This window comes from Rathayibacter sp. AY1B5 (assembly GCF_002932795.1).
Lineage (GTDB): Bacteria > Actinomycetota > Actinomycetes > Actinomycetales > Microbacteriaceae > Rathayibacter.
This window is the reverse complement of record NZ_PSWM01000002.1, coordinates 167,699-225,369: the sequence shown is the minus strand read 5'-3', so window position 1 is coordinate 225,369 and position 57,671 is coordinate 167,699. Positions and strand designations below refer to the sequence as shown.

Here is a 57,671-nt window from a genome sequence, read left to right as displayed (position 1 = left end):
ACCTCAGCCGCCGCACGGGGCGGGAGACCGCCCGGGTCACCGGCGTCGAGCGCCCGGTGCCGCTGCACTACTTCTACGAGATCGCGCCGATCCACGACTCCATCGAGGAGCTGCTCTCGACGAACCAGTCGCCGGTCTACGTCGTGCACTTCTCCCAGGCGGCCGCTCTCGAGCGCGCACAGGCGCTCACCAGCGCGAACATCGCCACCCGGGAGCACCGCGACCGCATCGCCGAGGTGATCGGCGGCTTCCGGTTCACCACCGCGTTCGGCAAGACCCTCTCCCGCCTGCTCCGCCTGGGGATCGGCGTGCACCACGCCGGCATGCTGCCGAAGTACCGCCGGCTGGTCGAGCAGCTCGCCCAGCAGGGCATGCTGCGCGTGATCTGCGGCACGGACACCCTCGGCGTCGGCATCAACGTCCCCATCCGCACCGTTCTGCTCACGGCGCTGACCAAGTACGACGGCACCCGGACGCGCCAGCTCTCGGCCCGCGAGTTCCACCAGATCGCCGGCCGCGCCGGTCGCGCCGGCTACGACACCGCCGGGACCGTGGTCGTGCAGGCTCCCGAGCACGAGTCCGAGAACCGGAAGGCTCTCGACAAGATGGGCGACGACCCGAAGAAGCGGAGGAAGTGGGTCGCCAAGCGCGCGCCGCAGGGCTTCGTCAGCTGGGGGGAGCCGAGCTTCCGCAAGCTCGTCGACGCGGAGCCCGAGACGCTGACCTCGCACATGACGATCACCTCGGCGATGCTGCTGAACGTGATCGCCCGCGGCGGCGACGCCTACGCGAACGTGCACGCCCTGATCTTCGACAACCACGAGCCGTGGAAGCGGCAGCTGCAGATCGCCCGGCGGGCGCTGGGCATCTACCGGACGCTGCGGGAGGCGGGCGTGGTCGAGCAGAGCGTCGGCGCCGACGGCGTGACCCGCATCCGCCTGACCGTCGACCTGCAGCCGAACTTCGCGCTCAACCAGCCGCTCTCGCCGTTCGCGCTGGCCGTGTTCGACGTCCTCGACCCGGAGTCGCCGAGCTTCGCGCTCGACGTGATCTCGGTGCTCGAGGCGACCCTCGACGACCCGCGCCCGATCCTCGGGGCCCAGCAGTTCCAGGCCCGCGGCGAGGCCGTCGCCGCGATGAAGGCCGAGGGGATCGAGTACGAGGAGCGGATGGAGCTGCTCGAGTCCGTCACGCACCCCAAGCCGCTCGAGGAGCTCCTCGAGGCGACGTTCGAGACCTACACCGCCGCGCAGCCGTGGGTGAAGGACTTCGAGCTCTCGCCGAAGTCGGTCGTGCGCGACATGTACGAGCGGGCGATGTCCTTCGGCGAGTACACCGCCTTCTACAAGCTCTCCCGCTCGGAGGGACTGGTGCTGCGCTACCTGTCGGACGCGTTCCGCGCGGCTCGCCAGACCATCCCGGACGAACTCAAGAACGAGGAGCTGCACGATCTGATCGAGTGGCTGGGCGAGCTCGTGCGCCAGGTCGACTCCTCGCTGGTCGACGAGTGGGAGGAGCTGGTCAATCCGGCGCTCCACGCGGCGGACCAGGCGATCGTGCCGCCCGCTCCGCGCCGCCTCACCGCCAACCACCGAGCCTTCCGCGTGCTGGTGCGCAACGAGATGTTCCGCCGGGTGACCCTCGCCGCCCTCGACGACCACGAGGCGCTCGGCGAGCTCGACGCCGCCGCCGGCTTCGACGCCGACGCGTGGGGCGCCGCTCTGGACGACTACTACGACGAGCACGACAGCATCGGCATCGGGCCCGACGCCCGGGGGCCGAAGATGCTGCTCGTCACGGAGGAGCCGACGCAGTGGCTCGTGCGGCAGATCCTCGACGATCCGGCCGGCGACCACGACTGGGGGATCTCGGCGACCGTCGACCTCGCCGAGTCGGACGAGCAGGGCGCTGCCGTGGTCCGCGTCACCTCGGTCGGCCGCCTGGACTGATCAGCGGCCGCGCTTCTCCCGGCGCTGCATCTCGGCGGCGATGTCCGCCTCGGTGATCTCCTTGCGGGCGGGACCCCAGATCGACACGGCCTGGCCGACGACGCCGATCCCGATCCCGATCATCGGCCAGATCGGCCAGAAGTAGCCGTCGGCACCCGTGCCGACCCAGACGGCGGTCGTGATCGCCGAGACGCTCGCCCAACCGCCGACCGAGCCCAGGAAGTCGCGGCGCCGCTTGACCTCCCGCACGGCGAGAGCGCGCTCGGCGTCCTCGACGCGGGCGGGCTCCACCACCTCGCCGGAGGCGGCGGCCGGGACGGCCTCCGCGGACCGGTCTCGCCGGGCGGACGGATCCGGAGTTCCCCACTCGTTCGTCATGCGGCCAGCCTACGCAGGGGCCGTTCGCCGCGATACGCGGTCCATCCGGCGGACCGCTCAGGCGTGGACGAGGAACGAGCCGATCAGCGCGGACGCGGACTCGGCTTGGGCACCTGCGAGACGGAAGTGACGCGGAACGGTTTCGGGTTGGAGACGACCTGCTGGCCCTCCTTGACCTGGATCGGGCGAGACCGGGGCGGTGTCGGAACACGACTCGGCATGCTGTCCTCCTCACGTCGATGGAACACTGATGAGCAGATTCTCGCTCACGACGGTCCGAGGAGGAAGCGGCGGACGTGATACCCACCACAGTGACAGGCATTCTGATCCTGCTCGTGCTCCTTCTCCCGGGCTTCGTCTTCGTCACTTTCCGTGAACAGCATCGACCGACTCGACGTCTGTCGACGTTCCGCGAGACGAGCGTGGTCCTCGCGGCGACGACGGTCTCGTACGCCGTTCCGCTCCTTCTCGTGGTCTGCCTCGCCCTCCTCGTACCGCCGGCGCGCGCGGAGCTGGGCAGCGCACTGGTCGAGCCGCTCGACTACTGGCGCCTGCATCCCTTCCGGACCCTGGCGATGGGTGGGCTCGTCCTGGTCGTCGGGGCGACCGTCGCCGCGTTCCTGGGGTCGAGCAGGTCGGCGCTCCTCAGCGGAACCCGGGGTGGTTCGGCGTGGTGGGAGGTCTTCGGAACGGGGTCGACGCTCGCCGCCGGGACGGCGACGACACAGGTCACTGCGACACTCGAGGACGGCAGCGAGATCACCGGCGTCCTCCACTCCTGGAGCAGAGACGGCGAGGACGGCCCGGATCGGGACTTCGTGCTGGTCGATCCGCTCTGGATCCAGCCGCCGGGCCGATCGGAGGTGAGGCGGCTGGAAGCCGAGTCGATCGTCATCAGCGCTCGCCGCCTCCGCTACCTCTCCGCGCGGTACTTCGACGTCAAGGATGACGCGTCGGCGGGAGGAGACGAGCGTCGCGGCAGCGGTCCGAGCGGCCGCTGGACCGTCGTGGTCCTTGTCGCCGCGGTGCTCGGGGCGCTGGTGGCGCGCCGTTCCCGCAGTCGGTGACAGTCACGCGACGGACGGCTCGGGCTGGCAGTGCGGGCACCACCAGGTGCGGCGCTGCTCGGGGTCGTCGCGGACCTCCTCGCGGACGAGCACCGTCGTGCCGCAGCGCAGGCACGGGCGCCCGGCCCGCCCGGCGACCCAGTGCCGCTCGCCGCGGCGGGTGCCGCCGGTGGTGGTCTGGAACATCCCCGGGATCGTGACGGAGGCGCGGAGGCCTCTCGCCGCGGTCGCTACGAGGGCGCGGACGTCGAGGGAGCCGATCGGCCGCCAGGGCCAGGCGCCGCGGAGGAAGCAGACCTCGTTGGCCCAGAGGTTGCCGAGGCCCGCGAGGCAGCGCTGGTCGAGGAGTGCGGCGACGACCGGCCGGTCCGGGAGGCGGGAGAGGCGAGCGACGGCCTCGTCGGCGTCCCAGTCCGCGCGGAGCGGGTCGGGACCGAGGTGCCCGACGGCGCGCGGCTCGTCGCGGGTGGCGAGGAGTTCGACGACCGGGAGGTCGATGCCCCAGACGGTCGAGCCGTCGTCGAGGCGGAGGCGGACGCGGACGTCCTTCTGCACCGAGCGGGGGACCGCTCGGTGCGGAGCGGTCACGGTCCAGGAGCCCTGCATCCGCAGGTGGGTGTGCAGGGTCGATCCGCCGGAGAAGCGGGTGAGGAGGTGCTTGCCGTGGGTGTCGTGCTCGAGGATCCGCAGCCCGGCGAGGGAGGTGCCTGCCGCGTCCCCGGAGCGCAGCTCGCCCTCGAGGACGGTGCGACCGTCCGCCGCCCGCCTGAGGCGGGCGGCGAGACGGTGCACACTGTCTCCCTCGGGCATCCCCGAACTCTAGGAGCCGGAGCTCGTCGGGATCAGGGGTCGCGCGGGATCAGGCGCCGCGGTAGGCCTGCTTGTAGACGCGCTCGGTGCCGTCGGGCGCGGTGACCTCGATGGTCGCCGTTCCGGCCTTGATCGGCGTGAAGACGGTCACGGTCTTCACCGTGAACGACTGGCCGGGCTTGACCGTCTTCTTCGTCTTGCTGCCGTAGGCGGTCGTGATCTCGATCGAGACCGTCTCCGGTCCGTTGTTCACCGCCGACACGGTCAGCGTCCGCACGACGGCGAGGCGCTTGGTGGAGGCGGTGGTCGCGACGTCGATGACCGTGACGGGCTCGGGCTCCGGGTCCGTCTGGGTCTCGGGCAGGTCGAGACCGACGACGACCGGGTCGTGGTCGCTGGAGCGGAACGCCGAGGTGTCGTAGAAGATCGTCGCGTTGTAGTCGTAGCGGCTGTACTCCAGTGCCACGGACTCGCCGCTGTTGATGTTCCAGGTGTCGACCCCGGTGACCGTCCTGTCGGCCGCGGGCGAGGCGAACACGTGGTCGAGCGAGCCGACCGCGCCGTCGAACGAGTACGAGTACTTGCCGTCCTTCGCGCCCTGGTCGATGTAGCCGGCGTCGGTGATCACCTTCACCGGGTCCTCCTTCGAGTAGGCGTTGAAGTCGCCCAGCAGGTAGACGAGCTCGGTGGCCTTCTCGGTGCGGAGGCGGTCGGCGAAGGCGACGAGGGCGGTCGCCTGCTTCACCCGCGAGGCGTTCGAGGCGCCCTGGCCGTCGCCCTGGTCGGCGTCCGCGCCGGATCCGGAGCCCTTCGACTTGAAGTGGTTCACGATCGCGACGAACTCGCTGGCGCTGTCGCCGAGGAGGCGGAACTCCTGGGCGAGGGGCTTGCGGGCGTTCGAGAAGTTCACCGTGTCGTTGAGCACGACGGACTCGCCGACCGGCTCGATGACGGCCTTCTTGTAGATGAAGGCGGTGCGGATGACGTCCTCGTCCGCGAGCGCGGGGAGCGCTGCGGGGGAGGGGACGTAGGCCCAGACCTCGGAGCCGGCCGCCGTGTTGAGCGCGGCGGTCAGGGTGGCGAGGGCCTCGTCGCGCGGCTTGCCGAACTTGGCCGAGTTCTCGATCTCCTCGAGCGAGACGACGCCCGCGCCGAGGGTGTTGATCGCGGTCACGATCTTGGCCTGCTGGCGCTCGAGGTCGTCGGCGTTCGCCGCTCCGCGGGCGTCGCAGCCGCTGTTGACGGTGACGGGGTCGCCGTCGCGGTCGGTGTAGAAGGTGCAGCCGGTGATCGAGTCGCCGGTGGTGGAGAAGTAGTTGAGCACGTTGAAGGACGCGATCGACAGGTCGCCGCCGACGGCCTCGGGCTTCGCGGTCCGGGTGTTCGCGAAGGTCGCGGGCTGCACGTCGCCGGCGTTCTCGACGGTCAGCTGCGTGGTGGGCTGGAAGGCCCAGCCGCCGTTGCGGTAGTCGAGGACGACGGGGCGGGCGAAGGTCGCCGGAGCACCGACGCGGATCGGCGCGGTCGGGGTGAGGTAGGGCAGCGGGATCGCCTTGTTCGCGGCAGCGCCGAGGAAGTTGATCGAGGCGCCGTCGTCGAGGGTGATCGCGCGGGCGGCGTTGTCCGCGACGACGGCGGCGAGCTCCGGCGAGCCGGGGCGGGCGACCTCGGTCGGCGTGAGCAGCGGGGACGTGCCGGCGGCGAGGCCGATCGAGCCGAAGCTGTTCAGATCGAAGGTGTCGGTGACGGTGTAGGCGCCCTGCGGGGCGATCAGCATGCTCTCGAGCACCTCGCGCTCGGCGGGGGTGCGGGGGAGCGCGACAGCGGCCGGGACCGGCGCTGCGGCGGCGCCGTCGAGCTTCACGACGGTCGCGGCCGAGGTCGGGGTGAGCTCGGTCAGGCCGTTGTACTCGCTCACCTCGCCGGTGATGCGCAGGTGGTCGCCGATCGCGACCGACCCGACGGAGGCGGAGGAGAAGACGAAGACGGCGTCGGAGGCCGTGCGCGAGCTCTCGCCGCCGGTGCCGGGGGTCTGGATGACGTAGCCGTTGTAGCCGCCGGACGGGTAGCGGGCGGTGACGACGCCGGAGGTGGTGACGGTGCTGCCGACGAGCGGCGACGAGTCGCCGGTGCCCTGGATCTCCGCGATGGAGACGGCCGGGATCTCGGCCGGCGGGGTCGTCGGCGGAGTGGTCGGCGGAGTCGTGGTGGGCTCGGGCTCGGATCCTCCGCCCGCGGCCTGCGGGGTCGGTGCGCCGAGCGCGAAGTCGGCCGAGTTGACGTCGGTGTCGCCGGTGGCGGTGTCCGCGCGGGCGATGGTCTGGGTGAGCGAGGGGACCGTCGCGACGGACGACTCGAAGGTGTTCGAGGTGCCGTAGCCGACGAGGTCGATCACCGCGTCCGGCTGTGCGGAGGCGCCGGTGGGCGGCGCCACGAGCGCCGAGGTCCCCTCGACGAGGAAGAGGGTGCCGCCCGCGGCGGCCATGTTGAGGCCGTTCGCGCTCTGGTCGGGCGTCGGCAGGGCCGCGCCGTTGGTGCCGTTGCTGGCGCCGGCGAGCAGGAAGTGGCCGCCCGCGGGGACCGAGCCGGTGAGCGGCACGGTCGTGGTGGGGTTCGCCGTGCCTGTCGCGGAGCGGTACTGGATCGAGAGGCCGCCGAGGGCGATCTCGGCGGCGGTGGGGTTGTAGAGCTCCACGTAGCGGTTGCTGAACGCGGCGCCGGCGGAGCCTCCGCGGGCGAAGACCTCGCTGATGACGAGCTCGTCGCCCGAGGGTGCGGCTGTGGCGGAGGTCGCGACCAGCGGAGCGGCCGCGAGGGCCAGGCCGGTCAGGGCCGCCAGGCCGAGCCCGCGCCTCCGGCGGCGGTCGGGCGGGGTGGGAGAGTCGGGCATGGTGGTCCTCTCGATCGCCGCTCGGAAGAGCGGTCGCAGCGTCGTCGCCGCGCGGCGCGGCCGGTGCACCCCCGGAAGGGGCACGCATGGTCACGCTATGCAGTGCGGGTGCCCGGCCTGTGAACCGGACGTTTCATGAACGTAAACTCATCCACCGACATCGGGGCACGCGGGTGCCGCTCGCGGCGCGTTCGCGGCTTCGCGGGCCACACTCGTCGGATGATCTCCTTCGAGCTGGCCCGTGCCCTGCGCACGGCGGGCGTGCGCTGGACGCCCCGCACCGGTGACCGCTTCCGGATCGAGCGGGAGGGCTTCGACGGCGACGTCTTCACCGTCAGCGACATGACCATCGAGGCGCACGAGTATCCGAGCGGGACCGTCCTCGGCTTCAACGGCACCACGGAGTGGGCGCTCGACTCCGTCTCTCTGGAGGACTCGCTCTGGCTGCCGCGGGAGGACCAGCTGCGCGAGCTCCTCCGCGGGACCTTCCGCTCCCTCCGGCGCCTCGCGGAGCCGGAGGCGCGGTTCGCTGTCGAGGTCGAGCTCGGCGGGCGGGCGCGGACCTTCGAGGACGCGGCGGCCGAGAACGCCTACGCGGAGGCGCTGCTCGCGCTGGTCAGCTCGGTCGCGGTCGACCTCGACGACGTGGACGAGCTGGACGCGGCCGACGGGCCCGACCGGGCGGCCGAGCGGGCCTGAGGCTCCGTCCGTCCCGGAGCGGCCGCGTCAGGCGGGCCTAGGACGCCGCCTTCTCCGCCGCCGCGGTCTTCTTCGGGGTCCGCTTCCTCGCAGGCGCGTCGGCGCTCTTCTCCGTCTCGGACGTCGTCACCGCGGGCTTCTTCTTCGCGGCGGTCTTCGCAGGAGCCTTCGCCGCCGCCTTCTTCGGAGCCGTCTTCGTCGCGGCCTTCTTCTCGGCGGGCGCCTCCTCCGCCGGCGCGCCCTTCGCCCCGCGACTGCGCTCCACCGAGCGCTTGAGCGCCTCCATCAAGTCGAGCACCTCGCCGCCGCCGCCCTCCTCCTCCGGCGCCTCTCCGAAGGTCGCGGCGGTGTCGAGGGCGTCGCCCTGCTCGATCTTGGCGTCGATCAGCGTGCGCAGCTCCTCCTGGTACGCGTCGTGGAACTTCGCGGCGTCGAAGTCCTCGGAGTAGGAGTCGACCAGGTGCGCCGACATCTCGAGCTCGCGCGCCGCGATCCGGGTGCTGCCCTCCAGCGACGGGAACTCGACCTCCCGCACCTCGTCCGCCCAGAGGAGGGTCTGCAGCATCAGGAGCTTGCCGCGCACGCGCAGCGCTGCGAGGCGGGTCTTCTGCCGCAGCGCGAACTCGACGATCGCGGTGCGGTCCGTCTGCTCGAGGGTCCGGCGCAGCAGGACGTAGGCCTTGGGGGAGGAGGAGTCCGGCTCCAGGATGTAGGCGCGGTCGAACATGATCGGGTCGACCTGCTCGCTAGGCACGAACTGCACGACGTCGATCTCGCGGTCGCGCTCCTCCGGCAGCGCCTTCAGCTCGTCCTTGGACAGGACCACGGTGCGCTCGCCGTCGTCGTAGGCCTTGTCGATGTGGTCGAAGGTGACGACCTCGCCGCAGATCTCGCACTTGCGCTGATACCGGATCCGCCCGCCGTCCTTGTCGTGGACCTGGTGCAGCGGGATGTCGTGGTCCTCGGTCGCGCTGTAGATCTTCACCGGCACGTTGACCAGGCCGAAGGTGATCGCGCCCTTCCAGATGGCTCGCATGCGCCCAGTGAACACCGTGTCCCCCGGCCGCCGGAAGCCCTGGCGGCCGCGAGGGAACCCCGGACCGCTCAGGGAGCCCGCTATACCGGGCGGTCTCGACGGTTCGGGGTTCCCTCAATGGGCGGGAGGAGGGGAGGAGGAGGGGAGGAATGACGGAGCCGCCCGGGCGTCGCACGGGGCGACGGCCGGACGGCTCCGGGGTGGTGGCGGCTAGGCGCGCCGGCGGCGCAGCGCGGCGAGCAGGAGCCCGCCGACGCCGCCGGCGATCAGCAGTCCGCCGAGGCCCAGCGGCAGGCCGATGTCGGCTCCCGTCGAGGCCAGGGGCGGACGGCCGCCGGGGTGCGGCGCCACGGCGGTCGGCGTGCTGCTCGGGGTCGGAGCGGCCGTCGGAGCAGTGGTCGGCGCGGTGGTGGGAGCGGTCGTCGGGGCGACGGTCGGCTGCGCGGTCGGGGCGACGGTCGGCTCGGCGGTCGGTGCCACGGTGGGCTCCGGCGTCGGAGTCGGGGTGGTCGGGTCCTTCTCGGCGTCGATCGCGGAGGTGTCCGCGGCGAACGAGGCGGTGACGAAGGCGATGGCCTTCGACGTGATGCCGAGCGCCTCCTGATTGATGTTGTCGATGTCGTCGGCGGCGGAGTGGTAGTTCGGGTCGTGCGTGATGCCGGCGGTGCCGCCGAACAGCGCGACCTCCTCCTCCGTCTTGACGTCGTCGGCGCCGGTGAAGACACCCGAGGACGGGATGCCGACCGAGATGAAGCCGTCGTAGTCGCTGCGGCCGTCGAACGCGGTGTCGATCCAGGGCTGGTCGATCGAGTCGAAGTAGTCGGTGAACGCCTTCTCGGTCGCGATCGAGCCGGCGGGCACCTCCACGGGGGCCTCGTAGGTGGACTGGTCCGCGTCGTAGACCGAGATCACGTAGTTCGGCGAGGCGACCATGTCGAAGTTCATGTAGGTCGCGATCTTCGAGGCGTCCTCCTCCGTCAGGGAGTCGACGTAGGTGTAGGAGCCGACCAGGCCGACCTCCTCGGCCCCCCACCAGGCGAAGCGGACCGCGTTGGTCGTGTCGCCCGCGGCGGCCAGCTGCACCGCCGTCTCGAGCAGCGTCGCGGATCCGGAGCCGTTGTCGTTGATGCCGGGGCCGGCGGGCACGCTGTCGAGGTGCGCGCCGAGCATGACCACGTTGTCGTGGTCGCCGCCGGGGGTCTCCGTGACGATGTTGAAGGTCTCCACCTCGGTGGTCGTCTGGTCGATCAGGAGCGACGCGCTCGCGGGGAGCGACGCCAGCAGCGCCTGCCCCTCGGCCTGCGTGACGCCGACGCCGGGGACGGCGTCCTCGTCCTGTCCGCCGTAGGTGCCGTTGAGGGCGTCGCTCGGCGCGTTGTCGTAGATGACGATCGCGGCGGCGCCGGCGGCACCGGCGGCGACCGACTTCTCGAGGAAGCTGCAGGAGCCGCGGCTGACGAGCGCGACCTTCCCGGTGGCGTCGAGGCCGGCCCAGGCGTCCGTGGTGCAGCCGAGCGGATCGACGGGGGCGATGAGCTCGCCGGTCACGCCGCCCTCGGGCGTCGACGGAGTGAACTCCATCGGGGTGCCGACGGCCCCGGTGCCGGTGGTCAGCGTGAACGCGTCGATCGTCTGCGTCGCGGTGGTGAACTCCTGGCGCTCCGTCGTGTAGCCGGCGTCCGCGAGGACCTTCTCGACGTACTCGCCGCTCAGCTCGTAGCCCGGGGTGCCGATCGCGCGGGTGCCGCCGTTGGCGTCCGCGATCGCCTGCAGCGCCTCCAGGTGGGTCATGATGCCGTCGACCGTGACGGTGTCGGCGAAGTCGACCGGCTCGACGGCGCTCGCCGTCGGCGCGAAGGCGAAGCCGGCGACGAGGGCGCCCGCTCCGATCATGGCGCTCGAGCCGATCAGTGAGCGGCGTCGGCGGCCGCTCGGGGTGTTCGTGGTGGTTCGCGCCACTGGGGCTCCCTCTCCTCGAGAACGGGCCGCCGCGTCGGCGGCCCCGACGCGGGCCTCCCGAAGACTGGGAGGGGATCGCGTCCTCTGCGAGGGTATTCACAGGAAACGGTGCGGCCCAGTCCCCCCTGGCAGATTTCATCCGCACGAAACACGGACGGGGCCGGCGGGCGGATCAGGCCGTCGCCCGGCTCTCGGCCCACTCGCGGAGCATCGCGAGGGTCTCCTCCGGGCGGTCGCGGTGGGGACTGTGGCCCGCGCCCGCCACGACCGCGTAGCGGATGCGCGGATTCGCGCGGAGCACCAGGGCGGCGAGGGAGGGAGGGAGCAGCGTCTCGACCTGCGGATCGCCGGCCAGCACGAGGACCGGCGGGCGGAGGCCCGGCAGATCCGCCAGCAGGTCCCACGGGTCGTTGTCGTCGATCGTCGCGGCGACCGCGGACGGATCGGCGGCCCGCACCGCGGCGAGCTTCTCGGCTCGGTCCCGCTCGTCCCAGAGCGGCTGCGCGACAGCCAGCTCCTCGGCCGAGACCGCGAGACCGGCGAGCTCGCCCGCGCGGACGGCGGCCCGCTGCTCCGGAGCGAGCCGGAGCACCGGGTCCAGCAGCGCCAGGCGTCCCGCCCAGCCGGCGTCGCGGGCGGCGGCGCGCACCGCGACCGCTCCGCCGAGCGAGTGCCCGACGACGAGGTCGAACGACCCCTGTGCCAGGGCGTCGTCGGCGTAGTCGTCGTGGCGGGAGGAGCCGCCGCGCGGCCCGTCGCCGTGTCCGCGCAGGTCGGGCGCGGAGACGCTCCAGCCCGCCGCGGTCAGCTCGCGTGCCAGGCGCCACCAGGTCCGGCCCGAGCCGCCCAGGCCGTGCAGGAGCAGTGCCGTCCCCGCCGTCATCGCCGGAGCCTCAGTCGAAGCGCGGATCGCGGCCGGTGCGCTCGCCGGTCGCGAGCGCGGCGATCGCGGCGAGGTCCTCGTCGTCGAGGGCGAAGCCGAAGACGTCCAGGTTCTCGCGGATCCGCTCCGGCGTCACCGACTTCGGGATCACGACGACACCGAGCTGCACGTGCCAGCGCAGCACCGCCTGCGCCGGCGAGACGCCGTGCTTCGCGGCGACGCGGGCCAGGGCCGGCTCGTCGAGGAGGCGCCCGCGGGCCAGCGGCGACCAGGCCTCGGTGACGATCCCGTGAGCGGCGTCGAACGCGCGCAGCTCCTCCTGGGGCAGCCGCGGGTGCAGCTCGACCTGGTTGATCGCCGGCACCACTCCCGTCTCGTCGAGCAGGCGCTGCACGTGCTCCTCGGCGAAGTTCGAGACGCCGATCGAGCGCGCCCGCCCCTCGCTCTGCAGGCGCTCGAGGGCGCGGTAGGTGTCGACGTAGCGGTCGCGCGAGGGGATCGGCCAGTGCACGAGGTACAGGTCGACGTAGTCGGTGCCGAGCAGCTCGAGGCTCCGGTCGAAGGCGGCGAGCGTCTCGTCGACGCCGTGGTCGTCGTTCCAGACCTTGGTCGTCACGAAGACCTGCTCGCGGGGGAGGCCGCTCGCGCGGATCCCCTCGCCGACTCCGCGCTCGTTGCCGTAGAGGGTGGCGGTGTCGACGTGCCGGTAGCCGGCCTCCAGGGCGACGGCGACCGTGCGGGCCGCCTCCTCGTCGCCGATCTTGTAGACGCCGAGCCCGAGCTGGGGGATCGCGCGGCCGTCGTTGAGGGGGATCAGGGGGACGCTCATGCCTCCCATGCTGGCACGTGCGCTCAGACGCTCCAGTCGAGCTCGCCGTGCGGTCCCACGTGCACGTCGTCCTCGATCAGCGCCGCGAGACCGGCCACGCCGAAGAGGAGGCGCCGCTCGGCGCGCTCCGCGTCGCTGCGCTCGTCGATGCCGCGCACGGCGAAGTGCACGTCGTGGCCCGCCTGCAGGCCCTCGACGCCGAGCCGGCCTCGGAGCGCGCGCGCGGGGCGCCGGCCGATGCCGAGACCGCGCCAGAGGGAGCCCGTCTCGAGGACGACCGCCGTCTCGGAGGAGACGACCCCGTGCTGCTCGCGATGCGCGGTGAGCTGCCACCCGTAGCCGAGGTGGTGCAGGCGGGTCGAGTGCGGGCCGCGCCAGGCGTGGGAGGACTCCTCGCGGCGGAAGTAGACGGGGCTCGGGCGGAAGGACCCCTGCCAGAGCGCGGTGGCGAGCTCGCTGCACCACTCCGGGGTCTCCGGATCGGACCAGGGGTCGAGGAGATCGGTCCGGGCGGCGGCGCGCCGGTGCTCGCGCACCAGCTCCTCCGCATCCTCCCGCAGCCCCATGCCGCCCCCCTGCCCGCCGTGGGCCTTCACCCTAGAGTGCCCGACAGGCGCCGGACAACCGGGTGGCGGCCTAGGAGGGCAGGGTGACCGGCTCGGTGTCGGGGAGCGGGCTGGCGTCGCGCCCGCGGAGATCCGGGTGGTATCGGCGGCCGAGCAGGGGCACCAGGAACCCGACCAGGGCGAAGGCGGCGGCGACGACGATCGCGGCGGTCGGCCCGGCCTGGTCGATCTGCACGCCGGCGATCGCGGAGCCCAGCGCCGCGCCGATCAGCTGACCGGTGCCGACCCAGCCGTAGGCCTCCGCCGTGTCCGAGAAGCGCACGCTCGAGGCGGTGATCGCGAACAGCGCCGCGAGAGCGGGAGCGATGCCGATGCCGGCGAGGAACAGCGTGACGCACAGCCACCAGAAGTCGGTCGAGACCGCCGCCAGGCCCATGCCGAGCGTGACGATCAGCATCCGCCGCGCGGTCGCCCACCGGCTGATCGGGATGTGGCCGAGGGCGAGGCCGCCGACCAGGGAGCCCGCCGCGAAGACGGCGAGCACGACGCCCGACTCGACTCCGCCCTCGCCGAAGACCGCGACGACGCCCGCCTCGACCGCCGAGCAGGCGCCGATCAGGAGGAAGCCGACGACCGTGGCCAGCAGCACCGGGGGCTTCGTGAGCACCACGCCGAGGCGGCGCGTGGAGCGCGGGATGCGGACGCGGCCCACCTCGGGCGAGGCGATGAACCAGATCCCGCCGCCGATCAGGAACACCGCGGCGGTGAGGATGCCTGCGACCGTCGACACCTGGATCGACACGAGCGTCGCCAGCACCGGGCCGAGCACCCAGATGATCTCCTGGGCGGAGGCGTCGAGCGAGAAGAGCGGGGTCAGCTGCGAGCTGGTGACCATCTTGGGGTAGATGGTGCGCACGGCCGGCTGCACCGGCGGCATGCTCAGGCCGGCGACGAACCCGATCACGACGAACTGCCACACCTCGAGCGGGAGCACGGCCATCGCGATGATCGCCCCCGCGCAGACCACGAGGGTGATCGTCAGCACGCGGCGCATCCCGAGCCGCCCCATCAGGCGGCTGGTCAGCGGACCGGCGATGGCCTGCCCGATCGACATCGAGCCGAGCACCAGGCCGGCGGCGGCGTAGGAGTGGTGCACCCGCTCCACGTGCAGGAGGAACGCCAGCGAGAGCATCCCGAAAGGGAAGCGCGCGGTCAGCTGCGCGAGGATGATGCGCCCCACCCCGGGGGTCTTCAGGAGATCGGTGTAGCTGCCCACCGGACGACACTAGCGCTCCCGAGGGAACCCCGGGCCGTCGAGGGAGCCCGCTGCACGAGGCTCCCTCGACGGGTCGGGGTTCCCTCGGCGGAGGGACGCGTCAGCCGGCCAGCACCTTGCGGATCCGCTGCAGGGACACGCTCTCGGCGGTGCCGAGCGACTGCGCGAAGAAGCTCACCCGCAGCTCCTCGATCATCCAGCGGGCGCGCGCGATCCGCTCCGGGGCGTGCGCGGGCAGCGGCACCGCGCCGCCGGCCGAGCGGTAGAGCTCCTGGGCCGCCTGCACCTCGTTCAGCCAGACGCGGTCGCGCCCGACGTTCTCGGCGATCTTGCCGAAGCGCTCGGTGATCGCGCCGAGGTAGCGCGGGAGGTGCCGGAGCCGCTCCACTCCGGTCGCCGAGACGAAGCCCGGGTAGACCAGGCCCGAGAGCTGCTCCCGCGCATCCGTGAGGGCGGGCAGCAGCGCCATGCTCGTCGAGGCCTTGAGCGCCTTCTCGACGCCCCGGGCGGTGGTGAGGATCGTCGTGACCGTCTTCACGGTCTCGAACATCGCATCCATGACGCTCGCCGAGACCCGGTCGCGCACGGCGTCGAACTCGGCGCGGAGGAAGAGCATCCCGTCGGGCTTCATCCGCCAGAGGACCGCGTCGACGCAGGCGAGCAGGCAGTCGGTGAAGAGCGCGGTCGTGTTCTGGTACGGGCTCTGCGCGAGCACGAGCTTCTCGTGGGAGGTGAGGTGCTGCTGCACGTAGGCGACGGGGCTCGGCGTCGCGAGCAGGAGGAGGCGGCGCACGCCGCGCGGGTGCTCGCGCGCCTGGTCCTCGGCCGTGGCGAGCAGGCGGATCGAGACCGAGTCGCCGTCGTCGATCAGGGCCGGGTAGGCGCGGATGGTGTTCCCGCCCTGCCGGGTGTCGGTGACGCGCGGCAGCTCCGGCATGTCCCAGGTCTTCAGGCCCCGGCGCTCGAGCGCGTCGGGGACCCGGGCCTCGACCACGCGGGCGACCTCGTCGCGGACCCGGCCGCGCAGGCGCTCGGCCAGCGGGGCGAGCTCCTTGCCGGCGGCGACCGTGCGGCCCCGCTCGTCGGCGACGGCGAAGGTGACCCGCAGGTGCGAGGGGATCCGCTCGAGGTCGAAGTCCTCGGGCTGCACGACCACGCCGGCCTCGCGGCGGATCGCCCCGGCCAGGGTCGCGGCGAACGACTCCGTCGGCGGATTCGGCACGTCGTGCGGCAGGGAGGCGGTCAGCTTGCGCGCCCAGTCGTTCGCGGGCACCACGTTGCGGCGCAGGTGCTTGGGCAGCGCCTTGATCATCGCGGTGACCAGCTCGGCGCGCAGTCCCGGCACCAGCCAGTCGAAGCCGAGGGGCGTCACGCGCGGCAGGAGCGCGAGCGGCACGTGCACCGTCACGCCGTCCTCCTCCGTCCCCGGTTCGAACCGGTACGAGAGGCGGAAGCGCTGGTCGGCCTGGCGCCACTGCGTGGGGAACGCGGTCTCGTCGATCTGCTCCGCGTCCTCGGGGAGGAGGGTCTCCTGCGTCATCGTCAGCAGGTCGGGCTCGTCGTGCTGGGTCGTCCGCCACCAGGAGTCGAACGAGCGCACCGAGGTGATGTCGCGGGGGAGTCGGCGGTCGTAGAAGTCGAAGACGGCCTCGTCGTCGACGAGCAGGTCGCGGCGGCGCGTGCGCTCCTCCAGTCGCTCGAGCTCGGCCCGCAGGGCCCGGTTCTTGCGGTCGAAGGCGTGGCGCGACTCCCACTCGCCCTCGACGAGGGCATGGCGGATGAACAGCTCGCGGGCGTACGAGGCGTCGATCCGCGAGAACTGGACGCGGCGGCGGGCGATGATCGGCACGCCGTAGAGCGTGACCTTCTCGTAGGCGACGGCCGCGCCCTGCGACTTCTCCCAGTGCGGCTCGCTGAACTGCCGCTTCACGAGGTCGCCCGCGATCGCCTCGGCCCAGGCCGGATCGATCGCCGCGTTCGAGCGGGCGAAGAGGCGGCTGGTCTCGACCAGCTCGGCGCTCATCACCGCGTCGGGGAGCTTCTTCGCCAGGGCGCTGCCGGGGAAGATCGAGAACTTCGCGTTGCGGGCGCCGACGTACTGCACGTTCTGGCGCTCGCGGCTCTTCGCCGCGCGCTGCGCCTGCTGCGAGGTGGTGTCCTTGATGCCCAGGTGCGAGAGCAGGCCGGCCAGGAGACTCCGGTGGATCCCGTCGGGGTCGACCTTCGGCTCGCCCAGCTCGAGCTTGAGGGGGCGGGCGAGCTGGCGCAGCTGGCGGAACACGTCCTGCCACTCGCGCACGCGGAGGTAGTTGAGGTACTCGGCCTTGCAGAGGCGCCGGAAGGCGCTGGAGGAGAGCTCCTCCTGCTTCTCCTCCACGTAGTTCCAGAGGTTCAGCAGGGTGAGGAAATCGCTGGTGGGGTCGACGAAGCGCGCGTGCTGCTGGTCGGCCTGCGCGCGGCGCTCGAGCGGGCGCTCGCGGACGTCCTGGATCGTGAGGCCCGCGACGATCGCCATCACCTCGCGGCTGACGCCGTGGCGGCGCGACTCGATCACCATGCGCCCGAAGCGCGGATCGATGGGCAGCCGCGCCAGGTCGCGCCCGATGCGCGTGAGCTGCGGCGCGGCCTCGGCGGCCCTCCGCGAGACGCCGCTCGAGTGCGCGTCCGGCGGCGTGTCGCGTACCGGAGCGGCATCTCGCGGAGCGGCCGAAGCGGCCGGAGCGGCAGAAGCGGAGGGAGCGGCGGAGGAGGAGCCGGGGACGCGGAGGGCGCCGAGCTCCGTGAGCAGGTCGAGGCCGTCCTTGATGCCGCGGGAGTCGGGCGGAGTGAGGAACGGGAACGAGGCGATGTCGCCCAGGCCGAGAGAGATCATCTGCAGGATGACCGCGGCCAGGCCCGTGCGCAGGATCTCGGGGTCGGTGTACTCCGGTCGGCGGAGGTAGTCCTCCTCGGAGTAGAGGCGGATCGCGATGCCCGCGCTGGTGCGGCCCGAGCGGCCGGAGCGCTGGTTCGCCGAGGCCTGCGAGACGGCCTCGATCGGCAGGCGCTGCACCTTCGAGCGCGCGCTGTAGCGCGAGATGCGGGCCGTGCCGCCGTCGATCACGTAGCGGATCCCGGGGACGGTGAGGCTCGTCTCCGCCACGTTGGTCGCGAGCACGACGCGACGGCGGACGCCGGGGGTGCGCCCCTTCTCGAAGACGCGGTGCTGATCGGCCGCCGACAGGCGCCCGTAGAGGGGGAGCACCTCGGTGCCCGGCAGGTTCCGGCCCCGGATGGCGTCCTCGGCGTCGCGGATCTCGTTCTCGCCCGAGAGGAACACCAGGACGTCGCCCGGATCCTCCCGCGCCAGCTCGGCCAGAGCGTCGGCGATGCCGGTCATCAGATCGCGGCTGCCGCTCGTCGCGTCGGGGACGTCGGTGTCGTCGTCCTCCTCCGGCTCCTCGGCGACCAGCGGGCGGTAGCGGATCTCGACCGGGTAGGTGCGGCCGGAGACCTCGATGATCGGCGCGGGCTCGCCGGCGGCGTCGGCGAAGTGGGCCGCGAAGCTCTGCGGGTCGATCGTCGCCGAGGTGATGATCACCTTCAGGTCGGGGCGCTGCGGCAGCAGGCGGTGCAGGTAGCCCAGGAGGAAGTCGATGTTGAGGCTGCGCTCGTGCGCCTCGTCGATGATGATCGTGTCGTACCGGCTGAGCATCCGGTCGTGGTTCATCTCGTTGAGCAGGATGCCGTCGGTCATCAGCTTGATCCGCGTCGAGGCGGACGCCTTGTCGGTGAACCGGACCTGGTAGCCGACCAGCCCGCCGACCTCGTCGTCGAGCTCCTCCGCGATGCGCTCGGCGATGGTGCGCGCGGCGATGCGCCGGGGCTGCGTGTGCGCGATGCTCTCGCGGCCGAGCTCCAGGCAGATCTTCGGCAGCTGGGTCGTCTTGCCCGATCCGGTCGCGCCCGCGACGATGACCACCTGGTGGTCGCGGATCGCGGCGGCGATGTCCTCGCGCCGCGCCGACACGGGGAGTTCGGGCGGGTAGCGGATGCTGAGCACGTCTGACATGAGCCCTCCATCCTACGCCGCGTGCGACAATGCCCTGTCTCGTGAAACGTCGCGGGCCACCCTGCCCGGTCGGGCGCTCCGGCGCCGGTCGACCGCGGCGCACGATCCCGTGGAGCACCCCGATGAATCCGCAGTCCCTGCTGGTCGTGCTGAACATCGTGCTGCTGCTCTTCGCGATCCGGGGCGTGCTGTCGAACCCGCGGCTGTCGAAGGTCGCGAAGGTCTCGTGGGTGGCGTTCATCGTGATCGCGCCGTTCCTCGGCAGCCTCGCCTACCTGGCGGTGGGCCGTCGCGGCGGGAGCGGCGGAGGCGGCACGGTCGTGCGCGGCACGGAGCGGCCGTCGGGCTGGTTCTTCGAGCGCTGAGCGCACGGGGAGGTCCGGCGGCAGGGGAGACCTCCGGGTGCGCGGGCCCTCCGCTCCGCGGCAACCCCTGACCGGCGGCTCCGCCCGCGTCTAGCGTGGAGCGCATGGCCGATCGTCTGCGCTCCAGTGTCAGCCCCTACCTCCGCTCGCACGCGGACAATCCGGTCGACTGGTTCCCCTGGGGCGAGGAGGCGTTCGCCGAGGCGGTGCGCCGCGACGTCCCGGTGATGGTGTCCATCGGCTACTCCACCTGCCACTGGTGCCACGTGATGGCGCGGGAGTCGTTCTCGGACCCGGTGCTCGCCGCGCGGCTGAACGCGGGCTTCGTCGCGGTCAAGGTCGACCGCGAGGAGCACCCGGACGTCGACACGGCCTACCTGACGGCCGCGAGCGCGTTCACGCGGCAGCTCGGCTGGCCGCTGACGGCCTTCGCCACCCCCGCCGGCGAGACCTTCTTCGCCGGAACCTACTTCCCGCTGCGCGCCGTCGGCGGTGTGCCCGCCTTCTCCGACGTCCTCGACGCGGTCTCGGAGGCGTGGCGGCTGCGGCGCGACGAGGTGCAGGCGACGGCGGGCGGGCTGGCCGCGGCTCTGCGCGAGGCGACCGCGGCGCTGCCCGCCGACACCGCGCTGCCCGGCGACGCCGAGCTCGACGGCGCCGTCCGCGCACTCGCGGGCGAGGAGGACCGAGTGCACGGCGGCTTCGGTGGCGCCCCGAAGTTCCCGGTCGCCCCCGTGCTCGGGTTCCTGGCCTCGCGGCCCTCGGGAGCGGCGCTCGCCGAGCGCACGCTGCTCGCGCTGGCCGCGTCCCCGCTCCGCGACCGCGACGGAGGCTTCTTCCGCTACGCGACTCAGGCCGACTGGAGCGATCCGCACTACGAGCGGATGCTCTACGACAACGCGCAGCTGCTCGACGTCGCGGCCGTCCTGCTCGGGCACGACGGCGCCCGGGTGGAGGAGCTGACCGGGATCGCGGAGGGCGTCGCCGCGTTCCTCCTGACCACTCTCGAGCGGCCGGGCGGCGGGTTCGCGTCGGCGCAGGACTCGGAGAGCATCGTCGACGGTCAGCGCTCGGAGGGCGGCTACTACCTCGCCGAGGACCGCTCCCGCCTCGCGCCCCCCGCTCTCGACGGGAAGGTCGTCACCGGCTGGAACGGCCTGGCGATCCGCGCTCTCGCCCGCGCCGGACGCGTGCTCGGACGCGAGGAGTGGATCGACGCCGCCCGGCGTGCGGCGGACGCGGTGCTGCAGCGGCACCTCGTCGACGGCCGCGTCGCGGTGCGCGCCTCCCTCGGCGGTGCCGTCTCCGCGGCCCGCCCGGCCCTGGAGGACCTCGGGATGCTGGCCGGCGGGCTCCTCGAGCTCGCCCTGGCGGAGGGGCGTCCGCGCTGCGCGGTGGCGGCGCGCACCCTCATCGACGGCGCGCTCGACGCGGCCGACGGCCCGCTGCCGTTCGCGCTGCCCGGCGGAGGGGATCCGGCGCTGACCGCGCGCGGCCTGCTGCTCGCGGCCGATCCCTCCGAGGGCGCCTACCCCTCCGGCCTCTCGGCGACGGCGGACGCGGCGCACGAGCTGTACCTGCTCACCGGATCGCAGCGCTACCGGGAGGCGGCCGAGGCGGTCGTCGCGTCGATCGCGCCGGGCGCGGTCCGGCAGCCGATGGGCTTCGGCGCCGTGCTGGGGCTGGCCTCGCGGCTGGCGCGCCCGGTGCGGCAGCTGGTCGTCGTCGGCCCCGGAGCGGCGGAGGCGGTGCAGGACGCTCGGTCCGCCGGGATCGGTGTGCTGGTCGGCGTGTCCGACGAGGGCGCCCGGGAGTGGGCGGACGCGGGTTTCGAGCTGTTCGAGGGGCGGACCTCGCGGGAGGGGCTGCCGACCGCCTACTCCTGCGAGGCCTTCGTCTGCGCCCTGCCGACGACCCGACTGCCGGAGGAGCTGCTCACGCGGCCGTGACCACCAGCGGCGCCTCGGGGTCGGCGGCCCACTCGTTGAGCGAGCCGTCGTAGACGACCGCCGTGTCGACTCCGAGCACCGCGAGCGCGAGCGCGTCGGCCGTCGCGGCGATCCCTCCGCCGCAGTAGAGGACGATCCGCTCGGCCTGGAGAGCGTCGCCGAACAGCGACCGCAGCCGCTCCGGCGGCAGGAGCGTGTTGTCGGTCCGGTCGACGAGCCGCCCGGCGGGGACGCTCCGCGAGCCCGGCAGGTGTCCGAGGCGGGGGCGGCGCCCCTCCTCCCCGGTGAACTCCTGCGGCGGGACCGCGCACACCAGCGCTCCGGGAGCCTCGCCGCGCACGACGCTCTCGACGCCGGCCTTGTCGATCCAGAGCGGCCGCTCCTCGCGCACGGTGATGCCTCCGCTCGCCGCGGACTCGACGTGCCCCGTCTCGATCGGGCGGTCCTCCCGCCGCCAGGCCTGGAGCCCGCCGTCGAGCACCGCGACCGCGTCGTGCCCGGCCGCGCGCAGCAGCCACCACAGGCGCGAGGCCCACTGGCCGACCGCGGAGTCGTACACGACGACCACCGAGTCGTCGTCGATGCCGAGCGCGGCGGTCGCGGCGGCGAAGCGCTCCGGGTCGAGCCGGGTGAAGGGCAGGGGAGCCTCCGAATCGGACAGCTGCTCGAGCAGGTCGCCGAACACGGCGCCGGGAACGTGCCCCTCGAGGAGGTACTGCTCGTCCCCGCTGAGGTAGCCGGGCCGCCCGTCGGAGCCGGGCACGAGCAGCACGCTGGCGTCGACGACGACGAGGTGCTCGCGGCCGAGCTGGTCGGCGAGCCACTGGGTCGAGACGATCGGCCGGGCGAGGTACGGGGCGGAGGAGATGCTCACCTTCCCCACGCTAGGCGCGACCGCCGACACGCGCGCACCCGCGCGTCACGCACGGTCACGGTCGGGCCGCCGTGCGCTCAGCACTCGATGACGTTGACCGCGAGCCCGCCCTCGCTCGTCTCCTTGTACTTCGAGGACATGTCGATGCCCGTCTGGCGCATCGTCTCGATGACCGCGTCGAGAGAGACGCGGTGGTCGCCGTCGCCGTGCAGCGCGAGGCGGGCCGCGCTCACGGCGGTCGAGGAGGCGATCGCGTTCCGCTCGATGCAGGGGATCTGCACGAGGCCGCCGACCGGGTCGCAGGTCAGCCCGAGATGGTGCTCCATCGCGATCTCCGCCGCGTTCTCGACCTGGCGCGGAGTGCCGCCGAGCACCGCGCAGAGCGCCCCGGCGGCCATCGCGCAGGCCGAGCCGACCTCGCCCTGGCAGCCCGCCTCCGCGCCGGAGATCGACGCGTTCGTCTTGCAGAGCGAGCCGATCGCAGTGGCGGTGAGGAGGAAGCGGCGCAGCCCCGCGCGATCGGCGCCCGGGACGAAGCGGAGGTAGTAGTGCGCGACGGCGGGGATGATGCCCGCCGCTCCGTTCGTCGGAGCCGTCACGACCCGCCCGCCCGCGGCGTTCTCCTCGTTCACCGCGAGGGCGAAGGCGTGCAGCCACTCGACCGACGTGGCGCGGGCGCGGTCGAGCGGATCCTCCTCGAAGGCCTCGAGCCGCTCGCGCAGCACCGACGCGCGGCGGCGGACGCCCAGGCCCCCCGGCAGCACGCCGTCGGTCGCCAGGCCGTGCTCGACGCAGGCGGCCATGGCGTCCCAGATCGCGTCGAGGCGAGCGTCGATGTCGACCCCGGGGTGCAGAGCGCGCTCGTTCGCGGCGGCGATCTCGGCGATGCCGGAGCGGGTCCGATCGCAGGTCGCCAGCAGGTCGAGGCCCGAGACGAAGGGATAGGGGTGCGGGGCCAGCGCAGCCAGCTCGGCGCGCTCGCCCGCTCGACGGATGAAGCCGCCGCCGATCGAGTAGTACGTCTCCTCCCACACCGGCAGCGCGTCGTCGCCGACCCAGACGCTGAAGGTGAGGGCGTTCGGGTGCTCCGGCAGCCTCGTGCGCGGCTCGAAGGCGACGTCGTCGCGCGTCATCGCGAGTCGCTGCTCGCCGGCCAGCAGGATCGTCCCCTCGGCGTCGAGGCGCTGCCAGGCCCCGCGCACCAGCGCCGGGTCGCACGTCTCGGGGTCCAGGCCGGCGAGACCGGCGACCACCGCGTCGGGGGTGCCGTGGCCGATCCCGGTGGAGCCGAGCGAGCCGTAGAGGGTGCAGCCCACCCGGCTCACGCGGCCGAGGAGACCGGCGTCGCGGATCCGCTCGGCGAGGGCGAGGGCGGCGCGCATGGGTCCGACGGTGTGCGAGCTGGACGGGCCGATCCCCACGCTGAACAGGTCGAGGACGGAGACGTAGGCGCTCATCCGACGAGCGTACGCCCGTCCGCGGACGGTGGCAGGGCGGGCGCCCTCCCGGATACCCGCCCTTCTCCGGGTGCCGTGCGGGTCACTGTCCGCCGTCCACGACATCGCCGTGGCCGGGCCCACCCGGGCCGAGCGTGAGCGTCGCGCCGACCCCCACCGCGAGATGCCACTTCGGTACGCGACACGCCGCGGGAGGCGCGCACAAGTGGCATCTCGCGGAGAGGAGAGGAGAGGAGCGGAGCGAGTCAGCGCAGTGTCTTGCGCGCCGAGATCTGGCCGGTGTCGAAGCCGAGCAGGTGCAGGCCGCCGTGGAAGCGGGCGTGCTCGACCTTGATGCAGCGGTCCATCACGACGGTCAGGCCCTTCGACTCGCCGTACTCGGCCGCCTCCTGGTTCCAGATCCCCAGCTGCACCCAGACCGTGGGCGCGCCGACGGCGAGGACGTCGTCGATCACGGCGGGGATGTCGCTCGCCTTGCGGAACACGTCGACGATGTCGGGCACGACCGGGAGCTCGGCGAGGCTGCGGTACACCGGCTGCCCGAGGATCTCGGTGGCGTTCGGGTTCACGAAGTAGAGCTCGTAGTCGCTCGACTGCTGCAGGTAGGTGGCGACGAAGTAGGAGGAGCGGGCCGGATTCGGCGAGGCGCCGACGATCGCCACGGTCTTCGCGCGGCGGAGGATGTCGAGTCGCCTGCGGGCGTCGGGCCCGACCCAGGTGCGCTGCGAGCGCAGCATCTTCGCCAGCGGCGAGTTCGCCGGGACGGAGCAGCTGAGCCCGTTGGACAGCTGGACGACCGTGTCGGTGTCGGTGGTGCTCATGCTCAGACCTCCACGGCCGGGGTGTGCAGGGTGGTCGTCGTGTCCTCGGGCAGCTGGGTCGGGGCATCGGGGGTGCCGTGCGCCTCGACCGCGCGGGCGAGCGCCTGGTCGAGATCGTAGATGATGTCGTCCGCGTCCTCGATGCCGACGGAGAGCCGGACGAGGCCGGGGAGGACGCCCGCGTGCAGGAGCTGCTCCTCGGTGAGCTGGGCGTGGGTGGTCGACGCGGGGTGGATCACCAGTGTCTTCGCGTCGCCGATGTTGGCGAGGTGGCTGGCGAGGTCGACCGACTCGATGAAGGTCTGGCCGACGGCGCGGCCGCCCTTCACCACGAAGCTGAAGACCGAGCCCGGTCCCTTCGGCAGGTACTTCTGCGCGCGGTCGTGGTGCGGGTGCGCAGGGAGCCCGGCCCAGTAGACCGCCTCGATCCGGGGGTCGGCGTCGAGCCACTCGGCCACGCGGCGCGCGTTGTCGACGTGCGCCTGGATCCGGTACGGCAGCGTCTCGACGCCCTGGGCGAGCAGGAACGCGGAGTGCGGAGCGAGGACCGGCCCGATGTCGCGCAGCTGCTCCGCGCGCAGGCGCGTGAGGAAGCCGTACTCCCCGAAGTTGCCGTCCCACGACAGGTCTCCGTAGGAGGCGACCGGGTCGTGCAGCAGCGGGTACTTCTCGGGGGAGTAGTGGAAGCGCCCCGACTCGACGACGACGCCGCCGAGCGTGGTGCCGTGCCCGCCGAGGAACTTGGTGGCCGAGTGGATGACGATGTCGGCGCCCCACTCGATTGGGCGCACGAGGTAGGGAGTGGCCACCGTGGAGTCGATGACGAGCGGGATGCCGGCGGCGTGGGCGACCGCGGCGAGGCCCTCGATGTCCGCGATCTCGCCGGAGGGGTTCGCGATCGTCTCGGCGTAGAGCACCCTGGTCTTCTCGGTGATCGCCGCGGCGTAGTCGGCCGGGTCGCTCGAGCGGACGAAGGTGGTGTCCACTCCGAAGCGGCGGAGCGTGACGTCGAGCTGGGTGATCGATCCGCCGTAGAGGTTGGCGGAGGACACCACGTGGTCGCCCGCGCCGACGAGCGCCGCGAAGGTGATGAACTGCGCCGAGAGCCCGGAGGCCGTGGCGACGGCGCCGAGGCCGCCCTCGAGGCTCGCGACGCGCTCCTCGAAGGAGGCGACCGTGGGGTTCGACAGGCGCGAGTAGACGTTGCCGTACTTCTGCAGCGCGAAGCGGGCGGCGGCGTCGGAGGTGTCGTCGAAGACGAAGGCGCTGGTCTGGTAGATCGGCAGAGCGCGGGCGCCCGTCACCGCGTCGGGGATGTTGCCCGCGTGGATCGCACGCGTCTTGAAGCCGTACTCACGATCTGCCATGCGATCGACGCTAGCGGGAGCCGCCGACACCGCCGCACCGGAGCGACGCATCGCGTAACAGTGGGGCCGCTCAGAGCGCCAGGTGGACGGCGGCCAGCCCCATCGCCGCGATCGCCGCCCAGGACACCAGGGCGACGAGCAGCGCGCGCCACCCCGTCGTCACGAGCGCGCGCACCCGGACGGCGCTCCCGAGAGCGAAGAGCGCCGCGGCGAGGACCCAGGTCTGCGCGGTGTCCGCGGCGGCGAGCAGACCCTCCGGAAGGGGGAGGAGGGTGCGCAGCAGCACCGCGGCGAGGAACCCGATCACGAACAGCGGCACGATCTCGGGCCGCGTCCCGCCCTGCTCGCCGCTGCGCCTGGTGACCGCGGCCGCCACCGCCACCATCGGCGCCAGCATCACCACGCGGGTCAGCTTCACCACGACAGCGACGGCCAGCGCCGACGCTCCCGCCACCTGGGCCGTCGCCACGACCTGGCCCACGTCGTGGACCGAGGCGCCGACCCAGTGCCCGAACTGCAGGTCGGTGAGCCCGAGCGGCTGCTGCAGGGCGGGGAGCACCGCGATCGCGAGCGTGCCGCAGAGCGTCACCAGTGCGACCGGCGTCGCCTGCTCCTGCTCCTTCGCCCGGGTCGCTCCCGCCATCGCCCCGATCGCCGAGGCGCCGCAGATCGAGAATCCCGCCGCGAGCAGCAGCGGCTCCTGTCCGGGCAGCCGGAGCGCCCGGCCCAGCGCCCAGGTCAGGCCGAAGGTGGCCAGGACGATCCCGACGACGACCAGGATCGAGCCCCAGCCCAGCGCCGCGATGTCGATCAGCGAGAGCTTCAGCCCGAGCAGGACGATCCCGGTCCGCATCAGCGAGCGGGACGAGAACTTCAGGCCCGGCGCCAGCGCCCCGCTCAGCAGGGGGCGCGCCGTCGGCAGCTGCGCCACGAGGATCCCGAGCGCGACCGCCGCGGTCAGCATCGGCACCGCCGGAACCGCCGCGTGAAGGAGGGCCGCGAGCACCGCCGCGACCGCGCAGGCCGCGACTCCCGGGCCCAGCCGCTGGATCAGACCCATGAGGGCAGCCACATGTGAGCCTGCCAGAAGCTGAAGGAGGTCGGCGCGCCGATCCAGAGCGGCAGGAAGTAGGCCGTCAGCGCCGCCGCGGCCACCGCGAAGACGAGCACCACGAGGACGCCGCGGGTGCGCCGCCTCCGCTCGTCGCCCGGACTCCCGATCACGATCCCCGCCGTCAGCGCCAGCGCCAGCATCATGTAGGGCTCGAAGACGACGCAGTAGAACTGGAACACCGTGCGGTCCAGGTAGAGCAGCCACGGCAGGTAGCCCGCGACGATCCCCATCAGCACGAAGCCGGCGCGCCACTCCCGGTACCGAGCGAGCCGGTAGAGGAGGTAGACCAGCGCCAGGACCCCGGCGTACCAGATGAGCGGATTGGCGACGGAGGTGATCGCCTCGTCGCAGCGCGCGGCGGTGCAGCCGTCGACGCCCGTGGCCTGGTCGACGAAGTACATGCTCGTCGGCCGGAGCATCAGCAGCCACGTCAGCGGGTTCGCCTCGTAGGGGTGCGAGGCCCGCAGGTTGATCGAGTAGTCGTACATCTGCACGTGGTAGTGCCAGAGGCTCTGAGCCCAGTCCGGCACCCAGGCCAGAGCACCGGTCCAGGCGTTGCCGGGAGCCTCGGTGGCCCACTGCCGGGCCCATCCGCCGGAGGTGCGCAGCCAGCCCGTCCAGGTGACGAGGTAGGCGACCAGCGCGATCGGCACGACCAGGAGGAAGGTGACCGGTCCCTGCTTGAGGATCGCGCCGCTGCCCCAGAACGGCACGCCGGCGCGGCGCCGCATCAGAGCGTCGACGACGACCGCGTACACGCCGTAGGCCGCGAGGAAGTAGACGCCCGTCCACTTCACGCCCGCGGCGAGTCCGAAGAGCACGCCGGCCGCCAGCAGCCACGGCCGCCACCACAGGACCGGACCCCAGCTCGGCAGCGCACCCGCCGCCACCTTCCGCGCCAGCTGCAGCTCGGCCCAGCGCCGGTCGAGCAGCACCGCCGCGACGCCGCACAGTGCGACGAACATCAGGATCCCGTCCAGGAGCGAGACCCGCGACATCACGATCGCGTGGCCGTCGAGCGCGAGCATCAGGCCCGCGAAGGACGAGAGGAGGGTCGAGCGGAACAGGAGGCGGCCGATCACGATCACCAGCGCGACGGCGAGGATCCCCACGACGGCGGTCGAGACGCGCCAGCCGACGCTGTCGTCGGCGCCGAACACGCCCATGCCCAGCCCGATGATCCACTTGCCCAGCGGCGGATGGACTACGAAGGACGGCGCCCCCGTGAACGTGTCCACGTCGCCCGCCGCGAAGCCCGGGTCCGGGTTCTCCGGCCAGGCGCCCTCGAAGCCGAGGTTCCAGAGGGTCCAGGCGTCCTTGACGTAGAAGGTCTCGTCGAACACCAGCGAGCGCGGGTGGCCGAGGTTCCACAGCCGCAGGACCGCGGCCAGGGCGACCACCAGCAGCGGCAGTCCGAGCTCGTACAGCCGGCGGCGCGCGGGGGAGGCGACGAGCCGGGTGTGCAGGTCGTCGAACCAGGAGCCGCGCGGCACGTCCGGGAGGGGGGTGCGCTCGCGCGGGGCGGACGCCTCGGCGGGCTCCACCGGGACCGAGCGCGCCGATCCGGCCGCGTCCAGGAGCAGGTCGTCGAAGTCGCGCTGCGGTCGGTCCGTCACCCGGCCATGCTAACGGGGCGCCTCCTCCCGGGACGGCGGCGATCCGCGGCGGGAGGCCCCGGACCCGGCCTGGGAGACTGGCCGCATGATCATCCTCGCCGGCACTCCCATCGGAAACCTCGGCGACGCCTCCCGCCGGCTCGTGGAGGCGCTGTCCTCGGTCCGACACGTCGCCGCGGAGGACACGCGCGTGACCATCCAGCTGATGCGCGCCCTGGGCGTGGAGAACCGGCCCGCCCTCTACGCCCTGCACGACCACAACGAGCGCGAGCGCGCCGCCGAGCTGGTGGAGCTGGCCCGCGAGGAGGACCTGCTCGTGCTGAGCGACGCGGGCATGCCCACGGTCTCGGACCCGGGCTACCACCTGGTCGAGGCTGCGGTGGCGGCGGGAGTCGCGGTCACCGCGCTGCCCGGTCCCTCGGCGGTGCTGATGGCGCTCGCCGTGTCCGGGCTCCCGACGGACCGCTTCAGCTTCGAGGGGTTCCTGCCCCGCCGGCACGGAGAGCGGGTCTCGACCTTCCGGGCGCTCGCCGACGAGCGGCGCACCATGGTCTTCTTCGAGTCCCCGCACCGGATCGGCGACGCGCTCGCCGACCTGGTCGAGGCGATGGGCCCGGAGCGGCGCGCGGTCGTCTGCCGCGAGCTCACCAAGATGTTCGAGGAGGTCCGGCGCGGCACGGCGGCCGAGCTGGCCGAGTGGGCGGCCGACGGCCTGCGCGGCGAGATCTGCCTGGTCGTCGAGGGTGCCCCCGCGCGGGAGGCGTCCCTCGAGGACGCGCTGGCCGACGTGCTGGCCCGCGTCGAGGCCGGATCGCGGCTGAAGGAGGCGTCGGCCGAGGTCGCCGAGATCACCGGGCTCTCGCGTCGGGCGCTCTACGAGGCGGCGCTCGCCTCCCGCCGCGGCTGAGAGCTCCCTCCCCAGCGGCGGCGGCTTGCCCGTCGTCCACAGCCCCCGTCACGCGCCGGGAGCGGTGCCGCGCGGTGAATAGGATGGTCGCCATGTCCGACGGCGCCTCCTTCTACCTCACGACCCCCATCTTCTACGTGAACGACGTCCCGCACATCGGGCACGCGTACACCGAGGTCGCCGCCGACGTGCTCACCCGCTGGCACCGCCAGGCGGGCGACGACACCTGGCTGCTGACCGGCACCGACGAGCACGGCCAGAAGATCCTCCGCACCGCCACCGCCAACGGCACCACCCCCCAGGAGTGGGCCGACCGCCTCGTGAGGACCGCCTGGCAGCCGCTGCTCGAGACCATCGACATCGCCAACGACGACTTCATCCGCACCACGGACGCGCGGCACGAGGTCAACGTGCAGAAGTTCCTGCAGAAGCTGTACGACGAGGACGCGATCTACACCGGCGAGTACGAGGGCTACTACTGCGTGGGCTGCGAGGAGTACAAGCAGCTGTCCGACCTCGAGGAGGGCACCGGCGACTACGCCGGCCAGTACGTCTGCAAGATCCACTCGAAGCCGGTCGAGCTGCTGAAGGAGAAGAACTACTTCTTCAAGATGAGCGAGTACACCGAGCGGCTGCTCGCGCTCTACGAGGAGCGTCCCGACTTCGTCCAGCCCGAGTCGGCGCGCAACGAGGTCGTGAGCTTCGTCCGCCAGGGCCTGGCCGACCTGTCGATCTCCCGCTCCAGCTTCGACTGGGGAGTGAAGGTCCCGTGGGACGACTCGCACGTCGTCTACGTCTGGTTCGACGCGCTGCTCAACTACATCACCGCGGTCGGCTACGGCCAGGACGAGGCGGAGTTCGAGCGCCGCTGGCCCGCGACCCACATCGTCGGCAAGGACATCCTGCGGTTCCACGCGGTGATCTGGCCCGCCATGCTCATGGCCGCGGGCCTCGAGGTGCCCAAGCAGGTGTTCGGCCACGGCTGGCTGCTGGTCGGCGGCGAGAAGATGTCGAAGTCGAAGCTCACCGGCATCGCGCCCGAGCAGATCACGGACACCTTCGGCTCCGACGCCTTCCGCTACTACTTCCTCCGGGCCATCACCTTCGGCCAGGACGGCTCGTTCTCGTGGGAGGACCTGTCGGCGCGCTACCAGTCCGAGCTGGCGAACGGCTTCGGCAACCTCGCCTCGCGGGTCGTCGCGATGCTGCACCGCTACTACGACGGCGTCGTGCCCGCGCCCGGAGAGCTCACCGAGGCGGAGGAGCGCGTGCAGCGCACCGTCGCCGAGGCGGCAGCGTCGGCCGACCGGTCGATCGACGCGCTCGCGATCCACGACGCGATCACCGCCGTGTGGAGCATCGTCGAGGAGCTCAACGGCTACATCACCGAGCAGGAGCCGTGGGCACTGGCCAAGCGCGAGGAGCGGGAGCGCCTCGGCACGGTGCTCTACACGGCGACGGAGGGGCTCCGGGCCCTGGCCGTGCTGCTCTCGCCGGTCGTCCCGCGCGCGACGGCGTCCCTCTGGGAGGCGCTCGGCGTGACGGAGTCGCTGGGCGACCTGACCGCGCAGCCGATCCGCGAGGCGGGCCGGTGGGGAGTCCTCCCCGTCGGCACGACCGTCGGCACCCTCGTGGCGCTCTTCCCGCGCATCGAGGCTCCCGCGTCCTGACGGCCGCGCGTCGACCGGTGGACGGAGCAGCCGAGCGGCGCGGAGTCGCCGGCGGAGGACCCGCAGGAGAGTGCACGATGACCGCGATCCGAACGCGAGGCGCCGGGTGCGAGCGGCCCTCCGCTCCGTGGACGGCGGGGCGCTGATGACGCGCGAGGTCCTCGACGCTCTCGAGCAGGCGGCCGAGCTCACCCGGCGCCACGTCGGGCACCCCGAGCGCGCCGCCGCGCTCGCCCTGCGCCTGCACCGGGTGACCGCTCCGACCGAGCTCGTCTACACCCGGTTCCCGCCGACCCTCAGCCTGGTGCTGGCCGGCCGCAAGCGCTCGGTGGTCGGCGACTCCGACGAGCGGTGGGGCGCCGGCCGCTTCCTGATCACCCCCGTCGACCTGCCGGTGGTCGCGGCCGTCGTGGAGACCGGCGACCGCGGCGACTTCCTGTCGGCCAACTGGCATCTCGACCCGCTCGTGGTGGCCGAGATCGCGGCGCTCGCCCCCCGGACGGCCCCGCGGGCTCCCGCCCCGCGGATCGGCACGGTCACGGAGGAGATGGCCGACTCGCTGCGCCGACTCTTCCGCCTGCTCGACGCCCCCGCCGACATCCCGGTGCTGGCCCCCGCGATCACGCGCGAGCTCGTGCTGCGGCTGCTGCAGACGGACCAGGCGCCCCGGCTGCTGGCCGCGTCCAGCACCGTCCGCTCGGAGGCCGTCTCCCGCGCGGTCGAAGCGATGAGCGTGTCGCTCTCGCGCGGATGGACCCTCGGCGCGCTCGCCGCGGAGGCGGGCACCAGCGTGCCCACACTCACCCGCCGCTTCCGCGAGCTGACCGGGATGTCGCCGCTGGGCTACCTGCGGCGGCTCCGCCTCGGGGAGGCCAGGAGGCTGCTCCTGGTCCGGGGCGACACCGCCGCGCAGGCCGCGGCCGCGGTCGGCTACGCGAGCGCGTCGCACTTCGGGCGCGACTACCGCCGCGCCTACGAGACGACCCCGGCGGCCGACGCTGCGCTCCACCCCGGGCCGCTCGTCCAGATCCACTGAGCGGCGGGCGCTGTCGCGGGGACTCCGAGCGGCGCGTGCCGCGGCGTCAGACGCGGGCGCCGACGATGCCTCCGTCGACGTCGAGCGTCGTGCCGTGGACGTACGAGGCCTCGTCCGAGACGAGCCAGCGCACGGCCAGGGCGATCTCGTCCGGACGTCCGGGCCGGCCTGCGGGGGCGGTCGCGGTCATCTGCTCCAGGATCGCCGCGGCGTGCTCGTTTCCGGGCGTGAGGGTCGCGCCGGGTGCGACGGCGACCACGCGCACGCCGCTCGGGCCGTACTCGGCCGCCCACGCCCGCGTGAGGTGCTCCAGCGCCGCCTTGGTCGCGGGGTAGAGCGCGGTCCCGGGCGTGCCCACCCGTCCCATCCACGAGGTGATGTTGACGACGACTCCGCTCCCGCGCTCGGCCATGGCCGGGGCGATCGCCGCGACGAGCTGGTGCGGCACGCGGATGTTCGTGGTGAGGAGGGACTCGACGTCGGCGTCGCTGAGGTCGGCGGTCGGCCCCACCGGGAACACTCCGGCGTTGTTGACGAGGACGTCGATCCGCCCGTCGAGGAGGGTCAGCGCCCGGGCGGCGACGGCGCGGGTCTCCTCCGGCGTGCCCGCGAGGTCGGCGACGAGCGCGGAGGCGGTGCCCCCGTCGGCGCGGATGCCGCGGACGACGGACCCGGTCCGGTCGGGGTCGCGTCCGTGCACGAGGACGTGAGCGCCGGCTCCGGCGAGCCGGCGGGCGATGGCCGCGCCGATCCCGCTCGAGGATCCGGTGACGAGGGCGTGGCGCCCGGCGAGGGAGCCGGGTGCGGAGTGGGCGAGGAGCTCGGTGTCTGTCATGCCTCCAGCTTTCCGGCGGCGCGGGAGGCGGGCTGTCCCGATCCGATCGGGTGCTGACCCGATCCGCTCAGGGCGCCTCAGCGGCCGCCTCTCGGTCCTCGTCCGCCCGGGACTCCGGCCCCCGCGAGCCCTCCCGGTAGCCTGGAGCCCATGACCGACAGCCAGCACGTCCGCTCCCGCGAGGCCTCGTCCGGCCGCGACCTGACGTACCCGCCGCTGCCCGAGGCGCTCGTCGTCCCCGTCTACGACAACCACACGCACCTCGAGATCGCCGACGGCCTCGAACCGCTCGACCACCGCGAGCAGCTCGACCGGGCCTCTACGGTCGGCGTCCGCGGCGTCGTCCAGGTCGGCACCGACGTCGAGACGAGCCGCTGGTCGGCCGAGCAGGCGGCGAGCGAGCCGCGCATGCTGGCCGCCGTCGCGATCCACCCCAACGAGGCCCCCGAGCTGGAGCAGCGCGGCGAGCTCGACGCCGCCCTCGCCGTCATCGCCGAGCTGGCCGAGCAGCCGCGGGTGCGCGCCATCGGCGAGACCGGGCTCGACTTCTTCCGCACCGGCGAGAGCGGCCGCGCCGCGCAGTTCCGCTCCTTCGAGGAGCACATCCGGATCGCGAAGGAGCACGACCTCGCGCTGCAGATCCACGACCGCGACGCGCACCGCGAGGTCATCGACACCCTGCGCCGCGTCGGCGCCCCCGAGCGCACCGTCTTCCACTGCTTCTCCGGCGACGCCGAGATGGCGCGGATGTGCACGGACGAGGGCTGGTACCTCTCCTTCGCCGGCACCGTGACGTTCAAGAACGCCGAGCCGCTGCGGGAGGCGCTCGTCGCGACCCCGCGGCACCTCATCCTGGTCGAGACCGACGCGCCGTACCTCACTCCGTCGCCCTTCCGCGGCCGCCCGAACGCGCCCTACCTCCTCCCGCACACCCTGCGCTCGATGGCCGCGACCCTCGAGACCGACGTCGGCCACCTGGCCGCGACGATCGCCTCCAACACGGAGGCTGTGTACGGCGAGTGGGGTGGCGAGGTCGGCTCCGAGCCGACGGAGCCGGTCGGACCCCTCGCATGAGCGGCCGCCACGCCGCGGAGCCGACGGCCGCCGCGATCCCGCGCCTGCTGGGCCCGGCCGAGATCCGCGACCTCGCCGGCCTGCTCGACGTCACGCCGACCAAGAAGCTCGGCCAGAACTTCGTGCACGACGCCAACACGGTCCGCCGCATCGTCAAGCTCGCTCGGGTGCGCCCGGGGGAGACCGTCGTCGAGATCGGCCCCGGCCTCGGATCGCTGACCCTCGGTCTGCTCGAGGCGGGCGCGCAGGTCGTGGCGGTCGAGATCGACGGGCGCCTCGCCGAGCAGCTGCCGCGCACCGTCGAGCTGATGGCGCCGGGCTCCGATCTCGCGGTCGTGCACGCCGACGCGATGAAGGTGCTCGACCTGCCGGGGGAGCCGGTCCGGCTCGTCGCGAACCTCCCGTACAACATCTCGGTGCCCGTTCTCCTGCACTTCCTCGAGCACTTCGCCAGCATCCGGTCCGGAGTGGTCATGGTGCAGTCCGAGGTCGGGCACCGGCTCGCCGCCGGCCCCGGATCCAAGGTCTACGGCGGCCCGAGCGTCAAGGCGGCGTGGTTCGGCTCCTGGACGACCGGCGGCGCGGTCTCGCGTCAGATCTTCTGGCCGGTGCCGAACGTCGACAGCGTGCTCGTCGCGTTCGACCGCGGCGAGGAGCCCGGCGACGAGACCCTGCGCCGCGCCGTCTTCGCGGTCGTCGACGCGGCGTTCGCCCAGCGGAGGAAGATGCTCCGCCAGTCGCTCGCGACCCTCTTCGGCGACAGCGCCGCGGCGATCGTCGCGCTCGAGCGGGCCGGCGTCCCGCAGACCGCGCGCGGCGAGGAGCTGGACGTCGCCGCCTTCGTCCGCCTGGGCCGCGAGCTCGATCCGGCGCGGGTGCCCGTGCGCGGCGCGGCGGTACCCGACGGGTCGCCGGCGGAGACCGACGGGGACGACGCGGACGGCGACGGGGAGCCCGCCCCGGGTGCGGACGAGGGCGCCTCCGCCACCCTGTAGCGTGGAAGCATGGCCCACCGCGCGATGTCGAACCGGGTCCACGCGCGGGCGCCCGGCAAGATCAACGTGTTCCTCAAGGTCGGCGCCGTGCGCGACGACGGGTACCACGAGCTGGCCACCGCGTTCCAGTCGCTCTCGCTCTACGAGGACGTCTTCGCGGAGGAGGCGGCCGACTTCTCGGTCTCCTTCTCGGGCTCGATCGACACCTCCCGCCTGGCCGTCGACGGCTCGAACCTCGCGATCAAGGCGGCGCGGGCGCTCGCCCGGGCGACCGGCTACCGCGGCGGCGTGCACCTCGAGATCGAGAAGAACGTCCCCATCGCCGGCGGCATGGGCGGCGGCTCGGCCGACGCGGCCGCGACCCTCCTCGCCTGCGATGCACTCTGGGGCACGGCCTGCACGAGGGAGCAGCTGCTCGGCATCGCCGCGAGCCTGGGCGCCGACGTCCCCTTCTCCTTCACCGGCGGCACCGCGATCGGAGTCGGCCGCGGCGACGAGTTGAGCCCGGCGCTCGCCAAGGGCCGCTTCGAGTGGGTGCTGGTCCTCTCGGAGGAGGGCCTGTCGACCCCCGAGGTCTACAGCGAGCTCGACCGGCACCGCGAGCGCCACCTGCACGACTTCCGCCCGATCTCGGCGACCCCCGCCATCGATCCGAACGTTCTGCAGGCCCTCCGCGCCGGCGACGCCGCGATGCTCGCCGACGCGATGCACAACGACCTCCAGGCGCCGGCGCTGCACCTCCAGCCCGGACTCGCCCGCATCCTCGAGCTCGGCGAGGGCCGCGGAGCGCTCGGCGGCCTCGTCTCGGGGTCCGGTCCGACCGTGGCGTTCCTCGCTCCGGACGCCGATGCGGCGGCCGATCTGCAGCGCGAGCTGAGCTCCGCGCGGCTGAGCGCCGTGCGGGTGTCCGGCCCGGTCCACGGGGCGCGCCTGCTCTCGACCTAGTCGCGGAGGCGGTGCCTCCCGACCGGGTCGAGCGAGCCTCGCGCCCGGCCGCTCGGCGCGCTCCACAGACGGTCCGCAGAGAAGTTCCGACCTCGTGGCTTAGAGTGCCGCTCATGTCCCGCCGTGCCACCCTCTTCGCGATCCTCTCCGGGATCGTGGCCGCCGTCGTCGCCCTCGCGGCCGCCGAGGTCGTCGCGGTCTTCACCGGAGCCGGCGGAAGTCCGCTGGTCGCGGTCGGCGGCTTCGTCATCGACATCGTGCCCCCGGGCGTCAAGGACACGGTGATCGCGCTCTTCGGCACCGGCGACAAGCTGGTGCTCCTGGTCTCGATCGGCCTCGCGATCGCCCTGCTGGCCGTCGGCGCGGGAGTCCTCGAGTACCGCCGTCCGCCGTTCGGCGTGCTGCTGCTGGCCGTCGTCGCGGGCGCCGGTGCGCTCGCCGCCGTCAGCCGCGAGGGCGCCTCCGGGATCGACGCCGCGCCGAGCGTCGTGGGCATGGTGGCCGGCGCCGCCGTGCTCCGCTCGGCCTCCGTCCGCCTCCGCGGCTGGCAGGAGGAGCGCGAGAGCGACTCCCCGGACCGCCGGTCGTTCCTCCGCCTGGTCGGGATCGCCGGTGTCGCCGCGGTCGCCGTCGGCATCGGCGCCCGCTTCCTCACCTCCGCCTCCGCCGCCGTCACCGCCGTGCGCGAGGCCGTGTCCCTGCCGGCTCCCGCCTCGGCCGCCGCGCCGGTCCCGGCCGGCGCCGTGCTCGACGACATCGAGGGCATCAGCTCCTACGTCACCCCCAACGCCTCCTTCTACCGGATCGACACCGCGCTCTCGGTGCCCTCGGTCGAGCCCGCCGACTGGTCGCTGAAGATCACCGGCATGGTGGAGGAGGAGATCGAGATCACCTGGGACGAGCTGCTCGCGCTGCCGCTCGAGGAGCACCGGGTCACTCTCTCCTGCGTGTCGAACGAGGTCGGCGGCGACCTCATCGGCACCGCGCTCTGGCTGGGCTACCCGATCCGCGAGCTGCTGGCCCGGGCCCGCCCGACCGCCGGCGCCGACATGGTGCTCTCGCGGAGCATCGACGGCTTCACCGCCTCCAGCCCGCTCGACGTGCTGCAGGACGAGGACCGCGCGAGCCTGCTCGCCGTCGGGATGAACGGCGAGCCTCTCCCGGTCGAGCACGGCTTCCCGGTCCGGATGGTCGTCCCCGGCCTCTACGGCTACGTCTCGGCGACGAAGTGGGTCGTCGAGCTGAAGGTCACGACCTTCGCGGAGGACCTGGCGTACTGGTCGACGCGCGGCTGGACCGAGCGCGGGCCGATCAAGATCGAGTCGCGGATCGACGTGCCGCGCCAGGGCCAGCCCGTCGAGGCGGGGACGGTCGCCGTGGCAGGAGTCGCCTGGGCGCCGCACACCGGCGTCGCGAAGGTGGAGGTGCAGATCGACGGCGGCGCCTGGCAGGAGGCGCGCCTCGCCGAGCAGGTCACCGCGGACACCTGGATCCAGTGGGTCCTCGAGTGGGACGCGACGGTCGGCGACCACGTCGTGACCGTGCGCGCGACCGACGCGGACGGCACGGTGCAGACCACGGTCGAGCGACCGCCCGCCCCCGACGGCGCGACGGGTCTGCACCGCCGCTCGGTGTCCGTCTCGGAGCCGGCACCCGCGGGCTGAGGTCCGGGGGCCGCCACCCGGCAGCGCTGTGACAGCCCCGCGGCGGACCGCTCAGGCGGCACCGCCTAGGCTGGATCCCTATGGCACATCTGCTGGGCGCCGAGGCGCTGCGACTCGAGTACCCCACACGCGTGATCTTCGACGACGTCTCCCTGGGGATCGAGGAGGGCGACCGCATCGGGATCGTCGGACGCAACGGCGACGGCAAGTCGACCCTCCTGCGCCTGCTCGCGCAGCGCATCGAGCCCGACAGCGGCCGCGTCACGCACCGCCGCGGCGTCACGCTCGGGATGCTCGACCAGGCCGACACGGTCGACGAGGACCTCACCGTCGCCCAGGCCGTCGTCGGCGGGCTCCAGGAGCACGAGTGGGCCGGAGACGCGCGCACCCGCGACGTGATCGCCGGCCTGCTGCGCGACGTCCCCTGGGACGGCGTGGTCGGCTCCCTCTCGGGCGGCCAGCGCCGCCGGGTCGCCCTCGCGAAGCTGCTCGTCGGAGACTGGGACGTCGTCTTCCTCGACGAGCCCACCAACCACCTCGACGTCGAGGGCATCGCCTGGCTCGCCGAGCACCTCAAGCGCCGCTGGGCGGCGTCGTCGGGCGGGCTCGCGGTCGTCACCCACGACCGGTGGTTCCTCGACGAGATCTGCACCGCCACCTGGGAGGTGCACGACCGCCTCGTCGAGCCCTTCGAGGGCGGGTACGCGGCGTACATCCTGCAGCGCGTGGAGCGCGACCGGATGGCCTCGACGATGGAGGCGAAGCGCCAGAACCTGATGAAGAAGGAGCTGGCGTGGCTCCGGCGCGGCGCCCCCGCCCGCACGGCCAAGCCCAAGTTCCGGATCGACGCCGCGAACCAGCTGATCGAGGACGAGCCCCCGGTGCGCGACTCGGTCTCGCTCTCGCAGCTCGCCGTCTCGCGCCTGGGCAAGGACGTCGTCGACCTGCTCGACGTCACCGTCCGCTACGGCGAGCGGACCGTCCTCAACCGCATCGAGTGGCGGATCGCGCCGGGCGAGCGCACCGGCATCCTCGGCGTGAACGGGGCCGGCAAGTCGACCCTCCTCGGCCTGGTCGCGGGCAGCGTGGAGCCGACGAGCGGCCGGGTGAAGCGCGGCACCACCGTGCGCGTCGCGATCCTCGACCAGCAGCTGCGCGAGCTGACCGGTGTCCAGCACCAGCCCGTCCGCGAGATCATCGCGGAGCAGCGCACCAGCTACTCCATCGGCGGCAAGGAGATGACTCCGGGTCAGCTGCTCGAGCGCCTCGGCTTCTCGAGCGCGCAGCTGTCGACGCCGGTGAAGGACCTCTCGGGCGGTCAGCGCCGGAGGCTCCAGCTCCTGCTCATCCTGCTCAGCGAGCCCAACGTGCTGATCCTCGACGAGCCGACCAACGACCTCGACACCGACATGCTCGCCGCGATCGAGGACCTGCTCGACTCCTGGCCGGGAACCCTCCTCGTCGTCTCGCACGACCGGTACCTGCTCGAGCGCGTCACCGACCAGCAGTACGCCGTGATGGACGGCGCGTTCCGCCACCTGCCCGGCGGCGTCGAGCAGTACCTCGACCTGCGCCGCGCGCTCGAGAAGGGCGCGCCCGCGACCGCGTCCTCGGGCTCCTCCTCCGCCGCGCCTGCGTCGAGCGGACTCGCGGGGGCCGAGCGCCGCACCGCCGAGAAGGAGGTGTCGGCGATCGACCGTCGCCTGCACAAGCTCACCCAGCTGATGAAGACCGTCCACGAGAAGATGGCGACGCACGACCAGGACGACTACGACGGCATCCTGGCGCTGAACGCCTCGCTCCGCGCCTACGAGGACGAGACCGCCGAGCTCGAGCTGCGCTGGCTGGAGCTCTCGGAGCAGCTCGAGGGCTGACGCGGCTCTCCTCCGCCGCTCCCGCCACTGCCCCGGGCGCCCGGTCGTCGCCGGGCGGGCGGGCTCGCGGCGCCCGGCTCAGCCGAAGTCGAGGGAGAGCTTGCGGAGGAGCTGCGCCAGCCGCTCCTGCTGCGCGTGGGTGAGCGCGCCGAGCAGCTCCTGCTCCGCGTCGACCAGGCGGGTGATCGCCGCGTCGACCCGGGCGAGCCCCGACGGGGTCATCTGGACCAGCACGCCGCGCCCGTCGTTCGGGTCGTCGAGGCGCTCGACCAGGTCGCGCTCGACCAGCCGGTCGATGCGGTTGGTCATGGTGCCGCTGGTGACCATGGTCGCCTGGAGGAGCTGCTTGGGGCTCATCCGGTAGGGCGCGCCCGCGCGCCGCAGGGCCGAGAGCACGTCGAACTCCCACGTCTCGAGCTCCGACCGGCCGAAGGCGCTCCCGCGCGCGCGCTCGAGCTGCTTGGCCAGCCGGCGCATCCGCGAGAAGACCTGGAGCGGCGTGAAGTCGAGATCGGGCCGCTCCCGGACCCAGGCGTCGACGATCCCGTCGACCTCGTCATTCGCACTCACCCGTCCATTGTGGCGGCTGGGCGGCTCGGGGGACGCCGGGAGGCGGCCGGGGACCTCCCGGGCGGCCGTCGCCCGCCCGTGGGCGGCCGCCCGCGCCCGAGGCGGGGCCGGGGGCGCGGGGGTGGCAGGATGGACGGCGCGCGAGAGCGCGGTCCGCCATGGTGTAACGGCAGCACGGCAGCCTTTGGAGCTGTCCGGTCCAGGTTCGAATCCTGGTGGCGGAGCGGCACCAGGACGGTGCGCTCACGGAGGAGAACGCGAAGAACATGGCAGACAGCACGCTCGCCGTCGTGATCCTGGCGGCAGGCCAGGGCACCCGCATGAAGTCCCGCACCCCGAAGGTCCTGCACCGCCTCGCCGGGAGGCCGCTGCTCGGGCACGTGCTCGACACCGCCGCCTCGCTCGACGCGGCGCACGTCGTCACCGTGGTGCGCCACGAGCGCGAGCGGGTCGCCGAGGCCGTCCTCGAGCACACGCCCTCCGCACTGGTGGTCGACCAGGACGAGACGCCCGGCACCGGCCGCGCTGTCGAGCAGGGCCTCGCGGCGCTCCCGGAGTCCTTCGCCGGAACGGTCGTCGTTCTGAGCGCCGACGTCCCGCTGCTGGACGCACCGACCCTCCGCCGCCTGGTCGACGAGCACCTCGCCGCGGCGAACGCGCTCACCATGCTCTCCTGCGTGCTCGAGGACCCGACCGGCTTCGGCCGGATCGTCCGCGGCGGCGACGGAGCCTTCGCCTCCATCGTGGAGCAGAAGGACGCGAGCCCCGACGAGCTCGACCTCACCGAGATCAACGCCGGCGTCTACGCCTTCGACGCCGCCGCGCTCCGCTCGGTCATCGGCGCGATCGGCACCGAGAACGCCCAGCGGGAGAAGTACCTCACCGACGCCGCCGCCGCGCTCAAGGCCGCCGGCCGCGCGATCGAGGCCGTCCCCGTGCAGGACCGGTGGCTCGTGGCCGGGATCAACGACCGCGCCCAGCTCGCGGACGCGGCGCTCGAGCTCAACGCGCGCATCGTGCGCCGCTGGCAGCTCGAGGGCGTCACGATCCAGGACCCGGCGACGACCTGGATCGATGTGGACGCGGTCCTCGCCCCGGACGTCGAGATCCTCCCGGGCACGCAGATCAAGGGCCCGACCGTGATCGCCACCGGCGCGGTCATCGGCCCGGACACCACGCTCGACTCCTGCGAGGTCGGCGAGGACGCGGTCGTGAAGCGCTCCGACGCGACGCTCGCCGTGATCGGCGCGAAGGCCCAGGTCGGCCCGTTCTCGTTCCTCCGCCCCGGCACCGTGCTCGGCGCCCGCGGCAAGATCGGCACCTACGTCGAGACCAAGAACGCCGTCATCGGCGAGGGATCGAAGGTCCCGCACCTCTCCTACGTCGGCGACGCCGTCATCGGCGAGGAGTCGAACATCGGCGCCGGCTCGATCTTCGCCAACTACGACGGGGTGAGCAAGGCGTCCTCCGTCGTCGGCTCCCACGTGCGTGCGGGGTCGCACAACGTCTTCGTCGCCCCCGTTAGAATCGGTGACGGAGCGTACACGGGCGCCGGCACGGTCATCCGCAAGGACATCCCCGCCGGAGCCCTCGGGATCACCGTCGCTCCGCAGCGCAACATGGCCGGGTGGGTGCAGACCCACCGTCCGGGCACCGCGGCGGCCGACGCCGCCGAGGCGGCCCTGGCGTCGGATCCCACCGGATCCGACCAGGCGCCCACCGGAGGAAGCGGAGCACAGTGACCGGCATCACCGCCAGCAACAAGAAGAGCCTGGTCCTCGTCTCGGGGAGGGCGCATCCGGCACTGGCGGAAGCGGTCGCCGCCGAGCTCGGGACCGAGCTCGTCACGACCGAGGGGCGCACCTTCGCCAACGGCGAGCTCTACGTCCGCTACGGCGAGTCGGTCCGCGGAGGCGACGTGTTCGTCCTCCAGTCGCACACGTCCCCGATCAACGAGTGGCTGATGGAGCAGCTGATCATGGTCGACGCGCTCAAGCGCGCTTCCGCCAAGCGGATCACCGTGGTCGCGCCGTTCTACCCCTACGCGCGCCAGGACAAGAAGGGCCGCGGCCGCGAGCCGATCTCGGCCCGGCTCGTCGCCGACCTCTTCAAGGCGGCGGGAGCCGACCGGATCATGTCGGTCGACCTGCACGCGGCGCAGATCCAGGGCTTCTTCGACGGCCCCGTCGACCACCTCTTCGCGATGCCCGTGCTGCTCGAGCACTTCCGCGAGAAGCTCGACCCCTCGACCCTCACCATCGTCTCGCCCGACATGGGCCGCGTCCGCGTCGCCGACATCTGGAGCGACAAGCTCGGCGTCCCGCTGGCGATCATCCACAAGCGCCGCGACCCGAAGGTCGCCAACCAGGTGTCCGTGCACGAGATCGTCGGTGAGGTGAAGGGCCGCGTCTGCCTCCTCGTCGACGACCTCATCGACACCGGCCGTACCATCGCGAAGGCGGCCGAGGCGCTGAAGAAGGCGGGCGCGATCGGCGTGGTCGTCGCCGCCACCCACGCCGTCTTCTCGGACCCGGCGGTCGAGCTCCTGAGCTCCGAGTTCATCGACTCGGTCGTCGTCACCGACACTCTGCCGCTGCCGGAGGAGAAGACGTGGGACCGCCTGACGATCCTGCCCATCGCTCCGCTGCTGGCCCGCGCCATCCACGAGGTCTTCGACGACGGCTCCGTGACGTCGATGTTCGACGGCGACGCGTAGGACCCCGCGCCTCGAGGTGCGCCGTGCACGGCGCACCCGGGTCCCGCTCCGGCTCCACCGCCTAGGGTGAGGCCGTGCCCCAGCGTTCGGATGCGACCCTCGCCCTGGCGGCGGTCTTCCTGGTCTGGTCGCCGGCCGCCGCCGCGGCGGGCTGGTGGCTGCTCCTCGGGCTCGCCGTCGCCGCGGCCTCCGCGGCTCTGGGCGCCGTCGCCGACGCCGGGCGCACCGTCCACGACGGCCCCTCCTCGGAGTGGCTCGGGATCGTCGGCCGCGCGTTCGCCTCGGCCGCGCTGGCCCTGACCGCGGCCCAGTCGGTCCTCGGGGGAGCGGCCCGGCCCCTGGCCGTCCTGCTGCTCGTGGCCGTCGCGCTCTTCGGTCTGCGCGGCGGGCGCCTCCCCGCTCGCCCGGTCCTGCTCCTCGTCGGCGCTGTCGTGGTCCTGCTGGCCGCCGCCGCCGTGATCGTGCTGGTGTCCCCTCCGGACCCCGCGCCGTTCGACCCGCTGCGCGACGGAGGGCCGCTGGGAGCCGGCACCGCCGCGGCGCTGCTCCTGATCCTCCTGCCGACCTCCCGCTCCGGCGCGGTGACGGGTCTGCGACCCGCCCTGCTGCGCATCGGGATCGCCACGGCGGCCGCCGCCGCGCTCGGCACCGGTCTGCTCCTGGCGGCCGGTCCCGAGGTCCTCGCGGCCTCGGAGACCCCTCTCAGCGCCGTCACCCGCGGCACGCCCGCGTCAGGGCTCGTCGGGGCCGCCGCCGTGATCGCGGTCCTGCTCGCGCTCCTCGACCTCGGGAGGAGGGACGCGCGCGCCCTCGTCCGTCTCGCCGACGCAGGGGAGATCCCGGCGGTGCTCGCCACGAGGAACCGCAGGACCGGCGTGCCCGCGGCGGCTCAGCTCGTCCTCTGCCTGGTCGCCGTGCTCGCGGTCGTGATCCTCGACGCGGACGCGCTGCTCGCCTTCGCCGTGGCCGCCCTGCTGGTGGCGACCATCGTGCGGCGCCTCGACCACGGAGCGGCCGGGGCGAGCGGCCCGGCCCTCGCCTCGGCCGCGGTCTCGCTGCTGCTCCTGCTCGCCCTCCCGGCGGCCACGGCGGCCGCAGCGGCGGTGCTCCTGGCGGCACTCCTGATCGCGCGGGCGTTCCGGAGCTGAGGGGTCAGCCGGCCCGGGCGTCGAGCGCGCGCTCGGGGAGCCGGAGGGCCAGCGGATCGGCGCGCACCCGGTCGAGCCCGGCGCGGACCGCGCCGAGGGCGACGGCCCGGTCGCCCAGGGTCGAGGGCAGCAGTCGCGGCACCGGGGCGTGCACGTGGGACGCGAGGCGGTCGGACACCTCCGCGAGCAGGGGGCCGGCGGAGGAGGCGAGCGCTCCGCCGACGACGAGGAGCGAGACGTCGAGCAGGTTGACGAGGGCCGCCGCGATGCGGGTGAGGCGGTCGGCGAGGCGGTCGACCACCGCGACGGCGAGCGCGTCGCCGGCGAGCGCGGCGTCCAGGACCTGCTCGGCGCCCGGATGCTCGAACCGGTCGAGGAGGGAGGCCGGGCGATCGCGACGGGCGAGCTCCTCTCCGGCCCAGGTGCGGGCGAGCAGGGCCAGACCCTCGGCCGAGCCGACGCCCTCGACGAGGTCGAGGACGCGCATCTCGCCGGTGAGCCCGCGGGCACCGCGGAGGAGTGTCCCGCCGAGGACGACGCCGCCGCCGAGGCGCTCTCCGGACAGCAGGGCGAGGTAGTCGTCACAGCCGACGGCCGCGCCCCGCCAGCCCTCGGCGAGGGCGGCGAGGTTCGCGTCGTTGTCGACCACGGGCGACCAGCCGCGGGCGGAGAAGTGCTCGATCAGATCGGGGTTCATCGCCGCCCAGAAGCCGTTGGCGTCGGCGGGGGAGGCGCCGAGGGCGTCGACCGGGGCCGGGACGCCGAGCGTGACGGCCAGTACGGCGGAGTCGTCCACTCCGGCCTCACGGAGGGCGCGGTCGAGGACCCGCTCGATGTCGGCGCGGCGGCGCTCGTGCGGGAGGTCCTCGATCCGCTCGTGGTCGACAGGCTCGACCCGGCGCGCGACGGTGCCGCCGAGGAGGTCGGAGACGACGACGTCGATGCTGTGCTGCCCGGCGTCCACGCCGACGACGACCCCGGCCAGGCGGCGCAGGGCGTAGCGCCGGGCGGGCCTGCCCTTGACGTAGTCGCCGGCGGCGCGCTGGTTCTCCAGCTCCTCGAGCCAGCCGAGCTCGATCAGGTCGTCGCAGACGGCGATCACCGTCGACCGGGTGAGCCCCGTGGCGGCGATCAGGTCGGAGGCGGTGAACGGATCCCCGCTGAACGCGCCGTCCAGGACCTCGAGGGCGCTGCGTCGTCGCTGCGACGAGAAGGTGCTCTCGGCCATCGGCACACTCCCTCTTGACCCGGGCGGGATCGGCTGCAACAGTACATCCCGTATTAGATTCTGCCACTAGATTTAGTGGGAGAAGCAACTATTCCCTCGACACCCGGGAGACGACGACGTGCCCCCTCACACCCCTCCCGGCCTGAGCCGGCGATCGCTGCTCGCCGCAGCAGGCGCCGGCGCCGCCGCCCTCGGCCTCTCGGGCTGCGCATCGCCGTCCGGCTCCTCCGGCGTGACCGAGATCACCTTCTTCCAGTCCAAGCCCGAGGTCATCGGCTACTTCGACGAGGTCATCGAGCGCTTCCACGCCGCCCAGTCGCGCGTCCGGGTCGTCCACGACTTCTCCTCGAACCTGTCGGCCGGCTTCGTCCGCAGCAGCCCGCCCGACCTCGGCTGCCTCAACTACAACTTCGAGGTCGCCCGCTTCGTCGAGCGGGGTGCCCTGAGCGACCTGTCCGACATGCCGGAGGCCGCGCGGATCAACCCCGACCTCCAGCCCCTCATCGAGCAGACGGCCGCCTACCCCGGCCGCACCAGCGTCCTGCCGTACTCGCTGATGATGGCGGCGGTGCTCTACAACCGGGAGATCTTCGCCCAGCAGGGTCTGGCGGTGCCGACCACGTGGTCCGAGTTCGTCGCCGTCTGCGAGGCGCTCACCGCCGCGGGCATCACGCCGATCTACAGCACCTACAAGGATCCGTGGACGGTCTCGCAGGGCCTGTTCGACTACTCCGTCGGAGGCACGGTCGACCTCGAGGCGTTCTTCGGACGACTGAAGGAGCAGGGGGCCGACGTCGGCCCGGGCTCGCCCGTCTCGTTCGAGAAGGACTTCGCCGACCCGATGCAGCAGATGCTGCAGGTGGCGTCCTACTCCAACCCCAACGCGGCGAGCCGCGGCTACGGCGACGGCAACCTCGCCTTCTCCCGCGGCGAGGCGGCCATGTACTTCCAGGGGCCGTGGGCGCTCAGCGAGATCGCCAAGACCGCGCCCGAGCTCTCCGTCGGAGCGTTCCCCCTGCCGATGACGGAGGACCCGGACGAGCGCCGGGTCCGCGTGAACGTCGACCTCGCGCTGTGGATCCCCGAGGCCTCCCGCAAGAAGGAGGCCGCGCGCGAGTTCCTCTCCTTCCTGATGCAGCCGGAGATCATCGACGCCTACAACGCCGACAACAACGCCTTCGGAGTCACCACCGACGCCCCCGCCGTCGAGCAGCCCACCCTCGTCGAGCTCCAGGACTTCTACGACCGCGCCGCGTTCAGCCTCGGCGCCTCCCAGCTCGTGCCGCAGAACATCCCGCTGCAGAACTACGTGCAGGGCATGGTCCTCGGCTCCGACCCGGCCGCGACCCTCCGGACGATCGACGCCGACTGGGCGCGCATCGCCTTCCGCTCCTGATCCGACCCCTCTCAGAGACGAGACACCCATGGCCACCTCCACCCCTGTCCGGGCCCCGGAGCGCACCGCCGCGCCCCGCCGCCCGGTGGCGCGAGCACCGAAGCGGCACCGCTCGGACCGCACGTTCCTGCTCTACCTGCTGCCCGCGCTCGTGCTCTTCACGCTCGCGATCACGCTCCCCGCACTGATGGGGATCTTCTTCAGCTTCACCGACTCGATCGGCTTCGGCGACTGGCGGTTCATCGGGCTGACCAACTACGCCGCCCTCTTCTCCGACCCCGCGATCCTCGCCTCCTACGGCTTCACCGTCGGATTCGCGCTGGTGACCGTGCTCCTGGTGAACGTGGTCGCCTTCCTGCTCTCGATCGCGCTCACGGCGCAGATCCGGGGGAAGGTCGCCCTCCGCGCGGTGTTCGTGCTGCCGATGGTCGTCTCGGGCATCATCATCGCCTTCGTCTTCAACTTCCTCTTCTCGAACTCGCTGCCCGCGTTCGCCGAATCGGTCGGAGCGACGCCGCTCGCGAGCAGCATGCTCGCGGACCCCGACCTCGCCTGGATCGCGATCGTCGTCGTGACCGCGTGGCAGGCCGTCCCCTCCGCGCTGCTGATCTACATCGCCGGAGTGCTCTCCATCCCCGGCGACGTCTACGAAGCGGCCGCCCTCGACGGCGCCTCCGCCTGGGGGCAGCTGCGCTCGATCACGCTGCCGCTGGTCGCCGGCTACGTGCTGATCAACCTCGTCATCGGCTTCAAGAACTTCCTCAACGCCTACGACATCATCGTCGGCCTGACGGACGGCGGACCAGGCACCTCCACCCGCAGCGTCGCGATGACGATCTTCTCCGGCTTCACCAGCGGCGACTACGCCTACCAGATGGCCAACGCCACGATCTTCTTCCTCATCGCGCTCGTGATCGCGCTCGTGCAGCTGCGCGTCTCGCGCGGAAAGGCGGCCTTCTGATGACCAGCCAGGTCCCCCTCGCCCCCTCCCTCCCGGGCACCCGCCCGGCCGTCGACGCCGACGCGCGACGACCCGGCCGCCGCCGACGCCGCTCCGCGCTCCTGCTGAGCCTCCTCCTCGCGGTCTGCGCCCTCTCGGTGATCGCACCCCTCTGGGTGACCGTGACGATGGCGTTCAAGACCACCGCCCAGGCGGTCGACGGGAACGCCTTCTCGCTGCCGGCGCCCTTCTCGGTCGACGGCTTCGTGCAGGCCTGGAACCTCACCGACTTCCCGCGCGGCTTCGCGATCTCGGTCCTCGTCTCGGCGATCACGGTCGGCGGCACCATCGTCCTCGCCGCGCTCGCCGCCTACGCGATCTCCCGCAACTGGCACCGCCGCTTCTACCGCTGGTCGTTCTTCTACCTGCTCGCGGCGATGTTCCTGCCGTTCCCGGTGCTCGCCCTCTCGCAGGTGTCCCTCACCGGCCTCGCCGGACTCGACAACCCGATCGGCGTCGCGATCCTGCACATCATGTTCCAGCTCTCGTTCAGCGTGATGCTGTTCACAGCGTTCCTCCGCTCCCTCCCCGAAGAGCTGGAGGAGAGCGCCCGCCTCGACGGAGCGACCACCAACCAGGTCTTCTGGCGACTGGTGTTCCCCCTGCTGGCACCGATGAGCGCCACCGTCGGCATCTTCGCCTTCCTCGCCTCCTGGAACGACTTCATGATGCCGTCACTGATCACCTCGGACCCGTCGCTCCAGACGCTCCCCGTGCTGCAGAAGATCTTCCAGACCCAGTTCAGCAACGACTACAACGTCGCCTTCGCGTCCTACCTGATGGCCATGGCGCCGGCGATCATCGTCTACCTGTTCACGCAGCGATGGGTCATGTCCGGCGTCACCCAAGGCGCCATCAAATAGGCCCGCGGGCCTCGGGGAGGCGATCTGCGGCGTTGTCGTCGGTTGCGATACCGCTGGTATCGCGCCCTCCTCCGCCTTGCAGCTCACCACCCCGAGACCCGCGGGCGGGTGCTGGCGGAGGGGGCGGGGGCGCCGCGCTTCGCGCGAGCGGGGCGGAGGGGGTGGGGGCGCCGCGCTGCGCGCGAGCGGGGGCGAGGGGATGAAGGGGCGCCGCGTTGCGCGGGGGCGGGGGACAGAGACGGCACGACAGGACGGGCACGGCCGCGGGGCGGGCGTGTGATGAGAAGGAGAGAGAAGGATGACGGAGACACTGGTGACGAGGGTGCGGACGACGGACGATGCGCTGTGGTGGCGGCAGGCGGCGGTGTACCAGATCTACCCGCGGAGCTTCGCGGACGCGAACGGGGACGGGATCGGCGATCTCGCGGGGATCATCGAGCGGATCCCGTACCTGCGGGAGCTCGGGATCGACGCGGTGTGGCTGAGCCCGTTCTACCCGTCGGCACTCGCCGACGGCGGGTACGACGTGGCCGACTACCGCGACGTCGACCCGCGGATCGGCACGCTCGCCGAGTTCGACGAGATGACGGCCCGCCTGCACGACGCGGGGATCCGGGTGGTGGTCGACATCGTGCCGAACCACTCCTCCGACCTGCACCCCTGGTTCCAGGAGGCGCTCGCCTCCCCGAAGGGCTCGCCCGAACGCGAGCGCTACGTGTTCCGCGACGGGCTCGGCGCCGACGGCTCGGAGCCGCCGAGCGACTGGGAGTCCGTCTTCGGCGGATCGGCCTGGGAGCCGGTCGGCGACGGGCAGTGGTACCTGCACCTGTTCGCCCGGGAGCAGCCCGACTGGAACTGGGCGAACCGCGAGATCCGCGACGACTTCCTCCGCACCCTCGCTTTCTGGGCCGACCGCGGCGTGGACGGCTTCCGGATCGACGTGGCGCACTCCCTGGTGAAGGACCTGACGCTCCCGCTCGCCCTCGCGGCGGAGATCGAGGGGCAGCGCACCGACGGATCGCACCCCTTCTGGGACCGCGACGAGGTGCACGAGGTCTACGCCGAGTGGCGCGCCCTCTTCGACTCCTACGACCCGCCCCGCACCGCGGTGGCGGAGGCGTGGGTCGACGCCTCGCGCCGCGCCCGCTACGCGAGCCCGGAGGGACTCGGCCAGGCGTTCAACTTCGACCTGCTCGAGGCCGACCTCGACGCGGAGGAGTTCCGCCGGCTGATCACCTCCAACCTCGAGCTCGCCGCGGAGTCCGGCTCGTCGACCACCTGGGTGCTCTCGAACCACGACGTGGTCCGGCACGCGACGCGCTACGGACTTCCGCCCCGCCGCGGCGCCGGCACCGCCCCGGCCAGGCAGTGGCTGCTGAGCGCAGGAGCGGAGCCGGTCCTCGACCGCGAGAGGGGCCTGCGACGCGCCCGCGCGGCGACCCTGCTCCTGCTGGCTCTGCCCGGCTCCGCCTACCTCTACCAGGGCGAGGAGCTGGGCCTGCACGAGGTCGCCGGGATCCGCAACGCCGACCGGCAGGACCCGACCTTCTTCCGCAGCGGCGGCGTCGACGTCGGCCGCGACGGCTGCCGCGTCCCGCTGCCGTGGGAGTCCACCGGGACCTCGCTGGGCTTCGGCCCGGGCGGCGCGCACCTGCCCCAGCCCGCATGGTTCGCCGACTCCTCCGTGGAGGCGGAGGAGCTGTCCGAGGGCTCGACGCTCGCGCTCTACCGCCGGGCGCTGGCGCTCCGGCAGGAGCTGCAGACGGAGGAGCACCTGGAATGGCGGGGGGACGGGGCCGACGTCGTCGACTTCAGCCGCCCGAACGGCTGGCGCTCCGTGACCAACCTCGGGGCGGAGCCGGTCGAGCTGCCCGAGGGCGAGCTGCTGCTCGCGAGCGTCCCGATGGCGGGCCGCCTGCTCCCGCCGGACGCCACCGCCTGGCTCCGCTGACGACAGGGGGCCTGGAACGAGGAAGGCGCCCCCGCCCGTGGGATCCGTGGATCCTGCGGGAGGGGGCGCCTTCCTCGTGCGACGCGGGTCAGTGCGTGGAGGGGTCCTGCTCGACCTCGGTGCGGTCGCCGGACCACAGCGTGTGGAAGGTGCCCTCCTTGTCGACGCGCTTGTAGGTGTGCGCTCCGAAGAAGTCGCGCTGGCCCTGCACGAGAGCGGCCGGGAGGCGCTTCGAGGCGAGCGAGTCGTAGTACGACAGCGCGGCGCCGAAGCCGGGGATCGGCACGCCCGAGAGCGCGGCGGTCGAGACGATGCGGCGCCAGGCGGCCTCGCCGTTCGCGACGGCCTCGGCGAAGTACGGGTCCTCGAGGAGGGTCGTGATGCCGGCGTTCTCGTCGTAGGCGTCGACGATGCGGTTGAGGAACTGGGCGCGGATGATGCAGCCCGCGCGCCAGATCTTGGCGACCGCTCCCTTGTCGATCTCCCAGCCGTACTTCTCGGCTCCGGCGATGATCGCGTCGAAGCCCTGCGAATAGGCGACGACCTTGGAGGCGTAGAGCGCGGCGCGCACGTCGTCCTCGAAGCCCTCGTACTTCTCGACCGGGGTCGGGCGCGAGGTGACGCGGGCCTGCACGGCCTCGCGCTGCTCGGGGTGGGAGGACACGGCACGGGCGAAGACGGCCTCGGCGATGCCGCCGACGGGGACGCCGAGGTCGAGCGCGTTCTGCACGGTCCAGACGCCGGTGCCCTTCGAGCCGGCCTGGTCGAGGACGACGTCGATGAAGGGGTTCCCGGTGTCGGCGTCGACCTGGCGGAGCACCTCGGCGGTGATCTCGATGAGGTACGACTCGAGGTCCCCCTTGTTCCAGGCGTCGAAGACCTCGGCGATCGCGGCGGGCTCGTGTCCGCCGACGGTGCGGAGCAGGTCGTACGCCTCGGCGATGAGCTGCATGTCGGCGTACTCGATGCCGTTGTGGATCATCTTGACGAAGTGGCCGGCGCCGTCGGTGCCGATATGGGTGACGCAGGGCTCGCCCTCGGCGACCGCGGCGATCGACGAGAGGATCGGGCCGAGGGTCTTGTAGGACTCGACCGAGCCCCCGGGCATGATCGACGGGCCCTTGAGCGCGCCCTCCTCGCCGCCGGAGATGCCGGTGCCGACGAAGTGGATGCCGGTCTCGCGGACGGCCTTCTCGCGGCGGATGGTGTCGGTGAAGAGCGCGTTGCCGCCGTCGACGATGATGTCGCCGGGCTCGAAGACCTTCGTCAGCTGCTCGATCACGGCGTCGGTGCCGCGGCCGGCCTGGACCATGATGATCGCGGTGCGCGGGGTGGCGAGCGAGGCGGCGAAGTCCTCGATGGTCTCGGAGGCGACGAAGCCCGCCTCCGGGTGCTCCGTGATGAGGGTCTCGGTGCGTCCGTAGGAGCGGTTGAACACCGCGACCGTGTTGCCCTCGCGGCTGGCGAGGTTGCGGGCGAGGTTCGAGCCCATCACCGCCAGACCGACGACTCCGATGTTGGCTGTGGCGGTGGGCTTGTCAGACACGGTTCTCCTCGACGTTCGCGTTCAGGGGCGAGCCCAGGCTATCGCCGGGGCGCCGCCGGGAGCCCGGGTCGGAGCCGTCTCCCGGCTGCACATCGGTCGCCCGGCGCGCGCACGCTCTTGCGCGCTGCCACGGCGCGTCCGGGGAGCCGGTCAGGCGCCGTGCCCGAGGGGGACGCGCTCCGAGGGGATCGGCGGCGGCGGGGGAGTGCCGTCGCCGAACGGGCGGCCGCCGAGCTCCTCGCGGCGCGAGGGGACGAGCCAGCCGGAGAGGTCCGGGCCCTTGGGGACGACGCCGGTCGGATTGATGTCCCGCTGCACCTCGTAGTAGTGCGACTTGATGTGGGCGAAGTCGATCGTGTCGCCGAACCCCGGGGTGGCGAACAGGTCGCGCGCGTAGCCCCAGAGCGCGGGCATCGCCGACAGCAGGTTCCGGTTCGCCTTGAAGTGGCTGTAGTAGACGGCGTCGAAGCGGGCGAGCGTCGTGAAGAGCCGCACGTCCGCCTCGGTGATGGTGTCGCCGACCAGGTAGCGGCGGGTGCTCAGCCGCTCCTCCAGCCAGTCCAGCCGCGCCCAGAGGCGGTCGTAGGCCCGGTCGTAGGAGCGCTGCGACCCGGCGAAGCCGCACTTGTAGACGCCGTTGTTCACGTCGTGGAAGACCAGCTCGGCGATCTCGTCGATCTCCTCGCGGTGCTCCTCGGGATAGAGGTCGGGAGCGCCGTCGCGGTGGAACGCGGTCCACTCGGTGGAGAAGTCGAGCGTCATCACCGGGTAGTCGTTGGTGACGACCTGGCCGCTCGGGATGTCCACGAGGGCCGGGACGGTGATCCCGCGCGGGTAGTCGGGGAACCGGGCGAAGAACGCGTCCTGGAGGCGGGGGATGCCCAGCACCGGGTCGACGCCGCCCGGGTCGAGGTCGAAGGTCCAGCTGCGCTTGTCGTGGGTCGGCCCGCAGATGCCCATCGAGAGGGCGTCCTCGAGTCCGAGCAGGCGGCGCACGATCACGGCGCGGTTCGCCCACGGGCAGGCGCGGGACACCACGAGGCGGTAGCGCCCCGCCTCCACCGGGTACCCGTCGCGGCCGTCGGCGGTGATCCGCGTCGGGATGTAGTTCGTGTCGCGGTGGAAGCCGTTCTTCTCGACGTAGGAGCCGAAGTCGTCGCTCGTCATACCCGCACGGTAGGCGGTCCGCCTGGACGTCCGGCGGCGGGAGCGCCTGCTGGCGGGCGGCCGCGATGCCGGGTAGGATCGGCAGCTGAACTTCGGCGAGGGATGCACGTGCATCCGTGATCGACGCGGTGGAAGCAGGCGAGGCCCCCACGGGGCGCCACGGACTTCTCCTCACGCTGACATGCGTTCGAGTCGACAAACCGTCCGTGGCCGCAGGCCACGACCCGATCCGGTGGCGTGCGCGCCGCCCAAGGAGAACATCATGGCTGAACTGACCAACAAGGTCGTCGTCGAGGTCCGCACCTCGTTCGGCAAGGGCGCCGCCCGCAAGATCCGCGCGCAGGACAAGATCCCCGCGGTCCTCTACGGCCACGGCACCGAGCCCCAGCACCTCACCCTCCCGGGCCACCAGGTGCTCCTGCTCACCCGCAAGGCGAACGCGATCCTCGAGCTCGACATCGAGGGCGCCGCGCAGACGACGCTGGTGAAGGACATCCAGCGCGACCCGGTGCGCCAGATCATCGAGCACATCGACCTCGTCGTCATCAACAAGGGCGAGAAGGTCGAGGTGGACATCCCCGTGCACGTCGAGGGCGACGCCGCTCCCGGCACCCTCGTCTCGATCGAGTCGAACACCCTCTCGCTCGAGGTCGACGCCACCCGCATCCCGCAGAACATCGTCGTCTCCGTCGAGGGCCTCGAGGCCGGCACGCAGATCACCGCCGCCGACGTCACGCTCCCCGAGGGCGCCACGCTGGTCACCGATGCCGAGGTGCTCATCGTCAACGTCACCGCCGAGGTCGAGCAGGACCTGGGCGAGGACGACGAGACCCCGGCCTCGGGCGACGTCGTCGCCGAGACCGCGGAGTAGTCCGCGCCACCCCGGGAACGGGCCCGCTCGCAGCCGCGGCGGGCCCGTTCCGCGTCCGGCGGGGGAGTCCCTCCGCCGCCCCCGAGGAAGAGGAACGACATGGGTGACACCTGGCTGGTCGTCGGACTGGGCAACCCGGGCGCGCAGTACGCGCGCAACCGGCACAACGTCGGCCAGATGGTGCTCGACGAGCTCGCGACGCGCATCGGCGGCTCGTTCCGCCGGCACAACCGCGCCAACGCCGTGGTCGCCGAGGGGTTCCTCCGCCCGGGAGGGCCGAAGCTCGTGCTGGGCAGGCCCAACAGCTTCATGAACCTCTCCGGCGGGCCGACTGCGCAGCTGCTCGACTTCTACTCGATCGAGCCGGCGCACCTGATCGTCGTGCACGACGAGCTCGACATCCCGTTCGACACCCTGCGCCTCAAGCAGGGCGGCGGTCACGGAGGGCACAACGGCATCCGCGACATCCTCGCGGCGACCGGAGGAGCCGAGTTCCTGCGCGTGCGGGTCGGCATCGGCCGCCCGCCGGGCCGCCAGCAGGCCGCCGACTTCGTGCTGAAGGACTTCGCCGGCCCGGAGCGCGAGGCGCTCCCGATCCTGGTCTCGGACGCCGCCGACGCCGTCGAGCTCATCGCCGACTCCGGCCTCTCCGCCGCCCAGCTGAAGTTCCACACCAGCGCCTGACCCCTCCACTGAGGGAACCCTGAACCGTCGAGGGAGCCCGCAGTTCCAGGTTCCCTCGACGGTTCAGGGTTCCCTCGGCGGTCGGTGCGCGGGGCGGCCGTAAACTGGACCGGTGCCCCTCAACGAGATCATCTCGGCGCTGTCGCGCGCCTCCACGTTCGACGATGCTCTCGCGTACGCGGTGCGGGACGCCGACTTCTCGGTGGCCGACGGCCTCCGGGTCCCCCTGCTCGCGGGCCTGATCGAGAGGCGCGCGGAGGCGGGGCGTCCGCAGGCGGCGCTGGTGGTCACGGCCACGGGCCGCGACTCCGAGAACGTGCGCGCCTCCCTCGGCTGCATGCTGCCGGACGCGGACGTCGTCGAGTTCCCCGCGTGGGAGACGCTGCCGCACGAGCGCCTCAGCCCGAGCGCCGAGATCGTGGGGCGGCGCCTGGACGCGCTGCGGCGGATGAAGCAGTGGTCGGGCGAGCGGCCCCTCGTGGTGGTCGCCTCCGTGCGTGCGGCACTGCAGCCGGTCGCCGACAACCTCGCCGACATCGAGCCGATCCGACTCGTGAAGGGCGCCCGCGGCTACGACCTCGGCCGCATCTCGGCCGAGCTGGTCGATCTGGCGTACGCCCGGGTCGACATGGTCACGCGCCGCGGCGAGTTCGCCGTGCGCGGCGGCATCCTCGACGTCTTCCCCGCGGTGGCCGAGCACCCGAGCCGGGTGGACTTCTTCGGCGACGAGGTCGACTCCATCCGCGGCTTCTCCGTGGCCGATCAGCGCTCGCTCCCGGGCGAGGCCGACTCGGTGGTCCTCCCGCCGAGCCGCGAGCTGCTGCTGGTGCCCGCGGTGCGGCAGCGGGCGCGCGAGATGCTGCACGAGTTCCCGAGCCTGTCGGCGATGCTCGCCAAGATCGCCGAGGGCATCCCGGTCGAGGGGATGGAGTCGCTCGCCCCCGCGCTGCTGGAGCGGCTGGTCCCGATCTCGCACTACCTCCCCGAGGGGGCGGCCGTCGCGGTCCTCGCCCCCGAGCGCGTGGCGACGCGGGCGATCAGCCTCGCCGAGACGAACCGCGAGTTCCTCCAGGCGGCCTGGAGCGCGGCGACCGCCGGCGCCGAGGCCCCCATCGACCTCGCCTCGGGCGAGTTCATCTCGCTCGGCGCGCTCCGCGACTCCGTGAAGCTCAGCGCCCCGGGCGCCGACGCTCCCGACCACCCGTGGTGGACGATGAGCACGTTCCGCCAGGGCCCCGCCGCGGGCGAGGCCGAGGTGCTGCCGGAGGAGCTCGGTATCGACGAGATCCTCGCCGTCCGCGTGGAGGGCGAGCCGGTCCCCGGCTTCGGAGCGAGCGTCGAGGGCGCCCTCGCCCACGTCCGCGCGCGCCTGGCCGACGGCTGGACCGTGGTCCTGACCGCGCCCGGCACCGGCACGGTGGAGCGCACCGACCAGGTGCTCGCCGAGCACGAGGTCGCCGCCCGCATCGTCGCCGACCTGCCCGCCGGGCTCGAGACGGGCCTCGCCTACGTGGTCCAGGCCTCCGTCGACCACGGCTTCGAGGTGGAGGAGGCGAAGCTCGCGCTGCTCACCGACACGGAGTTCTACGGCCGCACCGTCGGCTACGACTCCCGGGCGGTCAAGAAGCTCGCGTCGCGCCGCAAGAACGTCGTCGACCCGCTGCAGCTCACCCCCGGCGACTTCGTGGTGCACGCCACCCACGGCATCGGCCGGTTCGTGGAGCTCTCGCAGCGCGAGGTCTCCAGCGGAGGCCGCAACGCGATCAAGACCCGGCGCGAGTACCTGGTGCTCGAGTACGCCCCCAGCAAGCGCGGCTTCCCCGGCGACAAGCTGCTCGTCCCCACGGACCAGCTCGACCTGCTCTCGCGCTACGTCGGGGGCGAGGCTCCGGCGCTGAGCAAGATGGGCGGGAGCGACTGGGCGCAGGCCAAGAGCAAGGCCCGCCGGGCGGTCCGCGACATCGCGGTCGAGCTCGTGAAGCTCTACTCCGCCCGGATGGCCTCCCGCGGGCACGCGTTCCCGCCGGACACTCCCTGGCAGCGCGAGCTGGAGGAGGCGTTCCCGTTCGCCGAGACCCCCGACCAGCTCACTGTCATCGACGAGGTCAAGGCCGACATGGAGCGGCCGATCCCGATGGACCGCCTGCTCTCGGGCGACGTCGGCTTCGGCAAGACCGAGGTCGCCGTGCGCGCCGCGTTCAAGGCGATCCAGGACGGCAAGCAGGTCGCGATGCTCGTGCCGACGACGCTGCTCGTCCGCCAGCACCTCGAGACGTTCCAGGAGCGCTTCGCCGGCTTCCCCGTCCACCTCCGGGCGCTCAGCCGGTTCCAGAGCGCGAAGGAGTCGAAGGAGACGATCGAGGGCCTGGCCGACGGCACCGTCGACATGGTCATCGCGACCCACCGGCTCCTCAGCGACAACATCGTCTTCAAGGACCTGGGCCTGCTCGTGATCGACGAGGAGCAGCGCTTCGGCGTCGAGCACAAGGACAAGCTCAAGGCGCTGAAGAAGAACGTCGACATCCTCTCGATGAGCGCCACGCCCATCCCGCGCACACTCGAGATGGCGGTGACCGGCATCCGCGAGATGTCGACCCTCGCGACCCCGCCGGAGGAGCGCCACCCGATCCTCACCTTCGTCGGCCCCTACTCCGAGAAGCAGGTCTCGGCCGCGATCCGCCGCGAGCTCCTGCGCGAGGGACAGGTGTTCTTCGTGCACAACCGCGTCTCGACGATCAACCGCGTCGCCTCGCAGCTCGCCGAGCTGGTGCCCGAGGCGCGCATCGCGGTCGCGCACGGCAAGCTCAGCGAGTCGCAGCTCGAGCGGATCATCGTCGACTTCTGGGAGCGCAAGTTCGACGTCCTCGTGTCGACGACCATCGTCGAGACCGGCCTCGACATCCCGAACGCCAACACGCTGATCGTCGACCGCGCCGACAAGTACGGGCTCTCGCAGCTGCACCAGCTGCGCGGGCGGGTCGGCCGCGGCCGCGAGCGCGCCTACGCCTACCTCCTCTACGACGAGACGAAGCCGCTGAGCGAGACCGCGCACGACCGGCTGCAGACCCTGGCCGCCAACTCGGACCTCGGCGGCGGCATGCAGATCGCGCTGAAGGACCTCGAGATCCGCGGCGCGGGCAACCTCCTCGGCGGCGAGCAGTCCGGGCACATCCAGGGCGTGGGCTTCGACCTGTACCTGCGGATGATCGGCGAGGCCGTCGACACCTTCCGCGGCGAGGTCGCCGAGGGGCAGACGGAGCTGCGGCTCGAGCTGCCCGTCGACGCGCGCATCCCGGAGGAGTACGTCGACAGCGAGCGTCTGCGCCTGGAGGCGTACCAGAAGCTGTCGGCCGCGTCCTCGCCGACGGCGAAGGAGGGGAGCATCGACCTCGTGGTCGAGGAGCTGACCGACCGCTACGGCGAGCTGCCCGAGGCGGTCGAGAACCTCATCCTGGTGTCGCGGCTGCGCATGCGCGCGCAGAAGGCGGGCCTCAGCGACGTGGTCGCGATGGGCTCGAACGTCCGCGTTACTCCCGCGCACCTGCCGGACTCGATCCAGGTGCGCCTGCGCCGGA

At 72.7% G+C, this 57,671-nt stretch carries 44 protein-coding genes and 1 tRNA gene (2 of these 45 running past the window's edge); 24 read left to right on the top strand and 21 right to left on the bottom strand.

The genetic code is table 11. From position 1 onward, the window contains the following. A protein-coding gene (locus C5D44_RS03110; RefSeq protein WP_104276363.1) for an RNA helicase crosses the window boundary here: on the top strand, window positions 1–1,949 show its 3' portion. It extends 577 nt beyond the left edge of the window; the window shows 1,949 of its 2,526 coding nt (coding positions 578–2,526); its start codon lies beyond the left edge, outside the window; the stop codon is at window positions 1,947–1,949. Here the strand turns inward: C5D44_RS03110 and C5D44_RS03105 are convergent, their stop codons facing one another. Further along, a complete protein-coding gene (locus C5D44_RS03105; protein WP_104280799.1) occupies window positions 1,950–2,327 on the bottom strand; it encodes a 2TM domain-containing protein in 378 nt (125 codons plus the stop codon). A gap of 311 nt (window positions 2,328–2,638) precedes the next feature. Between C5D44_RS03105 and C5D44_RS03100 the strand changes: the two genes are divergently transcribed. Then, window positions 2,639–3,394, top strand: a complete 756-nt coding sequence (locus C5D44_RS03100) for a DUF6338 family protein (protein ID WP_104280798.1) — start codon at window positions 2,639–2,641, stop codon at window positions 3,392–3,394. A 3-nt stretch (window positions 3,395–3,397) separates the two neighbouring features. Here the strand turns inward: C5D44_RS03100 and C5D44_RS03095 are convergent, their stop codons facing one another. Continuing rightward, complete coding sequence (locus C5D44_RS03095) at window positions 3,398–4,204, bottom strand: DNA-formamidopyrimidine glycosylase family protein (RefSeq protein ID WP_104280797.1); 807 nt, start codon at window positions 4,202–4,204, stop codon at window positions 3,398–3,400. A gap of 49 nt (window positions 4,205–4,253) precedes the next feature. Then, window positions 4,254–7,094 (bottom strand): ExeM/NucH family extracellular endonuclease, encoded by a 2,841-nt coding sequence (locus C5D44_RS03090; RefSeq protein ID WP_104280796.1) that lies wholly within the window; start codon window positions 7,092–7,094, stop codon window positions 4,254–4,256. Window positions 7,095–7,313: 219 nt separating this feature from the next. Here C5D44_RS03090 and C5D44_RS03085 point away from each other — a divergent pair, with 219 nt between their 5' ends. Further along, window positions 7,314–7,793 (top strand): pilus assembly protein CpaE, encoded by a 480-nt coding sequence (locus tag C5D44_RS03085; protein WP_258067339.1) that lies wholly within the window; start codon window positions 7,314–7,316, stop codon window positions 7,791–7,793. A gap of 37 nt (window positions 7,794–7,830) precedes the next feature. On the opposite strand, the gene C5D44_RS03080 is transcribed toward C5D44_RS03085, so the two are convergent. The 7 genes from C5D44_RS03080 to hrpA all read right to left on the bottom strand — a co-directional run bounded on the left by C5D44_RS03080 (window position 7,831) and on the right by hrpA (window position 18,393). Continuing rightward, the gene (locus tag C5D44_RS03080; protein ID WP_104276367.1) at window positions 7,831–8,829 is read right to left on the bottom strand and encodes a Ku protein; all 999 of its coding nucleotides are present in this window, start codon (window positions 8,827–8,829) and stop codon (window positions 7,831–7,833) included. Window positions 8,830–9,039: 210 nt separating this feature from the next. Continuing rightward, the gene (locus tag C5D44_RS03075; protein WP_104280795.1) at window positions 9,040–10,788 is read right to left on the bottom strand and encodes a M28 family peptidase; all 1,749 of its coding nucleotides are present in this window, start codon (window positions 10,786–10,788) and stop codon (window positions 9,040–9,042) included. Window positions 10,789–10,960: 172 nt separating this feature from the next. Further along, window positions 10,961–11,671 carry an alpha/beta fold hydrolase gene (locus tag C5D44_RS03070; protein WP_104280794.1) on the bottom strand — a complete coding sequence of 237 codons (711 nt, stop codon included), beginning with the start codon at window positions 11,669–11,671 and terminating at the stop codon, window positions 10,961–10,963. A gap of 10 nt (window positions 11,672–11,681) precedes the next feature. Next, the gene (locus tag C5D44_RS03065) at window positions 11,682–12,500 is read right to left on the bottom strand and encodes an aldo/keto reductase (protein WP_104280793.1); all 819 of its coding nucleotides are present in this window, start codon (window positions 12,498–12,500) and stop codon (window positions 11,682–11,684) included. A gap of 23 nt (window positions 12,501–12,523) precedes the next feature. Continuing rightward, entirely contained in the window at window positions 12,524–13,066 is a 543-nt protein-coding gene (locus tag C5D44_RS03060; protein ID WP_104276370.1) for a hypothetical protein, read from the bottom strand. Between the two features lie 70 nt (window positions 13,067–13,136). Next, window positions 13,137–14,342 carry an MFS transporter gene (locus tag C5D44_RS03055; protein WP_104276371.1) on the bottom strand — a complete coding sequence of 402 codons (1,206 nt, stop codon included), beginning with the start codon at window positions 14,340–14,342 and terminating at the stop codon, window positions 13,137–13,139. A gap of 100 nt (window positions 14,343–14,442) precedes the next feature. After that, complete coding sequence (gene hrpA / locus C5D44_RS03050) at window positions 14,443–18,393, bottom strand: ATP-dependent RNA helicase HrpA (RefSeq protein WP_104280792.1); 3,951 nt, start codon at window positions 18,391–18,393, stop codon at window positions 14,443–14,445. Between the two features lie 122 nt (window positions 18,394–18,515). Here hrpA and C5D44_RS03045 point away from each other — a divergent pair, with 122 nt between their 5' ends. Further along, on the top strand, window positions 18,516–18,758 hold the full coding sequence (locus C5D44_RS03045) for a PLDc N-terminal domain-containing protein (RefSeq protein ID WP_181118433.1): 243 nt from the start codon (window positions 18,516–18,518) through the stop codon (window positions 18,756–18,758). Window positions 18,759–18,862: 104 nt separating this feature from the next. Continuing rightward, window positions 18,863–20,707, top strand: coding sequence for a thioredoxin domain-containing protein (locus C5D44_RS03040; protein ID WP_104280790.1), 1,845 nt, complete (start codon window positions 18,863–18,865; stop codon window positions 20,705–20,707). Here the strand turns inward: C5D44_RS03040 and C5D44_RS03035 are convergent. The 6 genes from C5D44_RS03035 to C5D44_RS03010 form a co-directional block, all read right to left on the bottom strand. Then, entirely contained in the window at window positions 20,694–21,581 is an 888-nt protein-coding gene (locus C5D44_RS03035) for a sulfurtransferase (RefSeq protein WP_181118432.1), read from the bottom strand. The two genes, C5D44_RS03040 and C5D44_RS03035, sit on opposite strands and share 14 nt — an antisense overlap. Window positions 21,582–21,658: 77 nt before the next feature. Continuing rightward, entirely contained in the window at window positions 21,659–23,038 is a 1,380-nt protein-coding gene (locus C5D44_RS03030) for an L-serine ammonia-lyase (RefSeq protein WP_104276376.1), read from the bottom strand. Window positions 23,039–23,283: 245 nt separating this feature from the next. Further along, window positions 23,284–23,859, bottom strand: a complete 576-nt coding sequence (locus C5D44_RS03025; protein ID WP_104280788.1) for a CoA-binding protein — start codon at window positions 23,857–23,859, stop codon at window positions 23,284–23,286. 2 nt (window positions 23,860–23,861) lie between these two features. Then, window positions 23,862–25,226 carry an O-acetylhomoserine aminocarboxypropyltransferase/cysteine synthase family protein gene (locus tag C5D44_RS03020; RefSeq protein WP_104280787.1) on the bottom strand — a complete coding sequence of 455 codons (1,365 nt, stop codon included), beginning with the start codon at window positions 25,224–25,226 and terminating at the stop codon, window positions 23,862–23,864. 70 nt (window positions 25,227–25,296) lie between these two features. After that, entirely contained in the window at window positions 25,297–26,286 is a 990-nt protein-coding gene (locus tag C5D44_RS03015) for a YeiH family protein (protein ID WP_104280837.1), read from the bottom strand. Then, complete coding sequence (locus C5D44_RS03010; protein WP_258067861.1) at window positions 26,277–27,956, bottom strand: dolichyl-phosphate-mannose--protein mannosyltransferase; 1,680 nt, start codon at window positions 27,954–27,956, stop codon at window positions 26,277–26,279. Before C5D44_RS03010 ends, C5D44_RS03015 begins: the two co-directional genes overlap by 10 nt. Before the next feature lie 85 nt (window positions 27,957–28,041). On the opposite strand from C5D44_RS03010, the gene rsmI reads away from it, so the two are divergent. The 3 genes from rsmI to C5D44_RS02995 all read left to right on the top strand — a co-directional run bounded on the left by rsmI (window position 28,042) and on the right by C5D44_RS02995 (window position 31,569). Continuing rightward, window positions 28,042–28,863, top strand: a complete 822-nt coding sequence (rsmI, locus tag C5D44_RS03005; RefSeq protein ID WP_104280786.1) for a 16S rRNA (cytidine(1402)-2'-O)-methyltransferase — start codon at window positions 28,042–28,044, stop codon at window positions 28,861–28,863. A gap of 92 nt (window positions 28,864–28,955) precedes the next feature. After that, a complete protein-coding gene (metG, locus tag C5D44_RS03000) occupies window positions 28,956–30,533 on the top strand; it encodes a methionine--tRNA ligase (protein WP_104276381.1) in 1,578 nt (525 codons plus the stop codon). 106 nt (window positions 30,534–30,639) lie between these two features. Continuing rightward, window positions 30,640–31,569 (top strand): AraC family transcriptional regulator, encoded by a 930-nt coding sequence (locus tag C5D44_RS02995; RefSeq protein ID WP_258067860.1) that lies wholly within the window; start codon window positions 30,640–30,642, stop codon window positions 31,567–31,569. Between the two features lie 46 nt (window positions 31,570–31,615). Here C5D44_RS02995 and C5D44_RS02990 read toward each other — a convergent pair whose 3' ends face one another. Continuing rightward, on the bottom strand, window positions 31,616–32,404 hold the full coding sequence (locus tag C5D44_RS02990) for an SDR family NAD(P)-dependent oxidoreductase (protein WP_104280785.1): 789 nt from the start codon (window positions 32,402–32,404) through the stop codon (window positions 31,616–31,618). 150 nt (window positions 32,405–32,554) lie between these two features. Here C5D44_RS02990 and C5D44_RS02985 point away from each other — a divergent pair, with 150 nt between their 5' ends. The 5 genes from C5D44_RS02985 (at window position 32,555) to C5D44_RS02965 (ending at window position 38,956) form a co-directional block, all read left to right on the top strand. After that, on the top strand, window positions 32,555–33,478 hold the full coding sequence (locus C5D44_RS02985) for a TatD family hydrolase (RefSeq protein WP_104276383.1): 924 nt from the start codon (window positions 32,555–32,557) through the stop codon (window positions 33,476–33,478). Continuing rightward, window positions 33,475–34,473, top strand: a complete 999-nt coding sequence (rsmA, locus tag C5D44_RS02980) for a 16S rRNA (adenine(1518)-N(6)/adenine(1519)-N(6))-dimethyltransferase RsmA (RefSeq protein ID WP_104276384.1) — start codon at window positions 33,475–33,477, stop codon at window positions 34,471–34,473. Before C5D44_RS02985 ends, rsmA begins: the two co-directional genes overlap by 4 nt. A gap of 9 nt (window positions 34,474–34,482) precedes the next feature. Beyond that, window positions 34,483–35,418: a 4-(cytidine 5'-diphospho)-2-C-methyl-D-erythritol kinase gene (locus C5D44_RS02975; protein WP_104280784.1), complete on the top strand. Its 936-nt coding sequence runs from the start codon at window positions 34,483–34,485 to the stop codon at window positions 35,416–35,418. A 113-nt stretch (window positions 35,419–35,531) separates the two neighbouring features. Continuing rightward, window positions 35,532–37,082: a molybdopterin-dependent oxidoreductase gene (locus C5D44_RS02970; protein ID WP_104280783.1), complete on the top strand. Its 1,551-nt coding sequence runs from the start codon at window positions 35,532–35,534 to the stop codon at window positions 37,080–37,082. Window positions 37,083–37,162: 80 nt separating this feature from the next. Next, window positions 37,163–38,956 carry an ABC-F family ATP-binding cassette domain-containing protein gene (locus C5D44_RS02965; RefSeq protein ID WP_104280782.1) on the top strand — a complete coding sequence of 598 codons (1,794 nt, stop codon included), beginning with the start codon at window positions 37,163–37,165 and terminating at the stop codon, window positions 38,954–38,956. A gap of 78 nt (window positions 38,957–39,034) precedes the next feature. On the opposite strand, the gene C5D44_RS02960 is transcribed toward C5D44_RS02965, so the two are convergent. Continuing rightward, complete coding sequence (locus tag C5D44_RS02960; protein WP_104222340.1) at window positions 39,035–39,526, bottom strand: MarR family winged helix-turn-helix transcriptional regulator; 492 nt, start codon at window positions 39,524–39,526, stop codon at window positions 39,035–39,037. A 152-nt stretch (window positions 39,527–39,678) separates the two neighbouring features. On the opposite strand from C5D44_RS02960, the gene C5D44_RS02955 reads away from it, so the two are divergent. From C5D44_RS02955 to C5D44_RS02940, 4 genes are all read left to right on the top strand, one after another. Then, window positions 39,679–39,750, top strand: a tRNA-Gln gene (locus C5D44_RS02955). Window positions 39,751–39,792: 42 nt separating this feature from the next. Continuing rightward, window positions 39,793–41,268 (top strand): bifunctional UDP-N-acetylglucosamine diphosphorylase/glucosamine-1-phosphate N-acetyltransferase GlmU, encoded by a 1,476-nt coding sequence (gene glmU / locus C5D44_RS02950; RefSeq protein ID WP_104280834.1) that lies wholly within the window; start codon window positions 39,793–39,795, stop codon window positions 41,266–41,268. Further along, complete coding sequence (locus tag C5D44_RS02945) at window positions 41,265–42,242, top strand: ribose-phosphate diphosphokinase (protein WP_104276388.1); 978 nt, start codon at window positions 41,265–41,267, stop codon at window positions 42,240–42,242. The genes glmU and C5D44_RS02945 overlap by 4 nt, the downstream gene beginning before the upstream one ends. Window positions 42,243–42,316: 74 nt before the next feature. Beyond that, window positions 42,317–43,390 carry a hypothetical protein gene (locus C5D44_RS02940; RefSeq protein ID WP_104280781.1) on the top strand — a complete coding sequence of 358 codons (1,074 nt, stop codon included), beginning with the start codon at window positions 42,317–42,319 and terminating at the stop codon, window positions 43,388–43,390. Between the two features lie 4 nt (window positions 43,391–43,394). On the opposite strand, the gene C5D44_RS02935 is transcribed toward C5D44_RS02940, so the two are convergent. Then, on the bottom strand, window positions 43,395–44,618 hold the full coding sequence (locus C5D44_RS02935) for an ROK family protein (protein WP_104280780.1): 1,224 nt from the start codon (window positions 44,616–44,618) through the stop codon (window positions 43,395–43,397). Between the two features lie 118 nt (window positions 44,619–44,736). Here C5D44_RS02935 and C5D44_RS02930 point away from each other — a divergent pair, with 118 nt between their 5' ends. The 4 genes from C5D44_RS02930 to C5D44_RS02915 all read left to right on the top strand — a co-directional run bounded on the left by C5D44_RS02930 (window position 44,737) and on the right by C5D44_RS02915 (window position 49,828). After that, window positions 44,737–46,014 (top strand): ABC transporter substrate-binding protein, encoded by a 1,278-nt coding sequence (locus C5D44_RS02930; protein ID WP_104280779.1) that lies wholly within the window; start codon window positions 44,737–44,739, stop codon window positions 46,012–46,014. Between the two features lie 28 nt (window positions 46,015–46,042). Continuing rightward, the gene (locus tag C5D44_RS02925; protein WP_104280778.1) at window positions 46,043–46,975 is read left to right on the top strand and encodes a carbohydrate ABC transporter permease; all 933 of its coding nucleotides are present in this window, start codon (window positions 46,043–46,045) and stop codon (window positions 46,973–46,975) included. Then, window positions 46,975–47,877: a carbohydrate ABC transporter permease gene (locus C5D44_RS02920; RefSeq protein ID WP_104280777.1), complete on the top strand. Its 903-nt coding sequence runs from the start codon at window positions 46,975–46,977 to the stop codon at window positions 47,875–47,877. The genes C5D44_RS02925 and C5D44_RS02920 overlap by 1 nt, the downstream gene beginning before the upstream one ends. Window positions 47,878–48,175: 298 nt before the next feature. Then, entirely contained in the window at window positions 48,176–49,828 is a 1,653-nt protein-coding gene (locus C5D44_RS02915) for an alpha-amylase family glycosyl hydrolase (RefSeq protein WP_104280776.1), read from the top strand. Between the two features lie 88 nt (window positions 49,829–49,916). On the opposite strand, the gene gndA is transcribed toward C5D44_RS02915, so the two are convergent. Both gndA and C5D44_RS02905 read right to left on the bottom strand, forming a co-directional pair. Next, the gene (gene gndA / locus C5D44_RS02910) at window positions 49,917–51,374 is read right to left on the bottom strand and encodes an NADP-dependent phosphogluconate dehydrogenase (RefSeq protein WP_104276391.1); all 1,458 of its coding nucleotides are present in this window, start codon (window positions 51,372–51,374) and stop codon (window positions 49,917–49,919) included. A 150-nt stretch (window positions 51,375–51,524) separates the two neighbouring features. Further along, window positions 51,525–52,541: a glutathione S-transferase family protein gene (locus C5D44_RS02905; RefSeq protein ID WP_104276392.1), complete on the bottom strand. Its 1,017-nt coding sequence runs from the start codon at window positions 52,539–52,541 to the stop codon at window positions 51,525–51,527. Window positions 52,542–52,803: 262 nt separating this feature from the next. Here C5D44_RS02905 and C5D44_RS02900 point away from each other — a divergent pair, with 262 nt between their 5' ends. The 3 genes from C5D44_RS02900 to mfd form a co-directional block, all read left to right on the top strand. Further along, on the top strand, window positions 52,804–53,412 hold the full coding sequence (locus C5D44_RS02900; protein ID WP_104238997.1) for a 50S ribosomal protein L25/general stress protein Ctc: 609 nt from the start codon (window positions 52,804–52,806) through the stop codon (window positions 53,410–53,412). A 99-nt stretch (window positions 53,413–53,511) separates the two neighbouring features. After that, window positions 53,512–54,096 carry an aminoacyl-tRNA hydrolase gene (gene pth, locus C5D44_RS02895; RefSeq protein WP_104276393.1) on the top strand — a complete coding sequence of 195 codons (585 nt, stop codon included), beginning with the start codon at window positions 53,512–53,514 and terminating at the stop codon, window positions 54,094–54,096. A 112-nt stretch (window positions 54,097–54,208) separates the two neighbouring features. Continuing rightward, on the top strand, window positions 54,209–57,671 hold the 5' portion of the coding sequence (gene mfd, locus C5D44_RS02890) for a transcription-repair coupling factor (RefSeq protein WP_104276394.1). It continues 149 nt past the right edge of the window; 3,463 of the gene's 3,612 nt are visible here — the first part of the coding sequence; its start codon is at window positions 54,209–54,211; its stop codon lies beyond the right edge, outside the window.

Excerpts from the sequence above, each read along its gene's own strand:
- C5D44_RS02915 (WP_104280776.1), top strand. The coding sequence starts at position 48,176 with ATGACGGAGACACTGGTGACGAGGGTGCGGACGACGGACGATGCGCTG.
- rsmI (WP_104280786.1), top strand. The coding sequence starts at position 28,042 with ATGATCATCCTCGCCGGCACTCCCATCGGAAACCTCGGCGACGCCTCC.
- C5D44_RS02905 (WP_104276392.1), bottom strand. The coding sequence starts at position 52,541 with ATGACGAGCGACGACTTCGGCTCCTACGTCGAGAAGAACGGCTTCCAC.
- C5D44_RS02970 (WP_104280783.1), top strand. The coding sequence starts at position 35,532 with ATGTCCCGCCGTGCCACCCTCTTCGCGATCCTCTCCGGGATCGTGGCC.
- C5D44_RS03105 (WP_104280799.1), bottom strand. The coding sequence starts at position 2,327 with ATGACGAACGAGTGGGGAACTCCGGATCCGTCCGCCCGGCGAGACCGG.
- hrpA (WP_104280792.1), bottom strand. The coding sequence starts at position 18,393 with ATGTCAGACGTGCTCAGCATCCGCTACCCGCCCGAACTCCCCGTGTCG.
- C5D44_RS02975 (WP_104280784.1), top strand. The coding sequence starts at position 34,483 with ATGGCCCACCGCGCGATGTCGAACCGGGTCCACGCGCGGGCGCCCGGC.
- C5D44_RS03065 (WP_104280793.1), bottom strand. The coding sequence starts at position 12,500 with ATGAGCGTCCCCCTGATCCCCCTCAACGACGGCCGCGCGATCCCCCAG.
- C5D44_RS03070 (WP_104280794.1), bottom strand. The coding sequence starts at position 11,671 with ATGACGGCGGGGACGGCACTGCTCCTGCACGGCCTGGGCGGCTCGGGC.
- C5D44_RS02965 (WP_104280782.1), top strand. The coding sequence starts at position 37,163 with ATGGCACATCTGCTGGGCGCCGAGGCGCTGCGACTCGAGTACCCCACA.
- C5D44_RS03045 (WP_181118433.1), top strand. The coding sequence starts at position 18,516 with ATGAATCCGCAGTCCCTGCTGGTCGTGCTGAACATCGTGCTGCTGCTC.
- glmU (WP_104280834.1), top strand. The coding sequence starts at position 39,793 with ATGGCAGACAGCACGCTCGCCGTCGTGATCCTGGCGGCAGGCCAGGGC.
- C5D44_RS03060 (WP_104276370.1), bottom strand. The coding sequence starts at position 13,066 with ATGGGGCTGCGGGAGGATGCGGAGGAGCTGGTGCGCGAGCACCGGCGC.
- rsmA (WP_104276384.1), top strand. The coding sequence starts at position 33,475 with ATGAGCGGCCGCCACGCCGCGGAGCCGACGGCCGCCGCGATCCCGCGC.
- C5D44_RS03085 (WP_258067339.1), top strand. The coding sequence starts at position 7,314 with ATGATCTCCTTCGAGCTGGCCCGTGCCCTGCGCACGGCGGGCGTGCGC.
- C5D44_RS03040 (WP_104280790.1), top strand. The coding sequence starts at position 18,863 with ATGGCCGATCGTCTGCGCTCCAGTGTCAGCCCCTACCTCCGCTCGCAC.
- C5D44_RS03095 (WP_104280797.1), bottom strand. The coding sequence starts at position 4,204 with ATGCCCGAGGGAGACAGTGTGCACCGTCTCGCCGCCCGCCTCAGGCGG.
- C5D44_RS03030 (WP_104276376.1), bottom strand. The coding sequence starts at position 23,038 with ATGAGCGCCTACGTCTCCGTCCTCGACCTGTTCAGCGTGGGGATCGGC.
- C5D44_RS02925 (WP_104280778.1), top strand. The coding sequence starts at position 46,043 with ATGGCCACCTCCACCCCTGTCCGGGCCCCGGAGCGCACCGCCGCGCCC.
- C5D44_RS02920 (WP_104280777.1), top strand. The coding sequence starts at position 46,975 with ATGACCAGCCAGGTCCCCCTCGCCCCCTCCCTCCCGGGCACCCGCCCG.
- metG (WP_104276381.1), top strand. The coding sequence starts at position 28,956 with ATGTCCGACGGCGCCTCCTTCTACCTCACGACCCCCATCTTCTACGTG.
- C5D44_RS03090 (WP_104280796.1), bottom strand. The coding sequence starts at position 7,094 with ATGCCCGACTCTCCCACCCCGCCCGACCGCCGCCGGAGGCGCGGGCTC.
- C5D44_RS02985 (WP_104276383.1), top strand. The coding sequence starts at position 32,555 with ATGACCGACAGCCAGCACGTCCGCTCCCGCGAGGCCTCGTCCGGCCGC.
- C5D44_RS03020 (WP_104280787.1), bottom strand. The coding sequence starts at position 25,226 with ATGGCAGATCGTGAGTACGGCTTCAAGACGCGTGCGATCCACGCGGGC.
- C5D44_RS03025 (WP_104280788.1), bottom strand. The coding sequence starts at position 23,859 with ATGAGCACCACCGACACCGACACGGTCGTCCAGCTGTCCAACGGGCTC.
- C5D44_RS02900 (WP_104238997.1), top strand. The coding sequence starts at position 52,804 with ATGGCTGAACTGACCAACAAGGTCGTCGTCGAGGTCCGCACCTCGTTC.
- C5D44_RS03015 (WP_104280837.1), bottom strand. The coding sequence starts at position 26,286 with ATGGGTCTGATCCAGCGGCTGGGCCCGGGAGTCGCGGCCTGCGCGGTC.
- C5D44_RS02935 (WP_104280780.1), bottom strand. The coding sequence starts at position 44,618 with ATGGCCGAGAGCACCTTCTCGTCGCAGCGACGACGCAGCGCCCTCGAG.
- C5D44_RS03080 (WP_104276367.1), bottom strand. The coding sequence starts at position 8,829 with ATGCGAGCCATCTGGAAGGGCGCGATCACCTTCGGCCTGGTCAACGTG.
- C5D44_RS02990 (WP_104280785.1), bottom strand. The coding sequence starts at position 32,404 with ATGACAGACACCGAGCTCCTCGCCCACTCCGCACCCGGCTCCCTCGCC.
- pth (WP_104276393.1), top strand. The coding sequence starts at position 53,512 with ATGGGTGACACCTGGCTGGTCGTCGGACTGGGCAACCCGGGCGCGCAG.